49 protein-coding genes and 3 pseudogenes (2 of these 52 running past the window's edge) are annotated in these 57,671 nt (G+C 61.8%); 29 read left to right on the top strand and 23 right to left on the bottom strand.

From position 1 onward, the window contains the following. The 5 genes and pseudogenes from AB7933_RS13400 to AB7933_RS13420 form a co-directional block, all read left to right on the top strand. Positions 1–5: the 3' portion of a hypothetical protein gene (locus AB7933_RS13400; protein ID WP_024074729.1), read on the top strand. Its footprint begins 301 nt before the window's first position; 5 of the gene's 306 nt are visible here — the last part of the coding sequence; its start codon lies beyond the left edge, outside the window; it ends in the stop codon at positions 3–5. Positions 6–256: 251 nt separating this feature from the next. After that, positions 257–1,507 (top strand): glycoside hydrolase family 68 protein, encoded by a 1,251-nt coding sequence (locus tag AB7933_RS13405; RefSeq protein ID WP_024074730.1) that lies wholly within the window; start codon positions 257–259, stop codon positions 1,505–1,507. 981 nt (positions 1,508–2,488) lie between these two features. Next, positions 2,489–2,908: pseudogene (locus AB7933_RS13410) on the top strand (HAMP domain-containing protein); the annotation flags it as partial. Positions 2,909–3,010: 102 nt separating this feature from the next. Continuing rightward, complete coding sequence (locus tag AB7933_RS13415) at positions 3,011–3,766, top strand: methyl-accepting chemotaxis protein (protein WP_370531119.1); 756 nt, start codon at positions 3,011–3,013, stop codon at positions 3,764–3,766. Between the two features lie 17 nt (positions 3,767–3,783). Beyond that, positions 3,784–4,704 carry a substrate-binding domain-containing protein gene (locus tag AB7933_RS13420; RefSeq protein WP_024074732.1) on the top strand — a complete coding sequence of 307 codons (921 nt, stop codon included), beginning with the start codon at positions 3,784–3,786 and terminating at the stop codon, positions 4,702–4,704. Positions 4,705–5,123: 419 nt separating this feature from the next. Here AB7933_RS13420 and AB7933_RS13425 read toward each other — a convergent pair whose 3' ends face one another. The 7 genes from AB7933_RS13425 to xylA all read right to left on the bottom strand — a co-directional run bounded on the left by AB7933_RS13425 (position 5,124) and on the right by xylA (position 14,414). Continuing rightward, positions 5,124–6,191: an ABC transporter ATP-binding protein gene (locus AB7933_RS13425; RefSeq protein WP_024074733.1), complete on the bottom strand. Its 1,068-nt coding sequence runs from the start codon at positions 6,189–6,191 to the stop codon at positions 5,124–5,126. After that, positions 6,188–7,762, bottom strand: a complete 1,575-nt coding sequence (locus tag AB7933_RS13430) for an ABC transporter permease (protein ID WP_093235722.1) — start codon at positions 7,760–7,762, stop codon at positions 6,188–6,190. The genes AB7933_RS13425 and AB7933_RS13430 overlap by 4 nt, the downstream gene beginning before the upstream one ends. A gap of 18 nt (positions 7,763–7,780) precedes the next feature. Further along, the gene (locus AB7933_RS13435) at positions 7,781–8,797 is read right to left on the bottom strand and encodes an iron ABC transporter substrate-binding protein (protein WP_024074735.1); all 1,017 of its coding nucleotides are present in this window, start codon (positions 8,795–8,797) and stop codon (positions 7,781–7,783) included. 380 nt (positions 8,798–9,177) lie between these two features. Continuing rightward, the gene (locus AB7933_RS13440) at positions 9,178–10,314 is read right to left on the bottom strand and encodes a sugar ABC transporter permease (RefSeq protein WP_024074736.1); all 1,137 of its coding nucleotides are present in this window, start codon (positions 10,312–10,314) and stop codon (positions 9,178–9,180) included. Further along, entirely contained in the window at positions 10,315–11,862 is a 1,548-nt protein-coding gene (gene xylG / locus AB7933_RS13445) for a D-xylose ABC transporter ATP-binding protein (protein WP_041161155.1), read from the bottom strand. A 135-nt stretch (positions 11,863–11,997) separates the two neighbouring features. Then, positions 11,998–12,996: a D-xylose ABC transporter substrate-binding protein gene (gene xylF / locus AB7933_RS13450; protein ID WP_024074738.1), complete on the bottom strand. Its 999-nt coding sequence runs from the start codon at positions 12,994–12,996 to the stop codon at positions 11,998–12,000. A 101-nt stretch (positions 12,997–13,097) separates the two neighbouring features. Continuing rightward, positions 13,098–14,414 (bottom strand): xylose isomerase, encoded by a 1,317-nt coding sequence (gene xylA / locus AB7933_RS13455; RefSeq protein WP_024074739.1) that lies wholly within the window; start codon positions 14,412–14,414, stop codon positions 13,098–13,100. Positions 14,415–14,554: 140 nt separating this feature from the next. Here xylA and AB7933_RS13460 point away from each other — a divergent pair, with 140 nt between their 5' ends. Further along, positions 14,555–15,724, top strand: coding sequence for a XylR family transcriptional regulator (locus tag AB7933_RS13460; RefSeq protein ID WP_024074740.1), 1,170 nt, complete (start codon positions 14,555–14,557; stop codon positions 15,722–15,724). On the opposite strand, the gene AB7933_RS13465 is transcribed toward AB7933_RS13460, so the two are convergent. Then, positions 15,721–16,434 carry an autoinducer binding domain-containing protein gene (locus tag AB7933_RS13465; RefSeq protein ID WP_024074741.1) on the bottom strand — a complete coding sequence of 238 codons (714 nt, stop codon included), beginning with the start codon at positions 16,432–16,434 and terminating at the stop codon, positions 15,721–15,723. The genes AB7933_RS13460 and AB7933_RS13465 overlap by 4 nt on opposite strands. Before the next feature lie 339 nt (positions 16,435–16,773). Here AB7933_RS13465 and AB7933_RS13470 point away from each other — a divergent pair, with 339 nt between their 5' ends. The 12 genes from AB7933_RS13470 (at position 16,774) to fabI (ending at position 26,539) form a co-directional block, all read left to right on the top strand. Then, positions 16,774–17,358 carry an acyl-homoserine-lactone synthase gene (locus AB7933_RS13470; protein WP_024074742.1) on the top strand — a complete coding sequence of 195 codons (585 nt, stop codon included), beginning with the start codon at positions 16,774–16,776 and terminating at the stop codon, positions 17,356–17,358. Between the two features lie 52 nt (positions 17,359–17,410). Continuing rightward, complete coding sequence (locus AB7933_RS13475; protein ID WP_041160901.1) at positions 17,411–18,439, top strand: GNAT family N-acetyltransferase; 1,029 nt, start codon at positions 17,411–17,413, stop codon at positions 18,437–18,439. A 7-nt stretch (positions 18,440–18,446) separates the two neighbouring features. Then, positions 18,447–19,601 (top strand): aminotransferase class I/II-fold pyridoxal phosphate-dependent enzyme, encoded by a 1,155-nt coding sequence (locus tag AB7933_RS13480; protein WP_024074744.1) that lies wholly within the window; start codon positions 18,447–18,449, stop codon positions 19,599–19,601. 169 nt (positions 19,602–19,770) lie between these two features. Then, positions 19,771–20,412, top strand: a complete 642-nt coding sequence (locus AB7933_RS13485; RefSeq protein WP_143036955.1) for a hypothetical protein — start codon at positions 19,771–19,773, stop codon at positions 20,410–20,412. Next, positions 20,409–20,981, top strand: coding sequence for a histidine phosphatase family protein (locus tag AB7933_RS13490; protein ID WP_024074746.1), 573 nt, complete (start codon positions 20,409–20,411; stop codon positions 20,979–20,981). Before AB7933_RS13485 ends, AB7933_RS13490 begins: the two co-directional genes overlap by 4 nt. 16 nt (positions 20,982–20,997) lie before the next feature. After that, positions 20,998–21,903, top strand: coding sequence for an NAD-dependent epimerase/dehydratase family protein (locus tag AB7933_RS13495; protein WP_143036954.1), 906 nt, complete (start codon positions 20,998–21,000; stop codon positions 21,901–21,903). Next, entirely contained in the window at positions 21,884–22,498 is a 615-nt protein-coding gene (locus AB7933_RS13500; RefSeq protein WP_143036953.1) for a methyltransferase family protein, read from the top strand. The genes AB7933_RS13495 and AB7933_RS13500 overlap by 20 nt, the downstream gene beginning before the upstream one ends. 24 nt (positions 22,499–22,522) lie before the next feature. Continuing rightward, complete coding sequence (locus AB7933_RS13505; protein ID WP_024074749.1) at positions 22,523–22,777, top strand: acyl carrier protein; 255 nt, start codon at positions 22,523–22,525, stop codon at positions 22,775–22,777. Further along, positions 22,774–23,985 (top strand): beta-ketoacyl-[acyl-carrier-protein] synthase family protein, encoded by a 1,212-nt coding sequence (locus AB7933_RS13510; RefSeq protein ID WP_081730323.1) that lies wholly within the window; start codon positions 22,774–22,776, stop codon positions 23,983–23,985. The genes AB7933_RS13505 and AB7933_RS13510 overlap by 4 nt, the downstream gene beginning before the upstream one ends. Beyond that, positions 23,982–25,016: a hypothetical protein gene (locus tag AB7933_RS13515; protein ID WP_024074751.1), complete on the top strand. Its 1,035-nt coding sequence runs from the start codon at positions 23,982–23,984 to the stop codon at positions 25,014–25,016. Before AB7933_RS13510 ends, AB7933_RS13515 begins: the two co-directional genes overlap by 4 nt. Beyond that, positions 25,013–25,717 (top strand): lysophospholipid acyltransferase family protein, encoded by a 705-nt coding sequence (locus AB7933_RS13520; RefSeq protein ID WP_024074752.1) that lies wholly within the window; start codon positions 25,013–25,015, stop codon positions 25,715–25,717. The genes AB7933_RS13515 and AB7933_RS13520 overlap by 4 nt, the downstream gene beginning before the upstream one ends. Before the next feature lie 36 nt (positions 25,718–25,753). Continuing rightward, positions 25,754–26,539 (top strand): enoyl-ACP reductase FabI, encoded by a 786-nt coding sequence (gene fabI / locus AB7933_RS13525; RefSeq protein WP_024074753.1) that lies wholly within the window; start codon positions 25,754–25,756, stop codon positions 26,537–26,539. Between the two features lie 140 nt (positions 26,540–26,679). Here the strand turns inward: fabI and AB7933_RS13530 are convergent, their stop codons facing one another. The 6 genes and pseudogenes from AB7933_RS13530 to AB7933_RS13555 form a co-directional block, all read right to left on the bottom strand. Next, positions 26,680–29,088, bottom strand: coding sequence for a glucose/quinate/shikimate family membrane-bound PQQ-dependent dehydrogenase (locus AB7933_RS13530; RefSeq protein ID WP_024074754.1), 2,409 nt, complete (start codon positions 29,086–29,088; stop codon positions 26,680–26,682). Between the two features lie 209 nt (positions 29,089–29,297). After that, positions 29,298–30,185 carry a proline iminopeptidase-family hydrolase gene (locus tag AB7933_RS13535; RefSeq protein WP_024074755.1) on the bottom strand — a complete coding sequence of 296 codons (888 nt, stop codon included), beginning with the start codon at positions 30,183–30,185 and terminating at the stop codon, positions 29,298–29,300. Positions 30,186–30,266: 81 nt separating this feature from the next. Next, positions 30,267–31,025: a helix-turn-helix transcriptional regulator gene (locus AB7933_RS13540; RefSeq protein ID WP_024074756.1), complete on the bottom strand. Its 759-nt coding sequence runs from the start codon at positions 31,023–31,025 to the stop codon at positions 30,267–30,269. Between the two features lie 239 nt (positions 31,026–31,264). Next, positions 31,265–31,780 (bottom strand): annotated as a pseudogene (locus AB7933_RS13545) (methyl-accepting chemotaxis protein); the annotation flags it as partial. 348 nt (positions 31,781–32,128) lie between these two features. After that, positions 32,129–33,208: pseudogene (locus AB7933_RS13550) on the bottom strand (HAMP domain-containing protein); the annotation flags it as partial. Positions 33,209–33,350: 142 nt separating this feature from the next. After that, a complete protein-coding gene (locus tag AB7933_RS13555; RefSeq protein ID WP_024074758.1) occupies positions 33,351–34,241 on the bottom strand; it encodes a bestrophin family protein in 891 nt (296 codons plus the stop codon). A gap of 308 nt (positions 34,242–34,549) precedes the next feature. Between AB7933_RS13555 and AB7933_RS13560 the strand changes: the two genes are divergently transcribed. Both AB7933_RS13560 and AB7933_RS13565 read left to right on the top strand, forming a co-directional pair. Next, positions 34,550–36,676, top strand: coding sequence for a TonB-dependent siderophore receptor (locus AB7933_RS13560; RefSeq protein WP_024074759.1), 2,127 nt, complete (start codon positions 34,550–34,552; stop codon positions 36,674–36,676). 477 nt (positions 36,677–37,153) lie between these two features. After that, complete coding sequence (locus tag AB7933_RS13565) at positions 37,154–38,602, top strand: hypothetical protein (RefSeq protein WP_024074760.1); 1,449 nt, start codon at positions 37,154–37,156, stop codon at positions 38,600–38,602. A gap of 28 nt (positions 38,603–38,630) precedes the next feature. On the opposite strand, the gene AB7933_RS13570 is transcribed toward AB7933_RS13565, so the two are convergent. Together AB7933_RS13570 and AB7933_RS13575 are read right to left on the bottom strand one after the other, a co-directional pair. Further along, the gene (locus AB7933_RS13570) at positions 38,631–39,353 is read right to left on the bottom strand and encodes a FadR/GntR family transcriptional regulator (RefSeq protein WP_024074761.1); all 723 of its coding nucleotides are present in this window, start codon (positions 39,351–39,353) and stop codon (positions 38,631–38,633) included. Between the two features lie 48 nt (positions 39,354–39,401). Continuing rightward, on the bottom strand, positions 39,402–41,138 hold the full coding sequence (locus AB7933_RS13575; protein ID WP_024074762.1) for an IlvD/Edd family dehydratase: 1,737 nt from the start codon (positions 41,136–41,138) through the stop codon (positions 39,402–39,404). 193 nt (positions 41,139–41,331) lie between these two features. Here AB7933_RS13575 and AB7933_RS13580 point away from each other — a divergent pair, with 193 nt between their 5' ends. From AB7933_RS13580 to AB7933_RS13600, 5 genes are all read left to right on the top strand, one after another. After that, a complete protein-coding gene (locus tag AB7933_RS13580) occupies positions 41,332–42,654 on the top strand; it encodes an MFS transporter (protein ID WP_024074763.1) in 1,323 nt (440 codons plus the stop codon). 15 nt (positions 42,655–42,669) lie between these two features. After that, complete coding sequence (araD1, locus tag AB7933_RS13585; protein ID WP_024074764.1) at positions 42,670–43,659, top strand: AraD1 family protein; 990 nt, start codon at positions 42,670–42,672, stop codon at positions 43,657–43,659. Between the two features lie 10 nt (positions 43,660–43,669). After that, positions 43,670–45,250, top strand: coding sequence for an aldehyde dehydrogenase (NADP(+)) (locus AB7933_RS13590; protein ID WP_024074765.1), 1,581 nt, complete (start codon positions 43,670–43,672; stop codon positions 45,248–45,250). A 19-nt stretch (positions 45,251–45,269) separates the two neighbouring features. Beyond that, positions 45,270–46,133, top strand: coding sequence for an SMP-30/gluconolactonase/LRE family protein (locus AB7933_RS13595; protein ID WP_024074766.1), 864 nt, complete (start codon positions 45,270–45,272; stop codon positions 46,131–46,133). Between the two features lie 141 nt (positions 46,134–46,274). Continuing rightward, positions 46,275–47,279, top strand: a complete 1,005-nt coding sequence (locus tag AB7933_RS13600; RefSeq protein ID WP_024074767.1) for a substrate-binding domain-containing protein — start codon at positions 46,275–46,277, stop codon at positions 47,277–47,279. 115 nt (positions 47,280–47,394) lie between these two features. Here AB7933_RS13600 and AB7933_RS13605 read toward each other — a convergent pair whose 3' ends face one another. Further along, positions 47,395–48,543: an aldose epimerase family protein gene (locus AB7933_RS13605; protein ID WP_024074768.1), complete on the bottom strand. Its 1,149-nt coding sequence runs from the start codon at positions 48,541–48,543 to the stop codon at positions 47,395–47,397. 137 nt (positions 48,544–48,680) lie between these two features. Between AB7933_RS13605 and AB7933_RS13610 the strand changes: the two genes are divergently transcribed. Then, positions 48,681–49,448 (top strand): SDR family NAD(P)-dependent oxidoreductase, encoded by a 768-nt coding sequence (locus tag AB7933_RS13610; RefSeq protein ID WP_024074769.1) that lies wholly within the window; start codon positions 48,681–48,683, stop codon positions 49,446–49,448. 280 nt (positions 49,449–49,728) lie between these two features. On the opposite strand, the gene AB7933_RS13615 is transcribed toward AB7933_RS13610, so the two are convergent. From AB7933_RS13615 to AB7933_RS13625, 3 genes are read right to left on the bottom strand one after another with little or no spacing between them, the layout of a single operon-like run. Beyond that, positions 49,729–50,325, bottom strand: coding sequence for a glutathione S-transferase family protein (locus tag AB7933_RS13615; protein ID WP_024074770.1), 597 nt, complete (start codon positions 50,323–50,325; stop codon positions 49,729–49,731). A 38-nt stretch (positions 50,326–50,363) separates the two neighbouring features. Then, positions 50,364–50,876 carry a G/U mismatch-specific DNA glycosylase gene (gene mug, locus AB7933_RS13620; protein ID WP_024074771.1) on the bottom strand — a complete coding sequence of 171 codons (513 nt, stop codon included), beginning with the start codon at positions 50,874–50,876 and terminating at the stop codon, positions 50,364–50,366. Continuing rightward, positions 50,873–51,835 (bottom strand): AraC family transcriptional regulator, encoded by a 963-nt coding sequence (locus tag AB7933_RS13625; RefSeq protein WP_041161158.1) that lies wholly within the window; start codon positions 51,833–51,835, stop codon positions 50,873–50,875. The genes mug and AB7933_RS13625 overlap by 4 nt, the downstream gene beginning before the upstream one ends. A 100-nt stretch (positions 51,836–51,935) precedes the next feature. On the opposite strand from AB7933_RS13625, the gene AB7933_RS13630 reads away from it, so the two are divergent. Further along, entirely contained in the window at positions 51,936–53,171 is a 1,236-nt protein-coding gene (locus tag AB7933_RS13630) for an MFS transporter (RefSeq protein WP_024074773.1), read from the top strand. 44 nt (positions 53,172–53,215) lie between these two features. Continuing rightward, entirely contained in the window at positions 53,216–54,049 is an 834-nt protein-coding gene (gene yghU / locus AB7933_RS13635) for a glutathione-dependent disulfide-bond oxidoreductase (RefSeq protein ID WP_024074774.1), read from the top strand. A gap of 76 nt (positions 54,050–54,125) precedes the next feature. Here yghU and AB7933_RS13640 read toward each other — a convergent pair whose 3' ends face one another. The 3 genes from AB7933_RS13640 to AB7933_RS13650 are packed head-to-tail and all read right to left on the bottom strand — an operon-like array spanning position 54,126 to position 56,867. Beyond that, positions 54,126–55,052: a sugar ABC transporter substrate-binding protein gene (locus AB7933_RS13640; RefSeq protein ID WP_024074775.1), complete on the bottom strand. Its 927-nt coding sequence runs from the start codon at positions 55,050–55,052 to the stop codon at positions 54,126–54,128. 19 nt (positions 55,053–55,071) lie between these two features. After that, entirely contained in the window at positions 55,072–55,851 is a 780-nt protein-coding gene (locus AB7933_RS13645; RefSeq protein ID WP_024074776.1) for a TIM barrel protein, read from the bottom strand. Continuing rightward, positions 55,851–56,867 (bottom strand): Gfo/Idh/MocA family oxidoreductase, encoded by a 1,017-nt coding sequence (locus AB7933_RS13650; protein WP_024074777.1) that lies wholly within the window; start codon positions 56,865–56,867, stop codon positions 55,851–55,853. Before AB7933_RS13650 ends, AB7933_RS13645 begins: the two co-directional genes overlap by 1 nt. A 185-nt stretch (positions 56,868–57,052) precedes the next feature. On the opposite strand from AB7933_RS13650, the gene AB7933_RS13655 reads away from it, so the two are divergent. Further along, positions 57,053–57,671: the 5' portion of a sigma-54 interaction domain-containing protein gene (locus AB7933_RS13655; protein ID WP_024074778.1), read on the top strand. Its footprint extends 1,355 nt past the window's final position; the window shows 619 of its 1,974 coding nt (coding positions 1–619); its start codon is at positions 57,053–57,055; its stop codon lies beyond the right edge, outside the window.

Raw genomic sequence — 57,671 nt, forward strand, 5'->3', positions numbered from 1 at the left:
ATTGATTGGCTCGCTTTCTACTGAGCTGTCATTTATTGCAAGTGCCACTGTATTTATATCAAGGATATAAACACAGTGATGGCCTTTGTAATCTAAATAATCCCTCATGTTGTGATATTCAGGCTTCCATGTTAAACCTGTTTTCGCACTTGCAGATGCAACTATCATATGCTCTTTCAGTCGCCATTAAGTTGTGGGCTGTCAGGTGCTATTTAATCTTCGCTTGTCACTTAAGCGTCAGCAAAAGGACATCATCATGAAACATGCGAATCACACACCCACTCGCTGGACACGGGCCGATGCGCTGAAAGTTAATGAAAATGACCCGACGACGACACAGCCGTTAGTGAGTCCTGACTTTCCTGTCATGAGTGACACGGTCTTTATCTGGGACACCATGCCATTGCGTGAACTCGATGGCACGGTGGTATCGGTGGATGGCTGGTCAGTGATCTTCACCCTGACCGCCGATCGTCGCCCCCATGATCCACAATTCATCAACGCCGATGGCCGCTACGACATCAAGCGCGATTGGGAAGACCGCCATGGTCATGCGCGTATCTGCTACTGGTATTCGCGTACCGGCAAGGACTGGATCTTCGGCGGCCGTGTCATGGCCGAAGGGGTTTCGCCGACCACCCGTGAATGGGCGGGCACGCCGATCCTGTTGAATAACAACGGTGATATCGACCTGTACTACACCTGCGTCACGCCGGGTGCCACGATTGCCAAAGTCAGGGGCCAGGTTGTCACCTCGGACACCGGTGTCACCCTCCAGGGCTTTGATCAGGTCAAGTCGTTGTTCGAGGCCGATGGCACCTACTACCAAACCGAAGCACAGAACGCGACCTGGAACTTTCGCGATCCCAGCCCCTTTATCGACCCCGTCGATGGCAAGTTGTACATGGTGTTCGAAGGCAATGTGGCCGGCGAGCGCGGGACTCACGAAGTGGGCCCGAACGAGCTGGGACTGGTGCCACCGGGGCATGAGGACGTGGGCGGCGCCCGCTACCAGGTGGGTTGCATCGGCATCGCCGTGGCCAAGGACCTCAACGGTGACGAGTGGGAAATCCTGCCGCCGCTGGTGACTGCCGTCGGGGTGAATGACCAGACCGAGCGCCCGCACTATGTGTTCCAGGACAACAAGTACTACCTGTTCACCATCAGCCACAAGTTCACCTACGCGGATGGCGTGACGGGTCCGGATGGCGTCTATGGCTTTGTCAGCGATCATCTGTTCGGCCCCTATGCACCGATGAATGCGTCGGGGCTGGTACTCGGCAACCCGCCTTCGCAGCCGTTCCAGACGTACTCTCACTGCGTGATGCCCAACGGCCTGGTGACGTCGTTCATCGACAGCGTACCCACCACCGGCGATGACTACCGCATCGGCGGGACCGAAGCGCCGACGGTCAGGATCGTGTTGAAGGGCGCTCGCTCGTTTGTGCAGGAGTCTTATGACTACGGCTACATTCCGGCGATGCGGGATGTGGTGTTGAGCCAGTAACCCCAGTGCAAAAGCCAGCCTGATTTCATCAGGTAGGTGGGAGGGGGCTTGCCCCCGATGGCGGTGTATCAGGCACATATACAGTGACTGTCACTCCGCTATCGGGGGCAAGCCCCCTCCCACATTTTTTTGAGCGCGTTACAGCCTGTCTTCACCGCTCAAGTCCCAGCCCACCCGGCCGATACAGGCACTAGCACCACGAGTGATCCCGAACTCGTAGGGGCACGCCTGGTCGTCGCTCAGGTCAACGAATAAAAATCAAAAGGGGTGGCCATGACCATATTGCAGCGTGTGATCGGCGGGTTTGCGGTGTTGGTGCTGTTACTGCTGATCATGGCGGGGATCAGCTATCAGAACACGCAGTCCATCAGCAGTCGCTTGACCATTATTACCGGCCAGTCGGCGCCCTTGAGCCGGGCCGCCAGTGAGCTGTATGTGCATATCCTACGCGCCAACCAGGCATTGCTGGCCATTCAGATCAGCACCGACCCCAAGCAGATCGAGGACGGCAAGCGACCGTTTACCGAGAGCATCGCTCAGTTCAATCAGTTACTCGACAGCACCGTTGCCTACACAGGCGAGCATGAAGCGCTGCGGGCGAACCTGGCGCAGCAGCGCCAAGAGGTAGCGGCCTACGCCGAACAGGCGCAGGCGTTGATGACGTCCCACTTGCAACATGTGCAGCAGTTGGCGCTGACGCGCAAATTGCAAGGCTACAGCAGCGCGCAGGCCATGCAGTTGACCAGCTATTTGCGTGATTACATCGCGCATGCGCGCAGTGTCGGCGAGCCGCAACAGGTTGCCGCAGCGGAAAAGCTGCTGCTGGAAGTCAACAAATCCTACGATGGCTTCGCGGCCCATGCTGTCACGCCCGCCATTGATAAATTACAGCGTGTGCTCAATCTGCAAGACGAAGTGATCAGCACCCGGGCCCAGGCCCTGACGGCGATTGACCCGCGGGTCGGGCGGATTGCCGGGGTCATGGTCAACCGACTGCTGACGGATCTGACCGCCCCTGACGGCTTGTTCCAGGCTTATCAGGTGGAGGCGAAACTGGCCGCGCAGGTGCAGCAGCAACGCAATGCGGTGGAGGCGGCGCTGAAAGCCACCCTGGACAGGATTGGCGAGTTTGGCAGCCAGTCCCTGGAGGTGGCCAACCAGGCCAGTCAGTCTGCCAATGCCACCATCGGCACCAGCCGCAGCTTGCTGTTGATCGCGTGTGTGCTTGCGGTGCTGGCGGCGGTGTTGATTGGCACCTGGGTCGCCTTCAGCTTGCGGCGTCCGCTGGCGGCGTTTCGCGAAGTCCTCAAGACGCTCACTGCGGGCGACATGCGGGTCAGTTTCGATGTCAGCCGTAAAGATGAGTTCGGTGAGTTGGGGGGGTACCTGAACGAACTGACCAAGGCCCTGCAGAAAACCTTCCGTGAATTGATCAGCTCTGCCGATGCACTGGCCGTGACCGCCGGCAGCAACGCCTTGAACAGCGAACAGACCACCCGTGTGGTGGATGAGCAGAAGGACCGGTTGCAATCGGCAGCCTCGGCCATGACGCAGATGGAAAGCACGGTCGAAGAGGTGGCCCGGCGCGCGCAGGACACCCGCCAGGCCGTGGACGACACGAGTGAGCTCACCCACAAGGTGCAGGCGCGCGTGGCCGAGACCATCGTCAATATCCGCCAGCAGGCTGACCAGGTGAACAAAGCCACGCAGGTGACCGATGAGTTGCAGAAGTACGGGCAGAACATCGAGGGCATTGTGGTCGCCATTCGCACCATTGCCGAACAGACCAACCTGCTCGCCCTGAATGCGGCGATCGAAGCGGCCCGTGCCGGCGAGCAGGGACGTGGTTTTGCGGTAGTGGCCGATGAAGTGCGTTCCCTGGCCAGCCGTACCCAGACCTCGACCAGCGAAATCCAGGACATGATCGGGCTCATGCAGGAAAAAATTCACTCGGTGGTGCACGTGATGAACGAAAGCCAGGCGCAGTCCAGCCAGTGCGTGTCCCTGGCCTCGGGTGCCGGTGACTTGCTGCTGTCGATGAGCGATTCGGTCGACAGTATCCGCGACATGAATATTCAGATTGCCGCCGCCACCGAGCAGCAGAGCGCCACGGTGCAGGAAACCAGTCGGATGGTCATCCAGATCAACGATTCGGCCCAGCAGACGGCAGACGGTGCCGAGCAGTCCGCCATCAGCAGCCACGAGCTGTCGGACATGGCCAAGGTGCAGCGCGAGCTGCTCCATCATTTCAGCGTTTGAGCCGCGGGAGTCAGAACATGAAAGCATGGTTAATGCTCGCCTTGGGGGCGACGCTGTTCATTCCGGGCCCCACCCAGGCCGCCACGCCCTTGCTGGGTGTGGGCATGGCAAAATACGACGACAACTTCCAGACCCTGCTGCGCAATGGGGTGCAGCAACAGGCCAGCGTCATGAACGTCGACATCTTTATGGAGAACGGGCAGGACAGCATCGATTTGCAGATGCGCCAATTCCGCAACCTGGTCAACGCCAAGGTGGACGCGATTATCGTCGCGATGGTTGACGGCAAAAGTGCGGCGCAAATGATGCAGTTGGCCACGGACGCAAAGATCCCGTTGGTATTCGTCAACCGCAATCCGAACCCGGAAAAATGGCCGGCGCAGACCGCGTTTGTCGGCTCCAACGAGTTGGAGTCAGGGACGTTGCAGATGGAAGAGCTGGCGCGCCGCGCCGGTTACAAAGGCAATGTGGTGATTCTGGTGGGCGACCCGGCCAACGCATCCTCCTTGATGCGCACCGAAGACGTGGAAAAAGTCGTCGCCAAATACCCGGATATGAAAGTTGTCCAGAAAAAAGTCGGTAACTGGGAGCGTAGCCAGGCTGCCACGATCGTCATTGACTGGATCAAGCAAGGCGTCGATTTTTCGATCATCGCGGCCAATAACGATGAAATGGCGATCGGCGCGATCATGGGATTGGAAAAGGCCGGCAAGCAGGCCAAGGACTACTGGGTCGGCGGCATCGACGGCACCCCGGACGGTTTGAAATTGATGGCTGAGGGCAAGATGGCGGTCAGCGTGTTTCAGGACGCCGCAGGCCAGGCCGGCGGCGCAGTGGACACCGCGCTGCGCCTGGTACGCGGCGAGGTGCTGGAGTCGACGGTGGTCTGGGTGCCGTTCAAGTTGATCACACCGGAGAATCGCCAGGCGTTTGAATAGGGGCTCGGACTGAGCACCTCGATCCAGCCTTGGAACGCGGTCAAATGCATCGCCTTCTGTAGGAGCGAGCTTGCTCGCGAAAAACGTCAACGATAACGCGTGCTTCCTGAATGAACGCGGTGCCTGTGAGTTCTTCGCGAGCAAGCTCGCTCCTACAAAAAAGCCTTAGCTGAACGGCATGCGGGCTTGCCCTAATGCCGTTTCAGTTAAGCGTACATCGCCTTCTGTAGGAGCGAGGGGGACGCCTAGTTCTTGCTCGCGAAAAACGTCAACGATAACGCGTGCTTCCTGAATGAACGCGGTGCCTGTGAGTTCTTCGCGAGCAAGCTCGCTCCTACAAAAAAGCCTTAGCTGAACGGTGTTAGGGCAAGCCCGCTTGTTCAGGGGCGCGCCAACGTTGTGTAGATACCTCGCAAAACTCAGCGGGGGCTGAGGGCCGCTGGTTTTTTCAGCACATGGGCCATGCCCACCGTGCTGAGATACACCACGCTGCCCATGTTTGGCGCTTGCAGGCCCGAGCTGCGCACCAGGATGGCCTGGCCAGGCGCGTCCTCGCCCGGTTGCAACGCCACGGTCAGGGTGCAGGTATTGCCGCCGAATTCGCGCTCGGTGACCACGCCACGGCAGCCGGATTCGTCGGTGGTACTCAGGTGCAGTTGCTCCGGGCGCAGCATGATCTGTGCCGCACCATGATTGGCCTGGCTGTCGACCGACACGCGACCCAACGCACAGTGAGCCCAGCCCGCCTCAATCCGCGCGGGCATGACCACGGCTTCGCCGAGAAATAACGCGGTTTGTTCGTCCACGGGGTACTGATAAAGGTTCATCGGATGCCCCGATTGCACCAGGCGCCCCTGGCGCATCACCGCCAACTGGTCGGCGAACGACAGCGCCTCACTCTGATCATGGGTGACCAGGATCGTGGTGATGTTCGCATCACTCAGCAACCGCGCCACCATCTTGCGCATGGCCGAGCGCAGGCCGGTGTCCAGCGCGGAAAACGGTTCATCCAGCAGCATCAGCCGGGGCTGTTGCGCCAAGGCCCGCGCCAGCGCCACGCGCTGCTGTTGGCCGCCGGACAGCTCGTGGGGCCAGCGCCGGGCCATGTTGGCGTCGAGGGCCACGCTGTCCATCAGTTCGGCGATGCGTTCGTGCCGTGCAGCGTGCTTGGCCGCGAGGCCGAAGCCAATGTTGTCGGCGACAGTCATGTGCGGGAACAACGCACCATCCTGCGGCACATAACCGATCTGGCGCTGGTGGGCCGGCACGGCGTGGATGTCGTCGACCAGCACCTGGCCGTTCAGGGTCAGGCTGCCGCTGTCGGGGAATTCAAAGCCGGCAATCATCCGCAGCAAGGTGGTCTTGCCGGAGCCGGAAGGCCCGACGATCACCGTGCGGCTGCCGTTGGGCACCGCCAGGCTGACGTCGGCCAAGGCTGCTTGGGTGCCGAAGGTTTTGCAAAGAGCAGTGAGTTCGAGGGCGTTCATCGGCCGGCCGTGCGTTTGGATTGGTGGTAGAGGAGGCCGGTCAACGGCAGTGAGAGCAGGATCATGATCAACGCGTAAGGCGCGGCGGCGGCGTAGTCGATCTCGCTGGTCATCGCCCAGAAACCGGTGGCCAGGGTGCGCGTGCCGTTGGGCGCGAGCAACAGGGTGGCGGTCAGCTCGTTGGTGATCGCCAGGAACACCAGCGCCGCTCCTGCAGCGGCGGCCGGGGCCGCCAGGCGCATCGTGATCAGCCACAGGGCGCGGCCCGGCGAGCGGCCAAGGCTGCGCGCCATGTTTTCCAGTTCCACCGGCGCCTGGGCGATACCCGCACGCAGGCTCACCAGCGCCCGTGGCAGGAACATCAGCAGGTAGGCGAGCAGCACGGTGATCGTCGTCTGGTAGATTGGCCGGGCGAAGTGGATGGTCACCGTGACCAGCGCCAGCGCCACGACAATGCCCGGCAACGAGCTGGTGATGTAGTTGCAGCTTTCCAGGATGCGTTGCAGGCGCCCCGGCGCACGAATCGACAGCCAGGCAATCGGTACCGCCGCGCAGGTGGTCAACACCGCACCGGCAATGCCCAGCAGCACGGTTTGCTCCAGCGCCGGCAGCAGCTCGCTGAACTGCCAGACCTCACGCCCACCGGCGACCAGCCATTTGCCCAGGGTGACCAGCGGCACGCCGAGGGCCAATGCACAGGTTGCGGCTTGCAAGCCGAGGGAGAGCATGCGGGTGACGGCGCTCAGCCGCACGATGCGTTGCTCACGGGCACTGCCGGAACCGACCCGGGCATAACGTGCATGGCCGCGCGAGGCGGATTCGGCGGTGAGCATCGCCAGGCAACACAGGGCCAGCACCGCCGCGAGCATATTGGCCGCCGGGCCGTTGAAGGTGGACTTGAACTGATCGAAAATCGCCGTGGTGAAGGTGTCGAAGCGGATCATCGCGTACAGGCCATATTCGGCCAACAGATGCAGGCCGACCAACAGCGCACCGCCGCAGATCGCCAGGCGCAACTGCGGCAACACCACCCGCCGGAACACCGCCCAGGGCTTGAGGCCCAGGGATTCGGCCACGTCTTCAATCGCAGGGTCCAGCCGGCGCAGGGTCGCCGCCACCGGCAGGTACAGAAACGGGAAATAGGCAATCACCGACACCAGCACACCGGCCGGCAGTCCATGGATCGACGGCACCAGGCTGACCCACGCGTAACTGTGCACAAACGCCGGCACTGCCAGCGGCGCGACCGCCAGCAACGACCAGGCACGGCGGCCGGGCAGGTCGGTGCGCTCGGTCAACCACGCGAGCGCGACGCCCAATACGATGCACAACGGCAAGGTGAACAGCACCAGTAGCACGGTGTTCGTCAGCAACTCGCCGACGCGAGGGCGCCATACCAGCGCTTCGATTTGCGCCCAGCCGATTTGCCACGACACGCCGATCACAAACGCAATCGGCAGCAGCGCCAACAACGAAACCAGTACCGACAAACTGGTGACCCACGTGCCCCCACGGCTTTTGAACAGTCCGTGGGGGCGTTTGCGTAGCTGCGCGTGGGCGATGCCGGGTATCGACGATTCAGGCAACAATCAGAGCAGTCCGGCCTGGGTCATCAGCTCGACAGCCTTTTTGCTGTTGAGTTTCGACGCGTCGACCTTAGGTGCATCCAGTTGCGCCAGTGGCATCAGTTTGGGGTTGGACTGGGCGTTCTGGCCGACCGCGTATTCGAACGAAGTGCCGTCCTTGAGAACCGCTTGGCCGTCTTTGCCGGTGATCCACTTCAAGAAGGCCTGGGCCTGTTCCTGATGCTTGCTGGAGGCCAGGACACCGGCACCGGAGATGCTCACAAAAGCGCCCGGGTCCTGGTGCTTGAAGTAGTGCAGCTGGGTGTTCTTGCTGTTTTCACCGGTCTTGGATTGGTCGACGAAGCTGTAATAGTGATAGATCACACCGCTGTCGACCTGGCCGGCGTTGACGGCCTTGAGCACGGCGCTGTTGCCTCGGTAGATGCTCGCGTTGGCCTTCATTGCCTTGAGCCAGTCGAGGGTCGCGGCTTCGCCCTTGAGTTCAAGCACGGCGGCGACGATGGCCTGGAAGTCGGCACCGGCCGGTGAAGCGGCCCAGCGGCCTTTCCAGCTTGGCGAAGCCAGGTCCAGCAGGGATTTAGGCAGGTCGCCCTCTTTCAGTTTGCTCGGGTTGTACACGAACACGGTGGAGCGCGCAGCGATGCCCACCCATTTGCCATGAGCCGGGCGGTAGGCGGCGTCCACCTGTTGCAGGGTGGTCGGCGCGACCGGCGCGAACAGGCCTGCGTTGTCCACCAGCACCATGGCCGGGGAGTTTTCGGTGAGGAACACATCCGCCGGAGAGGCCGCGCCTTCCTGCACGAGCTGGTTACCCATCTCGGTGTCGTCGCCATTGCGGATCGTCACCGGAATCCCGGTTTCCTGGGTGAACCCTTCGACCCAGGCCTTGGTGAGGCTTTCATGCTGGGCGTTGTAGACCACGATGCCGACCGGCTCGCTGGCGGCATACACATGCCCGGCGCTGACCAGGGCGGTGGCCAGCAGGGCTTTTTTGACGAACGAAGGAAGGCGGGTGGTCATGCGGTGAGCGCTCCGGGTTTGTATGGCGACACGGGAAATCCGCTAGAGGTCGATTGAGACGAAACCAATAGGAATCATTTGCATGTTTAGGCGCGGCGAATGTAGAGCCGGGAATGAGAAAAAAACGTCAAAAAAATGTGATAAACGGGTCGCGAGCGCACGGGGTTGAAGGTGGTCGAAGCATTTTGGGTGGCCAATCATCAGCTATTGACGTGGGGAGCGATTGCCTACCTCTTTTATCTTGGTGTTACCCCATTCAAGAAAGCTGCTGGCACTGTAGACGTCGACTGACCGACCGCCATCGGGGGCAAGCCCCTCCCACAGTTTGAGGCGGTCAATGTGGGAGGGGGCAAGCCTCCTCCCACATTTATCCTGCATTCCTACCGCCGACCTGTGCGGGTACTCACATCCACCCACACCGCCAGCACCAGGATGCTGCCCTTCACAATCATCTGCCAATAACTGTCCACATCCAGCATCGACATGCCGTTATCCAGGCTGGTGATCACCAGCGCCCCGAGCAGGGCGCCATACACCGTGCCCGAGCCGCCGCGCATGGATGTACCGCCGATGAAGCACGCAGCGATGGCGTCGAGTTCGCCCATATTGCCCGCCGACGGTGAGCCCGCCGCGAGGCGCGCGGTGTTGACCAGGCCGGCGAGGGCGCACATCACGCCCATGATCCCGAAGATCCACAGTTTCACCGCCTGCACATTGATACCTGACAGGCGCGTGGCTTCCATGTTGCTGCCCACCGCATACACGCGGCGGCCGAACACGGTCTGGCTGGTGACGTAGCTGAACACGCCAAGCAGCACCAGCAACAGCAGCACCGGCACGGGAATGCCGTCGTAGCTGTTGAGGGTGGTGACGAACCCAGCCAGCACCGCGCCGATCACCACCACGCGCAGTACGTCCCGCACCAGCGAGTGCGCGGCCAACCCGTGCAGTGCGCGGTTGCGCCGTTGTTTCCAGGTCAAGAACAGGGTCAGGGCAAACAGCAGGACCCCAAGGCCAAGCCCCACCGAATGCGGCAAATACCCCTGGCCCACATACACCAGCGATGGCGACACCGGCGCAATGGTGGTGCCGCCGGTAATCCCCAGCAGAATCCCGCGAAACGCCAACATGCCACCCAGGCCAACGATAAACGACGGGATGCGCAGGTAGGCGGTCATGTAGCCGTTGGCCAAACCGATCATCAAGCCACACAGCGCCACCAGGCTGAGGTTGGCCAGCAACGGCATGTGATAGACCACATCCAGGATCGCCGCGAGCCCGCCGAGCAAGCCGAGCAATGAGCCCACCGACAAATCGATCTCCCCGCTGATGATCACCAGCACCATGCCGCAGGCCAGGATCCCGGTGATCGACATCTGACGCAGCAGGTTGGACAGGTTGCGCGGAGTGAGGAAACCGCCCTCGGTCTGCCAGCTGAAAAACAGCCAGATAAACGCCACGGCGATCACCAGGGCGAGCATTTTGTAGCGGGTAAACAGCTGTTTGACCTGATTCATCTACGCGGTTTTCCGATCGTTATTATTGTTTTGGCTGAGCGCGGCGGCGAGCACCTGTTCCTGGGTGAGCCCCTCGTTGATGAAGTCGCCCCGCAACTGGCCGTCGCCGATCACCAGCACGCGGTTGGACACGCCGAGTACTTCGGCCAGCTCCGACGAGACCATGATGATCGATACACCTTCGGCCGCCAGCGCGCCCATCAGTTTGTAGATCTCATACTTGGCCCCTACATCCACCCCGCGTGTGGGCTCGTCGAGGATCAGCACCTTGGGCTTGGCCATCAGCATTTTCGCCAGCACGGCTTTTTGCTGGTTGCCGCCGGACAGGCTGGTGATCGGCAAGAACGGGCTGGCCGTCTTGAGGTGCATGCGCGCGATCTGTTGGTCGATGCTGCCCAGTTCGGCCTCGGCGTCGATACGGGTCAGGTGCGCATAGGTGTCGAGCACCGCCAGGGTGATGTTCTGGCCCACGCCCAGGTCGGGAATGATGCCTTGGCGCTTGCGGTCCTCGGGCACCATGCACAGCCCGGCGCGGATCGATTTAAGCGGCGTGCGCGTGTCGATCAGTTGGCCGTCCAGCCACACCTCGGCGCTGTAGCGGCCGGGGTAGGCGCCGAACAGCGCCGACACCAGCTCCGTGCGCCCGGCGCCCACCAAGCCGGCGATGCCGAGGATTTCGCCGCGCTTGAGCACGAAGGAAATATCGTCGACGCGTTTGCGCTTGGGGTTGTCGACGTCATAGCAAGTCACGTGGCGCGCCTCGAAGATCACCTCGCCCACGGCATGGGGCTCGGTGGGGTAGAGGTTGCTCATCTCGCGTCCGACCATCTGCGTGATGATGCGCGGGATATCCATATCGGCCATGGCGGTGGTCGCGATGTGTTTGCCGTCGCGAATCACTGAGATGGTGTCGCACACCGCCGCCACTTCATCGAGTTTGTGGGAGATGTACACGCAGGCCACGCCCTTGGCCTTGAGGTCGCGGATAATGTCGAGCAGCACCTCGATCTCAGAGCGGGTCAGGGCCGAAGAGGGCTCGTCGAGGATCAACAAGCGCGCCTTTTTGTTCAGGGCCTTGGCGATTTCCACCAGTTGCTGGTAGCCGCCGCCGTACTGCGACACCGGCAGCGCGACGTTCATGTCCGGCACCTTGAGTTCGCGCATCAACGCTTCGGCGCGGTGCAGCATCGCCGGGTAGTTCATGCGCCCGCCGGGCAAGGTCAGCTCGTGGCCCATGAAGATGTTCTCGGCCACCGACAGGTCGGGTACCAGGGTCAGTTCCTGGTGGATGATGACGATACCGGCGGCCTCGGTTTCGCTGATGGACTGGGCCTTGAGCGGTTGCCCGTCCCAGAGGATTTCACCCTCCCAGGTGCCGTGCGGATAGACGGCCGACAGCACCTTCATCAAGGTCGACTTGCCGGCACCGTTCTCACCGCACAGGCCGACACATTCCCCCGGCCGCACCTTGATATCGATGCCGTTCAGCGCGTGGACACCGCCAAAGGTTTTGACGATGCCGTTCATTTGCAGCAGGTAGTCGGACATGACCATGGCTCACACAAAAGGCCGAAGAAACGCGGGTTCCCGTAGGAGCGAGCTTGCTCGCGAAGAACCCGAGGACACCGCGTTCATCCTCAATGCCCGCGTTATCGTTGACGTTTTTCGCGGGCAAGCCCGCTCCTACTGGCCAATCTGCTCTTTGGTATAGAACCCGTCCTTTTCCAACAGGTCGATATTCGCCTTGGTCAGCGGGGTCGGGGTGAGCAGGATGGTGTCGACTTTCTTGCTGCCATTGTCGTACTGCGAGCTGTACGTCGGTTTCTCGTTACGCGCCAACTGCACCGAGAGCTTGGCGGCTTCGGTGGCGATCAGCTTGAGCGGCTTGTACACGGTCATGGTCTGGGTGCCGTCGATCACGCGCTTGACCGCCGCGAGGTCGGCGTCCTGGCCCGAGATCGGCACCTTGCCCGCCAGCTTCTGCGCGGCCAGGGCCTGGATCGCACCGCCGGCGGTAGCGTCGTTGGAGGCGACGATGGCGTCGATCTTGTTGTTGTTCCGGGTCAGGGCGTTTTCGACGATGCTCAGGGCTTCGGTAGGGTTCCATTCCTTGACCCACTGCTGGCCGACAATCTTGATGTCGCCCTTGTCGATGGCCGGTTGCAGCACTTTCATCTGGCCTTCGCGCAGCACCTTGGCGTTGTTGTCGGTGGGCGCGCCGCCGAGCAGGAAGTAATTGCCCTTGGGCGCCGCTTGCAGCACGCCGCTGGCCTGCATCTCGCCGACTTTTTCGTTATCGAAGGAGATATACGCGTCGATGTCGGCGTTGAGGATCAGGCGGTCATAGGACACCACCTTGATCCCGGCTTTCTTGGCCTCGGCCACGGCGTTGGTCAACACGGTGGCGTTGAACGGCACGATCACGATCACGTCGACGCCACGGGAGATCAGGTTTTCGATCTGGGAAATCTGCTTCTGCTCATTGGCATCGGCAGACTGCACGAAGACCTTGGCATCGAGTTTTTCCGCCGCGGCAACGAAGTAGTCACGGTCACGGGACCAGCGCTCCAGGCGCAGGTCGTCGATGGAAAAACCGATTTTCGGGTGGGCAGAGTCAGCCATCACCGGCAGGGCGAGCAGGGCCAGGGCGGTGGCGAGCAGGGTACGTTTGAATGACTTCATGGTGGTGCGTCCTTTTATTGTTGTTGGAAAGACACAGCGTGATGCGGGTAGAACTGTAGAGCGTCCTTCGACGCTCCGTGCACAGATTTGTCGCGCAAATGTCACCGATAAATAAACCGGTTGACCACTCCCTCCAGCATCTCTTGCCGACCACTCACGGCCTGTGGGTTCAGTTCATGGGCAAACGCATGTTCGGCCAGCGACTCCAGGCTGAACTCACCGGCCAGCACGGCTTGGCCCAGTGGCTGCTGCCAGCCCGCATAACGCTGGTCCTTGAACTGCTGCAACTGGTCGTTCTGCACCATGGCCGCCGCACGTTCCAGCGCCAGGGCGAGTACATCCATGGCGGCGACATGCCCGTGGAACAAGTCCACCTCGTCCAGGCTCTGGCGGCGCACCTTGGAGTCAAAGTTATAGCCGCCATTCTTGAACCCGCCAGCCTTGAGGATTTCATACGTGGCCAGGGTCATTTCCTCGACGCTATTGGGGAACTGGTCAGTGTCCCAACCGTTCTGCGGGTCGCCGCGGTTGGCGTCGATGCTGCCGAAGATCCCCAGGGACACGGCGGTGGCGATCTCATGATGAAAACTGTGCCCGGCCAGGGTCGCGTGGTTGGCCTCGATATTCACCTTGATCTCATGTTCCAGCCCGTACTCATGCAAAAAGCCGAACACCGTGGCGCTGTCGTAATCGTATTGGTGCTTGGTCGGCTCCTGGGGCTTGGGCTCGATCAGCAGGTCGCCCTTGAAGCCGATCTTGTGCTTGTGCTCCACCACCATGCGCATAAAGCGCCCGAGCTGTTCGCGCTCGCGCTTGAGGTCGGTGTTGAGCAGGGTTTCATACCCTTCACGGCCGCCCCAGAGTACGTAGTTGGCACCCTTGAGCCGCAGGGTAGCGTTCATCGCGCTGAACACCTGGGCGGCAGCGTAGGCAAACACTTCAGGGTCGGGGTTGCTCGCTGCGCCAGCGGCAAAGCGCGGGTTGCTGAAGCAATTGGCGGTGCCCCACAGCAGCTTGATACCGGTTTGTTCCTGATGGCGCTCCAGGTGGTCGACCATCTGCGCGAAGTGGTTGCGGTACTCCTTGAGCGAGCTGCCTTCCGGCGCCACATCGGTGTCGTGGAAGCTGTAGTAGTCGATGCCCAGCTTGGAGAAAAACTCAAAGGCCGCGTCAGCCTTGCCGATGGCCACTTCCATCGGCTCACCGCTGCGTTGCCACGGGCGCTTGAAGGTGCCCATGCCAAACATATCCGCCCCCGGCCACACAAAGGTGTGCCAGTAACAGGCGGCCATGCGCAGGTGCTCGCGCATCGGTTTGCCGAGGATCAGCTTGTTTGCGTCGTAATGGCGGAAGGCGAGGGGAGAGTCGCTGGCAGGGCCTTCGAAGCGCACCTGATCGACACCGGGGAAGTACGGCATGGGCGTGTTCCTTATTGTTCTTGGCGATGTCTGGATACTAGCAACGGCACCTGGGCTGCTGATTATGAAAATCACCAAGGTGTAGTGCGATTTTGAGTGGCGAGGGCTAGTCTGTTACCACTGGCCCCCGGATAAAAACAATGAAAACCCTACCGCCCGTCCACCGCATCGCCCTGTTGTTCAACGGCAGCAAAATCTACGACCGTGGCATCATCGCCGGCATCGGCAACTACCTGAGCAGCACGCGCGCGTCCTGGGATTTGTTCCTGGAAGAGGATTTCCTCTGTCGCCTGCGCGGCATCGAGCGCTGGCAGGGTGACGGCATCATTGCCGATTTCGATGACCCGCTGATCGGCGAGGCATTGGCCGATTGCAAACTGCCGGTGGTGGCCGTGGGCGGCTCTTATGAAGATGCGCGCGCCTACCCCAAGGGCATTCCCTACGTCGCCACCGATAACCATGCCTTGATGAAGCTGGCCTATGAGCATTTGATCGAGGCCGGGTTGACCCGCTTTGCCTGTTTCAGCCTGCCCGAAGCCCAGGCCAATCGCTGGGCCCAGGAGCGCGAAAAAGCCTTTCGCCGCCTGCTGCAACGCGATGGCCTGCACGTCGAGGTCTATCGTGGCCTGGGGACCAGTGCGCCGTTGTGGGACAGCGCGGTGGAACAGCAGATCGCCTGGCTGCACAGCCTGCCCAAACCGATTGGCATCATCGCCGTCACCGACGCCCGCGCGCGGCAGTTGCTGCAGGCCTGCCTCACGGCCGGGATCGCGGTGCCGGAGGAGGTGGCGTTGATCGGCATCGACAACGATCCGCTGACCCGCACCCTGACGCGGGTGCCGCTCAGTTCGGTGATCCAGGGCACCGAGACCATGGGGCGTACGGCCGCCGCGCTGTTGCATCAGATGCTGCACGGCAAACCCTGCGCGGGCACGCAGATTCTGGTACCGCCGGAGGCGATCAATGTGCAGGCTTCCAGCGTGCATCAACCCTTGGGTAATCCGTATGTGATGCAGGCGCTGCTGTTTATCCGGCAGTACGCCTGCCAAGGCATCAAGACCGCGCAGGTGGCGGCCTATGTCGGTGTGTCGCGCTCATCCCTGGAAGCGCATTTTCGCAAGGCGCGTGGTTGCAGCGTGCATGACGAGATCCTGCGCTTCAAACTCGCGGCCGCCGCCAAGGGCCTGGAAAGCCACGAACTGGCGATTGCCGATATTGCCGCCAAGTGTGGCTTCAAGTCGGCGCAGTACCTGCACACGGTGTTTCGCCGCGAGTTCGGCTGTACGCCGCGCGAGTACCAGCAGGGCTAAAAAAGTAACCCCAGCAAGGAGGCTTTGACGGCCGCTTCTGCTTTGTTGCTGGCCTGGAGTTTGCGCATGGCGTTGACCAGATGAAACTTCACGGTCCGTGTGTCGATGTTGAGGATCATGCTGATCTCGACATAGGTTTTGCCCAGGGCCGTCCACCTCAAGGTCTCTTTTTCCCGTGCGGTCAGGGCGCGGTGGATGTCTGGCAAGCACTTTTCGGAAAAGAAGCGCGTCATCGATTCGTGTGCCAACTGCGTCAGCCAGATCAACTTGTTCTCGATGTGCTCGAGTTCCGTGGTCGAGATGTATTCACTGGAGCGCGACACCGAGAGCAATCCAATCGCGTTAGGGCCGCGTTGCGACGACAAGCACCAACCATGATTAAGCTGGTAATGGCGCGCTTCCTCCCAGAAGGCCAGGTGTTGCTGCTGTTGGGCGGCGGACCAGTGCAGCGGGATGGAGCGGGTCAGGCCATGGGCGACAGTGGGGTCTTGGGAGAAGTAGTTTTCGCTGACGTACTTCTGTTCCCACGAGCGGGGGTAGTTGGAAATCAGTACATATTGCGAAGCGCTCGACGGCAATGGAACTTTTAATCCATAAGAGCAGAATTCGAAGCCTAAGTTGGACGTTATCGTGTGCAGTTTATTGAAGAGTTCATGTTCGGTCGCGCAGTCGGACACGGCCTCTATTAATGTTTCGCGCCATTCTTTCACCAATAATACCTTCCGTGGTCAACGCCCCTGATGCTGGGAGGCGGGAGCGGATTATACAGGCTCTGCGGGCGATGAAGGGCGTGCGGTTGCGGGGTATCGAGTTGCCTGAAAAAGTCGGCAACACCGCATTCGACGTGGGACGCAGGTGAAATGAAGTCAGTAGTCGGCGCATTAAGCTTGATTATTTATTAGTACGGCAGTACTAGAAAGTCGGTTTTTGACCCATAAGTTCTGCCTAGGCGGCGAGGGCTTCGATCGACCTGCCCATTTGGGCAGCTACTCACACAGTGATGGGTTTGTTGTACTTGCTTAATCATATTGGCTGGCTGGGTAGTTGGCATGCTTACGGCAATAACAGGGACGGTTGGCGAACTTTTGCCAGGGATGGCACGCGCGTTGGCTAACTATCGGTACGAAGTATTCGTTAAAACATTGGGTTGGCCGTTACATTGCGAGGAGGGTATTGAACTGGATGCGTTTGATCGTCCAGATACTGTCTATGTAGTGGCCTGTGATCGTGATCGCGAAATATTTGGTTGTGCCCGACTGCTTCCCACTAATGGGCCGTATTTGTTGGGGGAAGTTTTTCCGCATCTGATGGGTGCAAGTTCCCCGCCTTTTTCGCCGGGTATCTGGGAGCTTTCCCGGTTTGCCATCAGCCAGCCCAAGGGCCAGGTATTAACCGCCGCGCAAGCTTGGAAAAATACAGTAACGCTGGTTCGGGAAGTCATTGATGTTGCGCGCTCCAAGGGCGCTTTTCGATTGATCGCGTTCAGTGCGGTAGGCAATGAACGTTTGCTCAAGCGGATGGGCGTCAATACCCGCCGGATTTCACCGCCACACCTGATCGATAACCAGAGCGTTGTGCCTTTCTGGATTGAGATCGACGACCAAACCACCCGTGCCTTATGCCTGGCCGCCTGAACACCCATGCCACGCAGGTGGGACGAGAATATCGATGAGCAGAGTCATAGGTTTGGCCGCGTGCGACTGGTATGCCTTGCAGCATCTGGACCAGCAGGTGTCGGTGGTGGGGCGCACGCAGCAACAGATTGAACAGCGCGTGATAGCAGCCTGCGAGCATTCGGCCACCGAACATAACATCCCGGTGGCGTGGCAAGACGAACACGGTAACCTCGTTGCCTTTTGCATTGTGCATTTCGATCGGCGCGCCACGATCAATGGGGTGGGCACTGCCTATTTTTCAACCCTGATCGCGTTACCCCAGGCAAGCGCCTTGCAGGCGCTGATGCACAGTTCAATCGACTATATAAACAGCTCGCGGTTGTTGCCCCGGCAGGTGACTGAGTTGGTCGGCCCCCTCCACAATTCATTCCTGATTGAGCGCGGGCTGCGTACGTTCGAGTCCGACTTTAATGTGTTTTCATTGCCCGCCAATACGCTGGCACTCGCGGATGCAATGACCGAGGCGGGTTTCCACAAAGAAAAAGACCTGATCGAGATTGTCTTTGAACCGCCTGCCCAGGGTTATCAATACCAGGCCTTGGAAGACAAACTCACGCAACGATTGGCCGATATCCAGTTTGTTCATTGTGGCCAGGATGAGCTGGTCGCCAAGAGTCAGCAATTGGCCGACTGTTATAACCGCGCCTGGGAACGCAACTGGGGTTATAGCCCGGCGTCGAAAGGGCAGTTTGAAGTGGCGGCGCGCAATATCAATAATATTTCTGCGTTGATCGCCGAGCGGCACGGTGAAGTGGTCGGTTTCACTATGTTTGCACCCGCCTTGAATCAACAGGGGTTATATGGCCGGGCGTTTTTCACCGGTGTCGCGCCGGCTTATCAACGCAAGGGATTGTCGGTTGCGCTCACGCTGAAGTTATCCGCGATTGCATTAAGTGTGGTCGGACGCGGACGCATCAGTGTGTCCTGGATGCTCGAAGATAACATCATGGTACTGCGCACCATGCGCCACCTGACTCAAGAGGGTGTTTGCCATGAACGCGCTTATCGAATTTATAGATATGCCACGCCGGCTGAATGAGAGTGTTATGCGCATAGATGACGTCGCCTTCAAATCGAAAGAGTTGGGTTATTACACCTACTTCCCTAAAGTGCGTTCGGCCTGTGGTCGCGACATGACCCTCGCCGACGGGCGCACGCTGTTGAACTTTGCGTCGTGTGATTACTTGGGTTTGTCCAATAACGAACGTATGAAAGAGTCGGCCATCGCGGCCATTCGCGAGTACGGTTCGAACATCGGCGGGCCGATGATTTTCAGTGGTTTTACTGAGTACCACGAGCGCTTGCAAAACCGTTACCGTGATTTGTTCGGTGGTCGCACCACGCTGATGTTTACCACGTCGTACCAAGCGAACTTCGGGGTGATCCCCTTGGCCGCTGAGCGTGCCGATCTGATTTTGCTGGACAAGCTGTCCCATGTCTCGATCTGGGACGGCGTGAAGCTATCGGGTTGCCCGTTCAGGGCCTACAGCCACGGCGACGTGGAGATGCTCGGGCAGTTGGTGCAGCTCAACCAGGACAAGAAAATCCTGATCATCAGCGACGGCGTGTTCTCCGCCGACGGGGATGTGGCCGATCTTGCCGCCATCGTGGCGTTGAAGCAGGTGCATCCGCAACTCGAAATCTACATCGACGATGCACACGGCGTGGGGATGTTGGGCGACTCCGGTCAGGGCGCCTGTGAGTCGGCGGGGGTCGCCGCGCAGGTTGACTACATTGTCGGCACCATGAGCAAGGCGTTCGGCTCTTCCGGTGGGTTCGTGGTGTTCAAGGACGAGGCGTTCGCCGAACGGGTGCGGTTCCGTTGCCCGACCTATAACGCTTCGCGCTCGGTGTCGCCGGGTGTCGCTTCGGCATCGTGCACCGCGCTTGAGATCAATGCCACGCAGGGCGCCGAACGCCGCCAGGCACTGGCTGAACTGACACGCTACACCCACGAACAACTGAGCGCCCTGGGCGTGGACAAACTCAGCTCGCGGACGGCGGTGATTCCCGTGGTGTTCAAGGACCCGATGGAGGCCGCACGGGTCAATGCCGAGCTGGTTGACCAAGGCATCATGGGGTCGCTGTTTGTGCCGCCCTTCGTACCCAACCATCAGTCCCGGATCAGGCTGTGCCTGACGTACAACCACACGGTGGCCGATGTGGATTACTGCATTACAGCCCTGCGCAGCGTGATCTGAGACCGCCGTCGGTTCTCCAATGCCAGCGGGCGCCTGCGTCCGCTGTTTAATCCGTCAACGAAGTGGTAATGAAATGGTTCAGGTGGCTTCGGCTCTGTTGGGCATCGTGCTTTTCTATTTTGTGTTGTGTAAAGGCCTGGGACTGTTGGTGCTCAACCGAGGCGTGCGGGTGAACTACACACGAAAAGTCGGGCACTTTGCGATGTTCCTGCTGCCCAGCCTGTTTTTCGCCTTGTTCAATATTCAAAGCACCCATGAGCGCTTGCTCCTGTCGATGGTGTCGACCGCCATCCTGTTCCTGGCGATGTGTGGGTGGTCTCGCCGTCGGTCCCTCACCGCCCAACATATGTTTGCCAGTATTGATCGCCCGGAAGACTCGCCGCACACCCTTTCCTGGTTGGTGAGCCAGACCGTGGCGGGGTTGTTCGTGCTGTGGGTGACCCAGTATTGCTGGTTGGCGCTCGGGGTACCGGTGGAGTTGATATACATCACGATCCTGGCCACCACCTTCGGTGACGGGCTGGCAGAGCCGGTGGGTGTCCGTTTTGGTAAGCACGAGTACGTTGCGAAAGGCTTTTTTGTCGATAAGAAATTCAAGCGAACCCTTGAAGGCTCGGCCACTGTGTTTGTGATGTCGATGGTGTTTTGCGTGGCATTCGAGCAGTACTTTTCAGCGGGACAGTTTTTCCTGCTCTGCGCCGTGTTCCCACTTGCACTGACGCTGACGGAAGCCAAATCCCCGCACACCTGGGATACGCCGTTTCTGTTCCTGGTCGGTAACGCCATCGTGACGGGGGTGTACCTGCTGTGATTTATCTGATTCGCCATGCCTCACCCAAGGTCGACTATTCGCGCTGCGGTGCCGCACTGGCCAAAGTCCGCCTGGATGAATACAACCACACCGCCCTGATCGAAGAAGACGAAATCAGCGGCTTCTTGAACCGTACGCCGTTGTCGCAGCCGCTATTGAGCGCCGAGGCCACCATCTTGTCTTCACCCGTCAACCGGGCCTATGCCACGGCGTGCCGGTTGTTCGATGCGCAGCGTGTCCAGCGGGACAGCCGCTTGCACGAGTACGACCTGCGCTTGAGCGCCATTCCCTGGGTGACGATGGGCTTGCGGCAATGGTTCGCCCTGCATCGGGTGGCCTGGCTGCTGGGCATTTCATTGGGCGCGGCCTCCCGCAAGGACGAGTACCGTCGAGCGGCCGCGGTCGCCGACGAGCTCTATGCCGCCAGCACCGAGGCGGGCAAGACCGTGGTCGTCGTGTCCCACGGCATGTTCCTGCGATCGGTGCGCCAGCGCCTGCAAAAGCAGGGTATGCAGGCGCATACGGTTTATCGCTCAGGGTGTTTCACGGTCGAAACCTTAACCCCATGAAAGGGATTGCGTGCACGTGAAGAAGATACTGCTGTTAGGCGCCAGTGGGTTTATCGGACGAGGGGTCTACGAACGCCTTGACCCATTGCCGGGGATTGACGTTATCCGCCATTCGCGTTCGCCCAGGGCGGGGTACACGGCGTGCGAAATCGGCTCGCCGGCATTCGATAAGCTGGTCGACGAGAGTGATTGCATTGTCAATTGCACCGGCATCGGGCTTAGCCGCCTGGGCACGGCGGGCGCCAGTAACAAAGCCCTTACCGAGCAGATACTGGCCGCGATCAAACCCGGTGCCACGGGCAAGAAACCATTCTTTCATTTGAGCAGCGTCAAAGCCCACAACCCAGAGCAACGAGTGGATGCCTACGCCGATGACAAGTACGCGGCCGAGCAGGTGATTCACCTCAATAGCGACAAAGTGCAGGGCGTGATATTGCGCGTGCCGACGGTACTGGGGCGGCATGACAAGAACCTGCTGCCGATGATTTCGATGTGCCGGTTGAAGCTGCTGCCGAAGGTCACCGGCCAACTTCCGGCCCTGCATGTGATTGGGGTGGAGAGTATTGCCACCTGCATTATCCAATGGTTGGTGCGCGTGCCTGACCCGGCACTGCACACGTATTACCTGCTCAGTGACCGCACGGTGACGTACAACGATCTGGTGGGCGAAGTGTATGCCCGCTTGCAACCACTGGCGCGCAGTGCCCGGTTACGTTCGGTCAGTGTGCGCGGGTTGGCCAAGGTCTACAAAGTGCTGACGTTCATGGACCGGTTCAGGCGCGGGCGCAAGCTGTTTCCATGGGCGCGCTTCAATGATCTGTTTGTCTGCCCTTGGCACATCGAAAGCGGTGTAGACGTGATCCAGACCCCGCTCAGGGTGTCGGCGTTGATAGGAGACTACTTTGAAAACGCTCAGGGTTGATGTGGCGTTAAGCCTGCTGACGCCGTTGGCATGTGCATCGGCGGTCCTCGTGTATTACGCCGGCCTGACATTCGTGGTGCCAATCATCATGGCCAGTGTCCTGCTGCTGGCAGAGCTGTATTTTCTCCAGGAAACCGACAGCGACAGCACCTTCGATAAAGGCATCAAGAGCGGCTTCATGGTGTCCTGTGCCATATCGATCGTCATGTTGTTGCAGTTGCTGATGCGCAGCGATGTGCTGTTGCACCTTGTCGGCTCGTTGCTGATTGCCGGTGGGATCGGTTTGCGTGCCCATGGAAAGATCGTCCTGGGGCGGCACTTTTCCCACTCGCTGCGGGTCCTTGCCGATCATCAGTTGGTCAAGGTCGGCGCCTTCAAATATATCCGGCATCCGGCGTATCTGGGCACGTTGCTGATCGTGACCGGCTTTGCCTTGTACACGAGTATCTACGCGGCACTGGTCATCTTTTTTTTGGCACTTGCGTTGATTCTCAAGCGCGTGAGTCAAGAGGAGAAAATGCTGCTGGGGTATTTCGGTGCCGCCTACAGGCAGTACCAGTTCGATAGTTTCAAAGTTATCCCGTTTGTTATCTGACTCGGTTATTTAAAAGGAGCGTTTATGAACACTGTGCATGAAGCAAAAATCAAGCAGATCGTCGCCAAGGTATTGGGGGTCAATGCCGAGGAGATTCGCAACCACGAAAACTTTGTCGAGGCGTATGGTGCCGATTCAATGTCAGGCATAGAAATCCTGGCGGGGATCGAGGGGGCTTTCCAGGTGCGCGTCGATGAAGCCTATCTGCCGCAGATCATCAGTGTGGATTCCATTCTCGGGTTTATCCACGAGACCTTGCCTGCGGCCGAGTGTGCATGATGAACGCCGACAAGGGCAGGAGGGTGGTGGTCACGGGGCTGGGGCCGGTCAGTCCGATCGGCATCGGCAAAGCCGCGTTTTTCCAGGCGTTGAAAGCCGGGGTCAATGGCTCGGCGCCGCTTTGCAAAATCGACACCGACCGGTTCGAGCGCAAATACGGCTGTGAAGTGAAAGCGCCGGTCGGCCCCTTGATCCCGAATTTTGCCGCCTTCGCGCACGCCGGGGCTGCCAGCCATTTTGCCCTTGCCGCCACTGAACTGGCGCTGGCCGACGCGGGTATCGAGCGCGCCGCAATTCGCGGCCAGCGCGTCAATTGTTATTTCGGCACCACCTATGGCGAGTCTGATCGGATCGACAGCATGGTGACGGCCATGGCCGACCCCCAGTCGGACCCACAGCCGTCAGTCGACCCGGTGTTTGCCTCTGAAATCAGCCGTGATGTGCTCAGGTCAATCGGTTCGACCGGTGAGTCACTCACCATCGGCAACGCCTGCTCGGCCAGCAACACCGCGCTGATCTTTGGCTACGAGGCTATCCAGGCCGGGGACTGCGATATTGCCGTGTGCGGTGGCAGTGACGCGGTCTACAAGGCCACCTTCGCCACCTTCCATCGCTTGGGCAGCATGACCGACAAAGACTGCACGCCGTTCAATACCGGGCGTAAAGGCGTGCTGACCGCCGAAGGTGGCAGTGCCCTGGTGCTTGAGGATTACGAGCGGGCGCTGCGTCGGGGCGCGCCGATCTATGGGGAAGTGCTGGGGTTTTCGATGAACTGCGATGCCGACCATATGGTCAGGCTCAATCACCAGCGTGTCGGCGAGTGTCTGCAGGCCGCGTTGGCCAAGGCGGCAGTGGCGCCGGCTGAGGTGGGGTATATCTGTGCCCACGGTACTGGCACCGTGGCCAATGACAGCAACGAATACCAGGCCATCGAAGCGGTCTTCGGCGCGTCGCCGCCGCCGGTGAGTTCGATCAAGTCCATGATGGGCCACAGCATGGGCGCCGCGGCCGGCTTTGGCGCGATTGCCTGCATGCTGGCGTTGAGCGAGGGGCTGCCGCCGACGATCAATGTCACCGAGCAGGACCCGCACATCCCTCTTGATGTGGTTGCCCAGGGGTTCCGGGCGGGCAAGGTCGATGTGGTGGTCAACAACGCTTTCGCTTTTGGCGGGAATAATTCAATTCTGGTATTCGGTAATTTGAAATGACGGGCGACGCTATCGTTGGATTGATCCTGCGTGATTGGGTCATGTTGCAAATGCCCGGTGAGTTCGAGCACGGCGGCGTCGAATTGAACCGGGGCACCCGGCCTGCGTGGGACTTGGCCGCTGGCGAGCTGGTAGGCGGGCGTGAGCTGAAGAACTTCGACCGCCAAGCCTTGTTGCTGCTGGCGGCGATGGCGCTGGTCAACGATGACAACCACGGTGACACCCTGGTGCGCTCGGCCCTTATCGGTGCGACGGCCAATGGCTCCATCGACAGCGTCATTCAGTTGATCAAGGAATCCAACGACAACCGCTTTGCCTTTCAGGTCAACCCGGCGCAGATCCCCAATACCGTGATCAATTCGTCGTTGGGTCAATTGGCGATCAAATACGGCATCAAGGGCGCGAACGTCTCGTTGTGCGCAAAGGAGCTGAGTTTCTACAACGCCTTGGTTCAAGCCTTGAGGATTGCCCGGCGCGGCGACTCGGAGCGTCTCTACGCCACCGCGCTGGAAACCTTCAGCGGTGAGTTTGGCAAGCGCTACCTGCGCGCGATTGAACGGCCCGCCGAAGAACGGCCGGACACCGCGGCGGTGTTCAGCTTCGAGGCCAGTACCGACACGCAGGCGCCCGGGCTCGTCGTGCGCGCTTGTGTCACCGGGCGACTGCTCGCCGCCGACCCGGCCAGCCTGGGCGCGCTGATACGCGGGTGTCTGGCAGGGCAGGGCGTTGAACCGGCGGAGTGGCGCGTGAACCTGGCCGCACCGGATGCCTGGCCGGCGACCTGCGTGGTGTTGAGCAATGCCCTGGGTATGCCGGTCGACAGGCTGGACCGGGCCAAGGCACTGAGTTTGTCCCTGGTCGGCGCCTATCAATTGGCGCACCTGGCCAAAAGCATTCCGGCGCAAGGCGGTGGGGTGATGGCCTGTGTGGATGAAGAAGGTTTTTATGGCGTTGCACTGATTCAGCGTAACGCTTTTCAAGCGGCTGCGTTAACCGCGCCCAATCATTCGAGTCAAGCGGGTAGCTTATGATTGCGTTAGCCAGGGGGCTGTTGGTGTTGGTGTTGATCGTGTTGAGCTTTCCGTTCCTGTGCCTCTACATGTTGATCAACCCCTCGAAGAATAGAAACCTCTACGTGGCCTGTCGGGCCTACGCGGTGATCAATAAGATCTTCTCGGTGCGCGTGGATGTACGTGGTTTTGACAGCATCCCCACGACGCGTCCGTATATCTACGTGGCCAACCACCAATGCAACTATGACGTGTTGATCGTGGCGCAGGCGCTCAACCCCGGCACCGTGATCGTGGGTAAGAAATCCCTCAAGTGGTTGCCGCTGGTAGGGCAGTTGTATTGGCTGACCGGCAGCCTGTTCATTGATCGCAACAGCCCACGGGCGTCCATCCAGAGTTTGCGCAAGATCGCCAAGCGGGTTGTGGCCGACAATACATCGCTGTGGATCTTCCCCGAAGGCACGCGAAACCATGGCGGCCAGATGCTGCCGTTCAAGACCGGGGCCTTTCGGATTGCCAAGGATATGGGGGTGGGGATCATTCCCGTCACGATCAGCCCGGCGGTCAATCATATTGCCTACAACGCCTTGCGCAGTACCCACGTCAGCATCGTCGCCCACCCGCCCATCGAAGCCGATGAGGTGGCAGCGATGAGCGCCAAGCAGCTGGCCAATCACGCCCGCGAGATTATCAACAACGCGCTGCCTGTGGTTCAGCCATAGCGAGCCGCGGTCGTATCGCACAGCAAGGAGCACACAATGGGGTTTCTCACGGGTAAGCGCGTGCTGATTGTTGGCGTGGCCAGCCGCTTGTCGATTGCGTCAGGCATTGCCCAAGCGATGCATCGCGAGGGCGCCGAGCTGGCGTTCACGTATCAGAATGAAAAGTTCAAGGGGCGCGTGCAGGCGCTCGCCGCGGAATGGGGCACCGACGCGGCCCTGTGCGTGCCCTGCGATGTGGCGAGCGATGATGAAATTGCGCAGGTGTTCGAGCATTTGCGCCAACACTGGGACGCGCTCGATTGCATCGTGCATTGCGTGGGCTTCGCGCCGCTTGAGCAACTTGACGGTGACTTCACCGAGGTCACTACCCGCGAAGGGTTTCGCAGTGCCCACGATATCAGTGCGTACAGCCTGGTGGCATTGGCTAAAGCCGGGCGGGCAATGATGCGCGGCCGCCAGGGTAATGTGCTGACGCTGTCTTATCTGGGGGCTGAGCGCACGATGCCAAACTACAACGTCATGGGCATGGCCAAGGCCAGCCTGGAGGCTGGCGTGCGCTACCTGGCCAGCAGCCTGGGGGCCGAAGGTACCCGCGTGAATGCCATCTCGGCGGGACCGATCCGCACCCTGGCCGCGTCGGGCATCAAGAACTTCCGTGCCATGCTGAGCACCAGCGAAGCCCAGGCGCCGTTGCGGCGCAATGTCACCATCGACGAGGTCGGCAACGCTGGCGCCTTCCTGTGCTCCGACCTGGCGTCCGGCATCAGCGGTGAAATCCTGTATGTGGATGCTGGCTTCAACACCACCGCCATGGGCGGGTGAAGCGAGTCAGGACGTCGCCTTGACCTGCGGCCCGAGTCTCAGGCCCGGCAGCAGGCGCCCAAGCCGGGCTCGGGTCAGCCTGCGGTCATGGAGGCTTGCCGGCGGACAGCGCGGTGCCTGGGCACCGCGCCAGGGGCGGGTTAGGGCAGGGCGTAGGCGATCACATAGTCGCCACGGTCGGTGGACTGGCGTGCGCCGCCGGCGGTGATCACGATGTATTGCTTGCCGGTTTTTGGCGAGACATAGGTCATCGGGCCGCCCTGGCTGCCGACCGGGAGGCGGGCTTTCCAGATTTCATCACCGTTGCCGCTGTTGAATGCGCGCAGGTAGAAGTCCTGGGTACCGGCGATAAAGATCAGGCCTCCCTGGGTCGACAAGGTGCCGCCGAGGGTCGGCAGGCCGATCTTGATCGGCATGTGCATGCGAATGCCCAGGGGGCCGGTGTCTTCAACGGTGCCGACCGGCACTTGCCAGGCGATCTTCTGGGTCTTCATGTCGATGGCGGTCAGGGTGCCGAACGGCGGCGCCTGGCATGGGATGCCGGCCACCGACAGGAAGCGGTTTTTGTTCACCGCATACGGCGTGCCCTTGAGCGGCACGGCGCCCATGCCGGTGTTCAGCGCTTCGCCACCGGAGGTGGCCTGGGCCTTGTTCTGTGACGGCACCATCTGGATCCACAGGCCCAGGCGCATGTCGTTGACGAAGATAAAGCCATGGACCGGGTCGGTGGAAAGGCTGCCCCAGTTCATGCCGCCCAGGGAGCCCGGAAAACTCAGGGATTTATCCGTGCCTGGCGCGGTGTACAGGCCGTCGTAGCGCATGCCCTTGAAGTCGATGCGGCACAGCAGTTGGTCAAACGGGGTGGCCCCCCACATGTCCGACTCGGTCAGGGTTTGCGCGCCGATCTGCGGCATGCCCAGCGACTTTGGCTGGGTCAGCGCGTACGGTTCGTTGGGGATATTGGCGGCCTTGACCGGTACTTCTTTCACCTCGGTCAGCGGTTGGCCGGTGGCGCGGTCGAGGACATAGATCTGCCCGGCCTTGGTGCCGATCACCACCGCCGGTACCGCCTTGTCGCTGCCGGGCGGGGTGAAGTCGATCAGGCTCGGTTGCATCGGCAGGTCGAAGTCCCACAGGTCGTTGTGGACGGTCTGGTAGACCCACTTTTCCTCGCCGGTGGAGGCGTCCAGCGCCAGCACGGAGGCACCGTATCTGTGGTTGAGTGGGGTGCGTTCCACGCCGTAGAGGTCGGTGGACGAACTGCCCATCGGCAAGAACACGGTATTCATCAATGGGTCGTAGGACATGGGTGCCCAGCTGTTCGGCGTGCTGCGCACATAGGTGCTGCCCGCTGCCGGGGCGTTTTTGTCCTGCGGGTTGCCGGGGTCGAAGGCCCAGCGCATGTGCCCGCTGATCACATCGAAACCACGGATCACACCGCCGGGCATGTCGGTCTGCACGTTATCGGCGACGCGGCCGCCCACCACCACGGTGGTGCCGGCGATCAACGGCGCCGAGGACAGTTGGTAGTAGCTGTCCGGCACATTGCCCAGGCCGGCTTTCAAGTCCACCTGGCCGTGGTTGCCGAAGTCTTCGCAGAACTTGCCGGTGTCGGCATCGACCGCAATCAGGCGCGCATCAATGGTGTTGGTCAGCAAGCGTCGCTGGCATTGCGCACCCACCGCCACGCTGGCGGCCAGGATCGGCGAGCTGTGCGGCTGGGTCGGTTGGGCGATGGGCGCAGTGGCGTCAAAGTACGCCATGCCACGGCAACGCTGCCACACCGCCGATTTGGCGTTGATCTGGTTTTTCCACAGTTCTTTGCCGGTGTCGGCATCCAGGGCGATCAGGTTGTTGTGCGGGGTGCAGATAAACACCTTGTTGCCGATCTGCAGGGGCGTCAGTTGGTCTTCGGCGCCGTTGCCGTCACTGATGGCGATGTCGCCGGTGTGGTAGGTCCACGCCACTTTGAGTTTGTCGATGTTGTCGCGATTGATCTGGTCCAGCGCGGCGAAGCGGCTGCCACCCTCGGTGTTGCCGTAGTGCGCCCAGTCTTTCTGTGCATCGGCCGGGTTGACCGGGGTGACGCCAGGGCCTGCACCGGTCGGCGCGACGCTGGGGTGCGCGACAAACATATTGCCTGCCGCCACTGCCACACCCACGGCCAACAGCGCAGCGACGCCATACGCGCCGCGTGCCGGTTTGCCGGCCAGCAGCGGGTAGACCAGCGCCACCACCACACCGATCACCGCAAACATGAACAGCCGCGAGAACAGTGGCCAGTACACCAGCCCCACATCCGCCACCGCCCATATGGCGGTGCCGACCAGGAAGGCGGCAAACAGCCAGGCACCCGCCGGTTTACGTGCGGCAATCAACAGGCCGGCAATCGCCATGGCCACGCCGCCGCTGAGGAAATACCAGGAACCGCCCAGGCTGACCAGTTTGACGCCACCGACAGCCAGGGCCGCGCCGAGCAAGGCGATGATCACGCCCAGGCCCAGCAGGAAGATTCTAGAGACGCCAGCGGCGCGCGATGCTCGTTTCATATCGACAAGACTCGAAGGTGAGAGGGCAAAGGCGTGATTTTAGCAACATAAGTAACCGGTTAGTACATTGTGCGCTGCAATATACTTTTACATGTATGCGGACCCTGTGGGACAGGTGCCGGGTTTTCCACGCGACCGCGATAGGTGGCGCACGCAATAACGCGGTCGCCGCCTTCGCGGGTTATCAGCACTGTGCTCGCCTGGCCGCGCTACCGCTGCTGCTCAAGAAACCCAGCCACACAGGCCATGCATGCCTCACGCTCTTCGACATGGGGCATGTGGCTGGACTGCTCGAATATCTGCCACTGCACATTGGCGATCCCGTCGGCAAATGGCTGCACCGTCGCGGGTGTCGCTTCATCGAAGCGTCCGGATATCAGCAGCGTGGGCACCTGGATGGACGCCAGGCGTTCGATGATGCTCCAGGTGCGCAGGCTGCCGATCACGTGAAATTCGGTGGGGCCGTTCATGGCGTGATAGACGGTGGGGTCTGCATCGATGGCCGCGAAGGTGCGTGCCACCTCGGCGGGCATCGGTTGGATGCGGCACACATGGCGCGCGTAGAACACATCGGAGGCGGCGCGGTACTCGGCGCTGTCGGTGGTGCCCGCGTCTTCATGCCGTTGCAGGGTGGCTTGCACCTCGGCGGGCAGGGCCTGGCGCAGTTCCTTTGCGGCTTGGCACCACAGCGCCATGGACGCCGGGGAGTTGGCAATGATCAGCGCCTTGAGGCCAACCGGTTGGCGCACCGCGTGCTCGGCACCGAGCATGCCGCCCCAGGATTGGCCCAGCAGGGCGTAGTCACGAATGCCCAGGTGGGCGATCAGGTTGTTCAGTTCAGCCAGGAACAGTTCCACCGTCCAGAAATCGCTGGGCGCTTCGGGCAAGTGGGTCGAGCGGCCGTTGCCCAATTGGTCGTAGTGCACCACGGCGCGGCGGGTGGCGGCCAGGTCCTTGAAACTGTCGACATAGTCATGGGTACAGCCGGGGCCGCCGTGGGCAATGATCAAGGGCAGTCGCCCTGAGTTCAAATCCCCCGTGACCCGGAACCACGTCCGATGCTCACGGAAATCGGCATAACCTTCGCGTACTTGCATGCTGTGTACCTCCTTGGGGTTCAGTGAGGTACAGGCTAGTCAAAACGGTGGGTCAGGTGCACTGGCAAAAATGATAGGTTCTCAGACTTCGACCAGGCGGTAATGCAGCCCGCGCGCCACGGCTTCGACGCGATTACGCGCGCCCAGCTTGCGCGCGGCGGCAACCAGGTGCAGGTTGACCGTGGCTTCGGAGCGGTGGAGGGTGGCGGCTATGCCTTTGGCCGACAGCCCCTTGGCCGAGTGTTGCAGGCACTCGCGTTCGCGGCGCGTGAGATGAATGTGGGTGCAGCAGCGTTCCGCCGGCGCCAGCAACTCACTGGCGCGGGCCTGGAACGTATGGGCCAGTACCAGCATCTCGCCGAGGTTGCGCTGGGCGTGTTGCTCGGCCTCCGCCGGGGCGCCGTCGACAAAGGCGGTCAGCGTGGCAAAGCCGCCATCGGGCAAGTGCAGCGGCACGGTCAGGCCGGTGCTCAGGCCATAGTCACAAATGTAGTGGGCCACCGGACGGTGGGCTTCGGTGAGGGCACCGTTCCAGTGAGTGTCGGTGCTGAACGACCAGGCGAACGGCGTAGTCCGTCGCGCTGCGCATTGCTGCACCGGGTCGATCTGGTAATAGCCGCGTTCGCACCACTGCGCATGCATATCGCCCGGGGCATTCAACGCCTTGAATACCGACGGCGTGATCAGTGCGCCTTCATGGCTGACGGGGACTGGCGCGTAATCATAGATCAGCGTCTTGAACCCCAGCGGGTTGATGACTTGCAGGACATGGGCCAGGCACGCGTCAAGGCTGCTCAAGGGGGCGAGTTGCTCGCTGAATGTCATCAGGTCGGTATGCATGGCGCCTCCGGGCGGTGGGATGCTTGTTGTTGCAAGCAAACACTCTGCCAACGGCGAGGCGGGGCGCTTTTCACGTTGTGGGTGGCTGGCTTGCGCCATAGGCGTGGGTATTGTCGGAGGGGGGGATCAATGGCTGGCGTGCATGCGCGATGATGGTGCGCGGGGCGTCTTGCTGCTGCTTCATATGACTGCGGCCGGCTGGCGCGCCCGGCAAGGGGCGCGCCTGTTGTTGCGGCAGGCTAGAACTTGAACCGCCCCACCAACCCCTTGAGCTGACCCGAAATATCCGTCAGCCGGCCGGACCCGGTCTGCGCCGAGTGAGCAAAGCCTTCCACCAGTTGCGCATCGGCATGGATCTGCGCGATGTGGCGGTTGATCTCCTCGGCCACCTGGTGCTGTTCCTCGGCCGCTGTAGCGATCTGGGTGTTCTGGTCGCGAATCGAGTCCACCGAGCCGAGGATCTTGTCGAAACTGTCGCGGGCCTGCTGGATACGTTCCACGCTGGTGTGCGACACCTGCAAGCTGCCTTGCATCTGCGCCGTCACTTCCTGGGTGCGACGGGCGAGGTTGCCCAGCAGGCTGTCGATCTCGCCGGTGGAGTCGGCGGTGCGTCGCGCCAGGGCGCGTACTTCGTCGGCCACCACGGCGAAACCACGGCCCTGGTCGCCCGCGCGCGCGGCTTCGATGGCGGCGTTGAGGGCCAGCAGGTTGGTTTGTTCCGCAATCGAACGGATGGTGTCGAGGATGGTGTTGATGTTCTGGCTGTCCTGCTCCAGCAACTGCATGGTCTGGGTCGACTTTTGCAGGTCTTCGCTGAGCTTGAGCACGCTGCCGGTGGCCTCGCCGATGTGTTGCTGGCCGTCGTGCACGTCACGGTAGCCTTCGTCGGCACTGGCGGCGGCGGCGCTGCAAGAGCGCGCGACTTCGTTGGACGTGGCCACCATTTCGTTGAACGCGGTGCTCACCAGCTCTACGGCTTCACGTTGGCGGCCGGCGGCCTGGTTCATGTTGTTGGCGACTTCGCTGGTATCGGCGGCGGCGGTTTGCAGGTCGGAAGAGGCGTTGCCGATGCGCTGCACCAGTTGCGCGATCATGCTCAGGAACTGGTTGAACCAGCCGGCCAGGCTGGCGGTTTCATCCTTGCCTTGTACCTTGAGTTGGCGCGTCAGGTCGCCTTCACCTTCGGCGATTTCTTGCAGGCCGTCGGCGACCCCGCGAATCGGGCGCACGATCACACTGGCGAAGCTGGCGCCGACAATCGCGAAGATCACGGCCAAGGCCGCGGCAATGGCGACGATCAGCCAGGTCAGGCGCGTGGCGCCGGCCATCACTTCATCACGCTTGATCAAGCCGATAAAGCGCCAGCCCAGGTCTTTGGAGCTGACCACGTTGGCCATGTAGGGCACGCCGTCGATCTCGACTTGGGTCACGCCGTCGCCGCGCTTGGCCAGTTCGGCGTAGCTGGGGCCGAGGTCGGCCAGGGGCTTGAAGTTGTGCTTGGCGTCGCTGGGGTCTACCAGCACGTTACCGTTGGCTTCCACCAGCATCAGGTAGCCGCTGTCGCCCAGCTTGATGTTGCGCACCAGCTCGGTCAGTTGCTTGAGCGACACGTCCAACCCGACCACACCGAGGATGTTACCGGTGGCGTCGGCGACGGTATGTACGGTGCCGATCAGCACCACGTCGTCCGGGGCCCAGTAATAGGCGCCCGTGCGCACGGTGGTGCCTGGCGCGGCGATGGCGGCCTTGTACCAGGGGCGAACGCGCGGGTCGTAGTTGTTCAGCTTGGTGTCGTCAGGCCAACTGGCGTAGCCGCCGTCGCTCAGGCCCAGGGACAGGTAGGCGGTGCTGGGATGGCTCTTGGCGAACTGGTCGAAAATCGCCAGCAGTTCTTTATTGGTCGGTGTCAGCGGGATTTGCGCGGCGTCGGCGCCCGCGTAGCTCTTGAGGTCCTTGGCCGCGACAACGCGCGGGTCCTTGGCCACGAAGTCGACGTTCTGGCTGATGCCGTCGAAAAACTGCTTCATGCCATTGTCGATCTGGCGGATTTCTCGGCCACTGCTGTCGAGGAAATTGGCCTGGGCCCCCTCGCGCACATTCAGTACAACCAGCACGGCCACCAGGACAACCGGCAGGCACGCGATGGCCGCAAACGCCCAGGTCAGCTTCTGCTTGATATTCATGACTTCTCCCGCGGGTATTTATAGTTTTGGCAAGGAAAAACGGTAGCGGTGAACGTCGCATGTGTTGTTATGAGGGGTGCGGCCCATGCGTACTCCCTCTCTATCGGCCGTGGGAGCACGCACTTTAGGGCGCAGGGGAGGCTTAGCCGATGCGATCGCCACCGAGGGCATCGCGCTGCATCGATTGCAGGTTTCTCTCGATGGTTTCGCAGATGGTTTCCATCTGGATCTGATGCTCACTGGAATGAAACGGGCTTTGCAGGTCGGTGCCGATGCGTTCGATGGCCAGCAGCATAAAACCCACCACGGTGGACGCCAGCGGCGTGAACCAACCCAGGGATTCCACCAGGCCCACCGGCACGATCAGGCAGAACAGCGAGATGAACAGGCGTGGGAAATACACGTAAGGGTAGGGCAGCGGCGTGTTGGCGATACGCTCCATGCCGCCCTGGGCGTTGGACAAGTCCACCAGGGTCGACTCCAACCGCGCCAAGCGAATGCTGTCCAGGTGCCCGGCCTTGTATTCCTTGGCCAGCAGGGCGGCCGAGCCGGTGAGGATGTCGTTGGCGAAGTTGTTGGTGGCGCCATTGCGGGCGAACTCCTCTGACGGGATAAACGCACGCACCTCGTCCGGGCACGGCAGGCCCTTGAGATGGGCTGCCAGGCAATTCACATAGGCCACATGGCGGCGCAGCAGGGTGGCTTTGACCGGGTTCACCTTGCCCTCCGGGTCATCCAGCAGGGTCAACACCTGCCGTGCAAAGCTGCGCGAATTGTTGACCATCGCCCCCCACAGCTTGCGGGCTTCCCACCAGCGGTTGTAGGCGCTGCTGTTGCGAAAACTGATCAGCACCACCAGGGCTGAGCCGAGCAGCGTCAGGGGCATCAGCGGCAGGTTGATCTTGGCGGTCAGGAACAGCATGAAATCCACGGTGACGGCGACGTCCCAGAGCAACAGCCAAAACAATGACCAGCCCACGTAGCCCATGGTCTTGATGACCAGGCGGTATTTCTTGGCGATAGCGGCTTTCAAACGAGGACCTCGCGGCGGCGGTAGGCAACAGTGCCTTAGCTCCGACGTCGCTGGGTGGGGAAGGTTCGCCTGTGGAAGTGAAACGTTTAAGTCGTGGCGGCGGGGGCCGGCCTCTCGGCCTGGAGCTTTGGCACACCGTCCCTCCCACATTTGCCTCGCGTCAAACTTCCTGCATAACGATACAAAGCGGTTACCTGAAAAATAGTGAATGAGAACAGATATCAAACGCGAATGACTTGGTATACCATTCGTGCGAATTTTTGGCAGGTTTGCCGCCCCTTCTGGCTCATTCACTAGGTTCAACATCCATGCGTCGTACCCTGATTTCCCTCTGTGTGCTTCAGGCGTTTTCCCCTTTTACCTGGGCAGAGGTGGCCTCTGCCGACAAGGCCAGTCTTGAGCTGCAAGCCATCGATGTCACGGGGGAGGCGGATTACGAGACGGCTCAAGGGCCGGTCAAGGGGTACCACGCCACACGTTCGGCGAGTGCGACGCGCACCGACACCTCGATTCATGAAACGCCGCAGTCCATCAGCGTGGTGTCCAAGGATGTGGTCGAAGACATCGGTGCCACCCGGTTGCAGGACGCACTGGACTACGCCGGCGGCGTAGGCCGCGCCAACAACTTCGGCGGGCAGGGGCTCACGACGTTCACCGTGCGCGGCTTTACCACCGGCGAGTTCTACCGCAACGGCTTCCCGATCAACCGCGGCTACCCGAACATGCCGGACGCCAACACCATCGAGCGCCTCGAAGTGCTGCGCGGCCCGGCAACCATGCTGTATGGCCGTGGCGATCCCGGCGGCACCTTCAACGTGGTCTCCAAGCAACCGCTGGCCGAGCGCACCGTTACCCTGGGCAGCCAGCTGGATGACCAGGGCATGCGTCGTGGCACCCTGGATGCTTCGGGCCCGCTGGATGAGGCGGGGCGCCTGGCCTATCGCCTGAACGTGGTGGGCGAGGGCGGGGATACCTTCCGTGATCATGTCGAAACCGAACGCTATGGCGTGACGCCGGTGATCACCTGGCAGGCCAGCGATGACACCAAGGTGATTTTCGAAGGCGACTTCATGCGTAACAATCACCCGCTGGACCGTGGCCTGACGCGCTACCCCAATCAAAAAGGCACGGCCTCGCGCGACACCTTCTGGGGTGAAAAAGACGCCGGCAAGCTGCACAACGACAACAGCATGGCCCAACTGCGTTTCGAGCACCGGCTCAACGACAGCTGGACCCTGGGCGGTGGTTTCCAGTGGCTCGACGGCACCTTGCAAGGCAATGCTGTTGAAGCCAACAGCCTCGCCGCTGACGGCCGCACCCTGAGCCGCAACTTCAACTACCGCAAACTGGAGTGGACCGATAAAGACACCCAGCTCAACCTCACGGGGCATTTCTCCGCGGGCGGTTTTGATCACACCTTGCTCACCGGCGTCGAGTTCGAAGACTACGACTACAAGTCGATTATCCAGCGTTCCAGCGGCGCGGCGGGTAGCTACCCCATCGACATCTTCAACCCGGTCTATGGCCAGGCGCGCCCGGCCCTCACGCGCACGCCGACCCACGACAAGGAAAACCTCAAGACCTACGCGACGTTTGTGCAGGATCAAGTGGCGCTGACCGAACGTTTGAAGGTGCTGGCCGGTGCACGTTTCGAGCGTTTTGAGCATGACTACACCACCTATGTGCCGGGCGGTAAAAGTTGGCAGGCCGCCGACAATGCCGTCACCCCACGCATGGGCGTGATCTATGACCTCACCGACACCGTCGCGGTCTACGCCGACGCCGCTCGCTCGTTCAAGCCCAACACGGGGGCCAGCCGCGAGGGCGGTGGGTTTGCGCCGGAGAAGGGCAAGTCGTACGAGATGGGCATCAAGTGGGAAGCCCTGGACCGTCAACTCAGCGTCGACGCAGCGATCTACCAGATCGAGAAGAAAAACGTGCTCACCACCGACCCTTTCGACTCAACCTTCAGCGTGGCCGCCGGTCAGGTGCGCAGCCGTGGTTTCGATCTGAACGTGGCCGGCAATATCACCCCCGCGTGGCGTGTGATCGGTGGCTATGCCTACGTGGACGCCGAAGTGACCAAGGACAACACCCTGCGCACCGGTACGCGTTTGCTGAACATCCCGCGCAACAGCTTCAGCCTGCTCAACGTCTACGAATTCCAGGACGGCGCCCTCAAGGGCCTGGGCCTGGGCGCGGGTGGCAAGTATGTGGATGAGCGGGCCGGGCAAACCTCCAACAGCGCCTTCTCGATGGACGCCTACACCGTGGTCGACCTGCTCGGCTACTACAAGGTCAATGACAAGGTGCGGCTGAACCTGGACGTGAAGAACCTGTTCAACCGCGACTATGAAGAGGGGGCGTTTGGCAACGTCTACGCCTACCCAGGCGAACCGCGCACGGTGCAGGTGGGCATCGCCTACACGCTCTAACGGCGTGCACCGTTTCAATGTGGGAGGGGGCAAGCCCTAATGCCTGTCAGTTAAGGCTTTTTTGTAGGAGCGAGCTTGCTCGCGAAAAACGTCAACGATAACGCGTGTCTCCTGAATGAACGCGGCGCCTGTGAGTTTTTCGCGAGCAAGCTCGCTCCTACAAAAGGCGATGTACGCTTAACTGAACGGCATTAGGGCAAGCCCGCTCGCCACAACAAGCCCGCTCGCCACAGCTACAGTGTTCCCCCCCTGAACCGACTGGCATTAGGGCTTGCCCCCTCCCATATTGAAGTCAGAGCGGCGTCAGCACATTCATCAACATGTTGCACATGTAGGCCAGCAGGTCGTTGCAGGCCTCACGCGATTGCAATCGGTGTCACACCTTGCTGAAAAACTCCACGTTGGCTGGCGATAACTATTTACTCGCGCCCAAGGAGATGAGAAAAGCTCTGCCAACTTCCTGGATATGGACGTCACATGCCTCGCTCAAGCCTTATCACCCGGCTATTGGTCGCACTGTTGGTCGGCGTGGCGCTTTGGTACGTGTGGATGATCGCCAGTGCCAAGCTCGAGTGGGGCGGCAGCAGCCCCGAGCAACACTGGCTGGGCACGGTGCCTGGCGTGCAAACGCGGGCGGTCAGCCAATATTGCACCGGTGTGCTGGTAACGCCCCAGGGCACCTGGCTGGTGGGGCGGCTGGAGGATGCCTACGAACCGTTCCAGCCGTCTGCCGCCATGGTCGACCTGAATGCCGTACTGCACGGCAAGGCGCCCGCACCGCCAAAGGAGCCGGGTGCCTTTGGCAGCCTGATCCCGAGCCGCGAGCGTGAAACCACGTTTATTTCGCGCCTGGATGCCAACGGCCAATTCACCCCTGTGGCCCATCTCAGCGGCGCAGCGTGTTTGGTGGCCAGCCCGGATGGCGCCCACCTGTACCTGTTGAGCGACGCGAACCGTCCCGATGACGCCGCCGCCCAGACCGTGGTATTTCGCAGCGATGACCAGGGCCAGCACTGGACATGGATGGCCGCAGGCTTTTTCCCGGAGGCGGACCGGGTGGCCGACAACCTGACCCCGTATTTCTACAACAAGGACGAGGTGTGGGCCTGGGGTTCACCCGGCACCGCGGACGACGAGGCCAGCGCCGACCCTTCCGGTGCAATTCCCACGGGCGTGTATTACTCCAGGGACGGCGGTGCCCACAGTGCGCCGGTCGTTGCACCTCAATCCTTGCTGGTACCGCGTGAGTACGCCCAAGGCAAGCGCCCGGACATCGTCGAATGGCGCACGGCCGAAGGGGAGTCCGGCGACGTGCGCAGCCATGTCCTGCAACAGGATGCCCAGCACGCAATGATCTGGGTGTCCCAGCGCTTTTGGGGCAGCCACCCCGACGGCCAGAGCAACAACCTGGCGATCGATATCACCACCCGTGCGTCGTTAACCCGCACGACCGGGGGCTGGCAGGTGGGGCGCCTTGAGCGTGAAGATGGCCTGTTTGTCACGGCGCTGGCGGACAACGGGGATGGCCGCGTGATCGGCTTGATCGACCGGGGCGGATATGGGCATACCGTGGTGGCCGAACTGAACACCACCACCCTGGCCTGGCAGCCCTTGAGCGACTTGCCCAGTGTGTTCTCGCCGTTGGCTGCCGACACCCAGGCCCGCGGGCTTTGGGTGGGGCGCAACAGCCTGTTGCTCAACACGTCCAGCGAACACCATCCGCCACGCTGGCTCTACTGGTGGGGGGACGCAAATATTTCCGCCGAGGCGGTGTTTTACTCCAAAGACTGGGGTCAGTCATGGCAGCGCCTGGCGGTGGATGGCTACATGGGGGTACGCGGCTTCGACGGTGGCAGCGACCGGGTGTTCTGGAGCCAACAAAAGAGCGCCGATGACACCGGCATAGGTTCCTACAGCTTGCACTAACCCAGCGGTTCAAGCTCCCCACCGCAGGTTACAGCGGGGTCAGCACATTCATCACCGTATCCAACGCCACCCGCGTGTCATCCAGTTGCACCAGCGACGCATGCCGCGCGCCGAGGGCGTCGCGGTTCTGGATCGCGGTGAGGATTGCCTTGTGCCGGGGCAGGCTCAGGCCCTGGATATCCGGGCGGCGGTTGGTGATGCTGATCGACTCGCGCAGCGGCAGCGACAACATGTTGCACATATAGGCCAGCAGGTCGTTGCGGGTGGCATCGGCAATCGCGCGGTGGAAGTCCAGGTCGGCCTGCAACAGCTGCTCGTGGGTCTGCGCGGTTTCCATGCCCAGGTAGGCTTTTTCGATGATGGCGATGTCTTCATCAGTGGCCGTGGTCGCGGCCATGGCGGCGATTTCAGGTTCGAGGATGCGCCGCACGCCCGCCAGCGTATTGAAGAACTCGCTATGGGGCGTGGACTGCATCAACCAGGACAGCACGTCCGGGTCGAGCAGGTGCCATTTCACCCGAGGCCGCACCACGGCGCCCACGCGGGGCTTGGAGTACACCAGGCCCTTGGCGCTGAGTACCCGTGTCGCTTCGCGTAATACCGAGCGGCTGACCTTGTACTCCTCGCAGAGCGTGGCCTCCATGGGCAGTCTTTCTTCGGGCTTGAAGCGACCGGAAACGATGTGCATGCCCAAGTCCTGAACGATCTGGGCATGCATGCTCTTGCGCGGCTTGGACGGCGGCTGATCCATAACGACAGGGATGCTCTGGCTTAAATTCGCGGCATCATAGCATCCCAATTAGTGGGAATGCCGAGGGACTTCCGCCCCTCGGCAACCGACCAGGAAGTCAAAGTCGCAACCCTGGTCGGCCTGCAGCACATGGTCGATGTACAGCTGGCGATAGCCGCCGACGATCAGGTTCTGCGGCGGTTTCAGGTCGGCCATGCGCGCCGCCAGCTCGGCGTCGGGGATGTCCAGGTGCAGGCGGCCGTTGGCGCAGTCAAGTTCGATCCAGTCGCCTTCCTGCACGGCAGCCAACGGTCCGCCGGCCGCGGCTTCCGGCGCCACATGCAAGACCACCGTGCCATACGCCGTGCCGCTCATGCGGGCATCGGAAATCCGCACCATGTCGGTCACGCCCTGGGCCAGCAGCTTGGCCGGCAAGCCCATGTTGCCGACTTCGGCCATGCCTGGGTAACCCTTGGGCCCGCAGTTCTTCATGACCAGGATCGAGTTGGCGTCCACGTCCAGCTCCGGGTCGTTGATGCGGGCCTTGTACATGTCGAAATTCTCGAACACCACCGCACGGCCGCGATGCTGCATCAGCTCGGCGCTGGCCGCCGAAGGCTTGAGCACTGCGCCCAATGGCGCCAGGTTGCCGCGCAGCACGCAGATGCCGCCGTCGGCGCGGATCGGGTTGTCGAGGGTGCGGATCACTTCGTCCTGGCCGTAGATCGGCGAGTCCTGGGTGTTTTCGCCCAGGGTCTTGCCGTTGACGGTCAAGGCGTTCGGGTGCGGGATCAGGTTGGCTTCACCGAGGCGACGCAGCACGGCGGGCAGGCCACCGGCGTAGTAGAACTCTTCCATCAGGAAACGCCCCGACGGTTGCAGGTCGACGATGGTCGGCATGCCACGGCCGATGCGGGTCCAGTCGTCCAGGTCGAGTTCGACGCCGATGCGCCCGGCGATGGCTTTCAAATGGATCACGGCGTTGGTGGAACCCCCGATGGCCGCGTTCACGCGGATCGCGTTTTCGAACGCCTCCTTGGTGAGGATCTTCGACAGCTTCAAGTCTTCGCGCACCATCTCGACGGCACGCATGCCCGACATATGGGCCAATACATAACGCCGCGCATCCACGGCGGGGATCGCCGCATTGTGGGGCAGGGACGTGCCCAGCGCCTCGGCCATGCAGGCCATGGTCGACGCGGTGCCCATGGTGTTGCAGGTGCCCGCCGAGCGCGACATGCCGCCTTCGGCCGCGAGGAAGTCATCCAGGGTAATGGTGCCGGCCTTGACCTGTTCACTGAGCTGCCACACCACGGTGCCCGAGCCGATGTCCTGGCCCTTGTGCTTACCGTTGAGCATCGGCCCACCCGTGACCACGATGGCCGGCACGTCGCAACTGGCGGCGCCCATCAGCAGGGCCGGGGTGGTTTTGTCACAGCCGGTCAGCAGCACCACACCGTCAATGGGGTTGCCGCGAATGGCTTCCTCCACGTCCATGCTCGCCAGGTTGCGGGTGAGCATGGCGGTGGGGCGCAGGTTGGATTCGCCGTTGGAGAACACCGGGAATTCCACCGGGAAGCCGCCGGCCTCGATCACGCCACGTTTGACGTGCTCGGCGATCTGGCGGAAATGCGCGTTGCACGGGGTCAGCTCCGACCAGGTGTTGCAGATACCGATGATCGGCTTGCCATGGAACTGATGGTCGGCAATGCCCTGGTTCTTCATCCAGCTGCGGTACATGAAGCCGTTTTTGTCGGCGGTACCAAACCACTGGGCGGAGCGTAGGCCGGGCTTTTTATCAGACATGATCGATTCTCTTATTGTATGACTATATGTTCTATCTGAAGCTAAACATAAGCGCAAAATCGACGCTTTGGAAGTGTTGTTTAGTAAATAGTACTACTATATAGTCTATCTCAACTGAGGGTTGGCCCTGGCGGATTTTCGCGAGAGGCGTCCCCCGAGCTTCTATAAGAACAACAATCGGAGATCGACCCCCATGAGCCAGGAACTGCGGCTTATCCGGCGCATTACGCTGAAACTGATTCCCTTCCTGATCCTGCTGTACCTGATCGCCTATGTGGACCGATCGGCGGTCGGGTTCGCCAAGTTGCACATGGGCGCCGACGTCGGCATCGGTGACGCAGCCTACGGCTTGGGCGCGGGGCTGTTCTTCATTGGCTACTTCCTGTTCGAGATCCCCAGCAACCTGATGCTCGACCGCTTCGGCGCGCGGCGTTGGTTCGCACGCATCATGCTGACCTGGGGCGCGATCACCATTGGCATGGCGTTTGTGCAGGGGCCGCACAGCTTCTATGTGATGCGCTTCCTGCTGGGCGCGGCCGAAGCGGGGTTCTTCCCCGGCGTGCTGTACTACATCACCCAATGGTTTCCGATTCGCCATCGCGGCAAGATCCTCGGGCTGTTCATCCTGTCCCAACCCATCGCGATGATGATCACCGGCCCGGTCTCCGGTGGCTTGCTGGGCATGGACGGCATCCTCGGGCTGCACGGCTGGCAGTGGCTGTTTATCGTGATCGGCACCCCGGCGATCCTGCTGACCTGGCCGGTGCTGCGCTACCTGCCGGATGGCCCCAAGCAAGTCAACTGGATGAGCGACGATGAAAAAGCCTGGCTCACCGGCGAGCTGAATAAAGACCTGCAAACCTATGGGCAGACACGTCACGGCAACCCGTTGCACGCCCTGAAGGACCAGCGTGTGTTGCTGCTGGCGCTGTTCTACCTGCCAGTGACTTTGAGCATCTATGGCCTGGGCCTGTGGCTGCCGACCCTGATCAAGCAGTTCGGCGGCACCGACCTGGTCACCGGTTTTATCTCCGCCGTGCCGTACATTTTCGGGATCATCGGCCTGCTGATCATCCCGCGCAGTTCCGACCGCCTGAATGATCGCTACGGCCACCTGGCCGTGCTTTATGTACTGGGCGCCATCGGCCTGTTCTTCAGCGCCTGGCTGAGTGTGCCGGTGCTGCAAATGGCCGCGCTGTGCCTGGCGGCCTTCGCGCTGTTTTCCTGCACGGCGGTGTTCTGGACCTTGCCGGGGCGCTTCTTTGCCGGCGCCAGTGCGGCGGCGGGCATTGCCTTGATCAACTCGGTGGGCAACCTTGGCGGCTATATCGGTCCGTTCGTGATCGGTGCACTCAAGGAATACACCGGCAACCTCGCCTCGGGCTTGTACTTCCTGTCCGGGGTCATGGTGTTCGGGCTGGTCTTGACCGGCGTGGTCTACCGCCTGCTGGAGCGCAAGCACGTCCTGCCGGTCGATCAATTCGCCGCCAGTGCCCGTGGCGCCACACGTACTTAATCAGGGAGAAGCTTCATGCGTTTAGTGCAGTTCGAATCAAACAACGGTGAGCGTCGGGTCGGCGTGGTGGATGGCAACCAACTGCGTGAAGTGCAAACCGCGCGCAGCGTGCGCGAACTGGCACTGGCCGCTATCGAGGCGGGCATCAACTTGCAGCAGCAGGTAGAGCGTCTCGGCCTGGGCGCCAGCCATGACTACGCGGCGTTGCTGGCCGACCTGAAAGTCCTGCCGCCGCTGGACCACCCGGACCCGGCCCATATGCTGATCAGCGGTACCGGCCTGACCCACCTGGGCAGCGCCTCGGCCCGCGACAAGATGCACCAGGGCGCTGACGAAACCGCACTGACCGACACCATGCGCATCTTCAAGTGGGGCCTGGAGGGCGGCAAGCCAGCAGCCGGCCAGGCGGGCGTGCAGCCCGAGTGGTTCTACAAGGGCGATGGCCGCATCGTCGTGCGCCCGGGTGCGGCTTTTCCGGTGCCGCCGTTCGCCGAAGACGCGGGCGAAGAGCCCGAGATCGGTGGCCTGTACGTCATCGGCCCTGACAGCAAGCCTTATCGCCTGGGGTTTGCGGTGGGCAACGAGTTCTCCGACCACGTCATGGAGCGCAAGAACTACCTGTACCTGGCCCATTCCAAACTGCGCAGTTGCAGCTTTGGCCCGGAGCTGCGCATGGGCGAGTTACCGCAGCACCTGGCGGGCACCAGCCGCATCTTGCGTCACGGCGAGGAAATCTGGCGGAACGAATTCCTCAGTGGCGAGGCCAATATGTGCCACAGCCTGGAAAACCTCGAATACCACCATTTCAAGTACAGCCAGTTCCTGACCCCCGGCGATGTGCATGTTCACTTCTTCGGCACCGCCACCCTGTCATTCGCCGACGGTATACGTACCCTGCCGGGCGATGTGTTCGAGATCAGCCAGGCCGAGTTCGGCGCGCCGTTGATCAACGGTGTCGGCAGCAGCGATGCGGCATTCGAACCCGGCCAAGTCACCCCCCTTTAAGGAGATCAACATGCCCCAGTTCCTCGGCCACAACTATATCGGCGGCCAGCGCAGCGCCAACGGCAGCGTCAAGCTGTACAGCGTCGATGCCAGCACGGGCGAAGCCTTGCCGCAGGCTTTCTACCAGGCCACGCCGGAAGAGGTCGACGCCGCCGCCCAGGCCGCCGCTGCGGCTTACCCGGCCTACCGCGCCTTGAGTGCCGCGCGCCGCGCGCAGTTCCTGGACGCGATCGCCGACGAGCTGGATGCCCTGAGCGATAATTTCATCGAGTTGGTCTGCCGCGAAACCGCGCTGCCCGCCGCACGTATCAAAGGCGAGCGTGGGCGCACCAGCGGCCAGATGCGCCTGTTCGCTACGGTGCTGCGCCGGGGTGATTTCTATGGTGCCCGTATCGACAAGGCGTTACCCGATCGCCAGCCGCTGCCACGCCCGGACCTGCGCCAATACCGCATCGGCCTGGGCCCGGTCGCCGTGTTTGGCGCGAGCAACTTTCCCCTGGCCTTTTCCACGGCGGGCGGCGACACCGCTGCCGCACTGGCGGCCGGCTGCCCGGTGGTGTTCAAGGCCCACAGCGGGCACATGGCCACGGCGGAACAGGTGGCCGATGCGATCATGCGCGCGGCTGCGGCCAGCGAAATGCCGGTGGGTGTGTTCAATATGATTTTCGGCGGCGGCGTTGGTGAAGCGCTGGTCAAGCACCCGGCGATCCAGGCAGTGGGCTTTACCGGCTCGCTCAAGGGTGGCCGCGCCTTGTGCGACATGGCGGCGGCGCGCCCGCAGCCGATCCCGGTGTTTGCCGAGATGTCGAGCATCAACCCGGTGATTGTGTTGCCCCAGGCGTTGCAGGCCAGGGCCGAAACCGTCGCCCGCGACCTGACCGCCTCGGTGGTGCAAGGCTGCGGCCAGTTCTGCACCAACCCCGGCCTGGTGATCGGTATCGCGTCGCCGGCGTTCACTGCGTTCACCCAGCAGGTGGCGCAATTGATCGGCGATCAACCCGCCCAAACCATGCTCAATGCCGGCACCCTGGGCAGCTATGCCAAGGGCCTGGAAAAACTCCTGGCGCACCCTGGCATCCAGCACCTGGCGGGCAGCGTCCAGGCCGGCAACCAGGCGCAGCCGCAAGTGTTCAAGGCCGATGTACGCCTGTTGATCGACGGCGACGAAGTGTTGCAGGAGGAAGTCTTCGGCCCGACCACGGTGTTCGTCGAAGTCGCCGACCAGGCCCAACTCACTGCCGCCTTGCACGGCCTGCACGGCCAGCTCACGGCGACGATCATTGGCGAACCGGCGGACTTTCAACAGTTCGCCGAGCTCACGCCGCTGCTGGAACAGAAAGTCGGGCGCATCCTGCTCAACGGCTACCCGACCGGCGTGGAAGTCTGCGATGCGATGGTCCACGGCGGGCCGTACCCGGCGACCTCCGACGCCCGTGGCACCTCGGTCGGCACCTTGGCCATCGACCGTTTCCTGCGCCCGGTGTGCTTCCAGAACTACCCTGATAGCCTGCTGCCCGACGCGTTGAAAAACGCCAACCCATTGCGTATCCAGCGTCTGGTGGATGGCACGCCATCGCGCGACCCGCTGTAAACCACAATCAGGAGGCGACATGTCGTGTACCGCTGTCACTGAACACCGTGCGCAACTGGGGGAAGGTCCGTTCTGGGACGTGCCGACCCAGGCACTGTACTGGGTCAATATCGCCGGCAAACAGGCACTGCGCCTGATGGGCGGGCACTTGCAGATCTGGCAGTTGCCCGAGCACGTTTCGGCGTTTATCCCGTGTGAAAGCGGTGATGCGCTGGTGACCTTGAGCAGTGGCGTCTATCGGCTGGACCTGGCGACCCAGGCCCTGACCTTGCTCTGCGTGGCCGACCCGCAACCGGGCAACCGTGGCAATGAAGCCCGCTGCGATGCCCAGGGCCGCCTGTGGCTGGGCACCATGCAGAACAACATCGGCGAACACGGCGAAGACCTGCCGATCACGCGGCGCTCCGGTGGCCTGTTTCGCATCGATGCAGACGGGCAGGTCACGCCGTTGCTGCACGGCCTGGGTATTCCCAACACCTTGCTGTGGAGCGAGGACGGCAGCCAGGTGCATTTCGGCGACAGCCTGGATGCCACGCTCTACCAGCATGCGATCCAGGCCGACGGTCAACTCGAGCCCGCAACGCTGTGGTTCGGCCCGCACGTACGCGGCGGGCCGGATGGCTCGGCCATGGACTCTGAAGGCTACATCTGGAACGCCCGTTGGGACGGCAGTTGCCTGCTGCGCCTGACGCCCGATGGTGAGGTGGACCGTATTATCGAGTTGCCCGTGAGCCGCCCCACCAGTTGCGTATTCGGTGGCCCCAACCTCACGACCTTGTATATCACCAGCGCCGCCAGCCCATTGGATCACCCTCTGGACGGTGCGGTGCTGGCCATCGAAGTCGATGTACCCGGCAAGCCTTGCCATCGTTTTGCCGGTTAGCTGTAGGCGCGAGCGTGCTCGCGAAAAGCTTGAGCGCGCCGTGTGCATTCAGGATGTACGCGTCATCGTTAACGTTTTTCGCGAGCAAGCTCGCTCCTACAAAAAACAGCAAACAAAAAACAACAACAAGGAGTCACCCGTATGAAACGTCGTCGTGGTTTGCGTTCCCTGTGCTGCGCCGCTGTGGCGGTCTCGGCCATGAGCTTGAGCGGGCTGTTGCTGGCCGCTGAAGAAGTGAAGATCGGTTTTCTGGTCAAGCAGGCCGAGGAGCCGTGGTTCCAGACCGAATGGGCCTTTGCCGAAAAAGCCGGCAAGGAACATGGCTTCAAGGTGATCAAGATCGCCGTGCCCGATGGCGAGAAAACCCTCTCGGCCATCGACAGCCTGGCCGCCAACGGCGCCAAGGGCTTTGTGATCTGCCCGCCGGACGTGTCCCTGGGCCCGGCCATCGTCGCCAAGGCCAAGGCCAACGGTTTGAAAGTGATCGCCGTGGATGACCGCTTTGTCGATGCCAAGGGCAACTTCATGGAAGACGTGCCGTACCTGGGCATGGCTGCGTTTGAAGTGGGCCAGAAACAAGGCGCGGCCATGGCGGCCGAAGCGAAAAAACGCGGTTGGGACTGGAAGGACACCTACGCGGTGATCAACACCTTCAATGAACTCGACACCGGCAAGAAACGCACCGACGGCTCGATCAAATCCCTGGAAGAGGCCGGTATTCCCAAGGACCACATTCTGACGGCTGCGCTGAAAACCCTCGACGTCCCCGGCAGCATGGACGCCACCAACTCGGCCCTGGTCAAGCTGCCCGCCGGCGCGAAAAACCTGATCATCGGCGGCATGAACGACAACACCGTGCTCGGCGGCGTGCGTGCCACTGAGAGCGCCGGCTTCGCCGCCGCCAATGTCATCGGCATCGGCATCAATGGCACCGACGCCATCGGCGAACTGAAGAAACCCAACAGTGGCTTCTTCGGCTCGATGCTGCCCAGCCCGCATATCGAGGGCTACAACACCGCGAAGATGATGTTCGACTGGGTGACCACCGGCAAGGAACCACCGAAATACACCGCCATGGACGAAGTGACCCTGATCACCCGCGACAACTTCAAGCAGGAGCTGGAAAAAATCGGCTTGTGGAACTGACGGGTTTTCTCTCGCCGTTGCACTGCGTCCACACTTAACACTGATCCAATGTGGGCGCTGTCGAGCTTTAGCGAGGCAGCCTCGCTAAAGCTCGACAGCGCTTATATAAACCGCGTCAGTCAGCGGAGAACTTGAAGACGGTGTTCTGCCGATAAGTCTGCCCGGGGTCCAGGCGGGTTGACGCAAACTTGGGCTGGTTCGGCGCATCCGGGAAGTGCTGGGTTTCCAGGGTGAAGCCACTCCAGTGCAGGTAGGTCTTGCCGCCCTTGCCCTTTACCGAACCGTCGAGGAAGTTGCTGGTATAGAACTGCACCCCAGGCTCGGTGGTGTACAACTGCAAGCGCCGTCCGGAGGCGGGGTCGTGTACCTCGGCGGCGAGTTGTTTGATATTGCCTTGGGTGTCCAGCGCCCAGTTGAAATCAAACCCGCCCTGTTTGGGCTCGGCAAATTTGAGCTGCGGATGGTCATCCTTGATGTGCTGGCCGATAGGCGTAGGTTTCAGGAAATCCATTGGCGTGCCTTTGACCGGCGCCAGTTCGCCCGTGGGAATCAAGGTGGCGTTGACTGGCGTGTAGTGGCTGGCATGCAAGGTCGCGACCTGCTTGAGGATGTCGCCATTCCCCGCGCCGGCCAGGTTGAAATAGCTGTGGTTAGTGAGGTTAAGCACCGTGGGTTTGTCGGTGGTGGCGGTGTAGTCGATATGCAGTTCATTCTGGTCATTGAGACGATAGGTGACCTCGGTTTTCAGGTTGCCAGGGAATCCCATTTCACCGTCCTTGGACAGGTAGCTCAGCTTCACACCGACGGAATCCTTATCCTTGACCGGCTCGGCTTTCCACACCTGCTTGTCGAAACCCTGGGCGCCGCCATGCAGCGAATTGGGACCGTCGTTGAGTGGCACCTGGTAGCGCTTGCCGTCGAGCTCAAAGGCGCCGCCCGCCAGGCGATTGCCAAAGCGCCCGATGGTCGCGCCGAAAAACGCCGTGCCGGCCTGGTAGCCCTGTACGTCGTCAAAGCCCAGGACCACGTCGTCGAGCTTGCCGTGTTTGTCCGGCACCTTCAGCGACTGCAGCACACCGCCGTAAGTGATCACCGTGGCTTGCATGCCATGGCTGTTGCGCAAGATGTACTGCTCGACGGCGGTGCCGTCGTTGGTTTTACCGAAAGGTTTTTGCTCGCTGGACAAACCGGCTGCCTGGGCGCCACCGCTGGCGATCATCATGGACAGCGCCAGGCCGGACAGCAGGTATCGAGGGTGCTTCATGGTCGAACTTCCTTTTGTTGTTTTGGATGGAATAGTTCTACTAATGTGCGATATTTTGTCGATATGACAGCGAATTTATAGCCTTAAACGCCAATTTCGTAAAATAAAATAAGACTAATTGATCGAGGCATCCTTTTATGAGTACTGAACACGCCGTTTATCCCGACCTCAACGGCAAGACCGTATTGATTTCCGGGGGCGCCTCGGGGATCGGCGAATTCATGGTGCGGGCCTTCGCCGCGCAGGGTGCCAGGGTCGGGTTTGTGGACCGCGCGCAAAGCCAGGGCGAACGCCTGGCGGCCCTGTTGAGTTCGCGGGGGCATGCTGTGGAATTCGTGTGCTGCGACATCACCGATGAAATCGCCTACAAGGCGGCGATAGGGCGCTTCGAGCATTCCCTGGGGCCGATCACCGTGCTGGTGAACAACGCCGCCAATGACGTGCGCCACACCCTGGAAGAAGTCGATTCGGAAACCTTCGACAAGCTGATCTCCGTCAACCTGAAACATGCCTTCTTTGCCGCCAAGGCCGTGGTGCCGATGATGAAGCGCGCCGGCAGCGGCTCGATCATCAACCTCGGCTCCGTCGGCTGGATGATGGCCTCGGCCGGCTACCCGGTGTACGCCGCCAGCAAGGCCGCCGCCCACGGCATGACCCGCGCGCTGGCACGGGAGTTGGGGCCGAACCGTATCCGTGTGAACACGCTGGTGCCGGGTTGGGTGATGACTGAAAAACAGCTGGCCATGTGGGTGGATGACGCTGCCAAGGAGCTGATCAGCCGCAGTCAGTGCCTGCCGGGCAGTGTGCTGCCGGAGCATATCGCCAATATGGCGTTGTTTCTTGCTTCCGATGCGTCGGCGATGTGTTCGGCGCAGAATTTTATTGTGGATGGTGGTTGGGTCTGAGCCTGGCTCTATCCTTCCTGCAACCCAGGCCAATGTGGGAGGGGCGGTGCGACGATTCGACTTGCCCCCTCCCACATTTGGACTGTGCAAGCCTTCAATATCGGCAGGTCTGCAGATCCTTGGCATCCACCGCCTTGGGCAACAGCGCCGGTTTGACGGGGTGTATGGAGATCAAAATGTGGGAGGGGGCTTGCCCCCGATTGCGGTGTATCAGTCAGTTCGTCCGTCACTGACCACCGCCATCGGGGGCAGGCCTCCTCTCTCATTTGAACTGCATCGCTTATTCAATCGGGTAACGCTTGAACGCCGGATGCTGCTCCAGCCGCTCGGCATGCCGTTGCAGATTAGGAAACGCATCCGCCTTGACCACCGATGCCACGGTGAACTGGCTGAACGACCAAGCAACCGCCGCGGTAATCGAGGCCTGGGTCAGTGCTTCGCTGTTGCCCACTTGCTTGTCCAGCAACGCATAGGCGGCGAGCAGTTGGCCGGTCACGCGCTCAAGCCAGGGTGCATGCAGTTTCTCGGCCGGGCGCAGGTTGTGTTCGTAGACGATCTGCACGCTCTTCTCACAGGCTGCCAGCGCCAGTCCCAGAACCTGCAAGTCCTTGGCAAGTGCCGCCGGTTGTTGGGGCAGCAGCTTCCTGTCAGTCGGGGCCAAGGCTTCGAGGTAGTCCAGGATCAGGCTGGAGTCCATCAACACCGTGCCATCGTCCAGCACCAGGGTAGGCGCCTTGACCACCGGGTTGATCTGCGCAAATTCGTTGAAGGTGCGGAACACGGACAAGGGTTCATGCTCAAAATCCACCCCGTACAAGTCCAGGGAAATTGCCACGCGGCGTACGTAAGGCGAGTCCAGCATGCCGATCAGTTTCATGAAGCCTCCATTGCTACCAGGGTGACGAGCTCAAGAGATTAAGGGCACTCGGTCGCCCGGCGCAATTGTTGATACGCCTGCACCAACTGCTCCAGGCTGAACGCCAGGTTGCGCCCGCTGGGGTTGGGCAGTACCCACACTGACGCACCGCCCAACACCTTTGGCTGCAAGCCCCAGCCGATCTCGCGCTGGCCGCTTATCGCGCTGTAGCCAGGTTTGCCGAGAAACGCCACGAAGCGCGGTGCATAGTGGCGGATCTTCTGTTCGAAGCCCGCCGCCGCCTGCGTGAACTCATGTCGCGCCAGTTCACCCGCGCTGGCCGTGGGGCGTTCCACCAACGTGGTCAGGCCGCAGTGGTAGTGCAACAGCGTGCGGCCGTGCTCGGGGCGGATTTCATGGGGGGTGAAACCGGCCAGGTGCAGGGTGCGCCAGAAGCGGTTGCTGCGGTTGGCGAAGTGCAGGCCGAGGGCGGCGGAACCCTTGCCGGGGTTGATGCCGCAGAACACCACGTTCAGGTGGTCGGCGAGGATGTCTTCCAGCCCGGCGTTCATGCCGGGCTCCTGAAGCCTTGGCGGCTGGCGCCCGGCGGTTGCCCGGTGATGCGTTTGTAGGCGCGACTGAAGGCCGCCTGGGAGGTATAGCCGAGTCGGTACGCCACTTCTTCGATGGGCACGCGCTCCAGGGTCAGCCACTGGCTGGCGAGGCGCATGCGCAGTTCGGTCACGTAACGCAGCGGTGGTACCCCCAGGGTGGCCTGGAAACGATCCGCGAACACCGAACGTGAGGTATGACAGTGCGCCGCCAGTTCGGCCACGCTCCAGTCGCGCCCCGGTTGCTGGTGCAGGGCGAGCAGTGCGCCCGCCAACCGGGTGTCGCGCAAGGCGGCCGCGAGGCCTGATGCATTGGCGCAGGCGCATTCGACCCAGCCCCGCACGATCATCGCCGCCACCACATCGGCCAGGCGCGCGAGGATGCCGGCATAACCGACGCGGGCGCTGGAGACTTCGCGTTCCATCACCGCCAGGATCGGCATCAAGCCGGGGTAACGCTGGCCCCCGGCGTCGATCAGCATCAAGGCCGGCATCAGGTTGCCAAGGCCCTGGATGCTGTCGAGCTCGAACTCCATGCAGGCGCTGAACAGCAGGGTGCTGGGCGGCTCATCGGGCGAGGCATTCACGGCACACACGGTATCGCCCAGCGGTGCGGCGTCGAAGCTGGCGATGTCCTGCACGGGGTCATCCGCTTTGGACAACAACGCGTGGGCGCCACCATGGGCGATGAACACCGCATTACCGGCCGACAACTCAAAGAGGCTGCCGTCCTGCAGGCGCAGGGTCGCGCAGCCGGCGGCCAGAAAATGGAAATACGCGTGCCCCGGCTTGGCCGCAAAGCCGATACCGAACACCGGCCCGGCCTGGATGCGCCGGTACTGCACGCCGCGCAGGCGCATGCTGCGCAGCAGCTCATTGATCAGTTCGGAGGACAGGGCGAACGCGTTGTCGGTTGGCATATTCGGGGTTTCGGTCAAAAACTCAAGGGTTTGAATCATAGATCATCCAGGGAGCGGAACCTAGACTGGCCGTCACGCTAATGCCTGAGGATGTCTTGTGATGAATGATTGTGTGTCCCATGCCCCTGTCGATTGCAGGGTAGAACCGACCACGCCGGCGTGGATGGCGGTGTTTTCCCTGGCGATGGGCGTGTTCGGCCTGCTCACGGCGGAGTACCTGCCGGCCAGCCTGCTGACGCCGATGGCCCTGGACCTGGGCGTGTCCCAAGCGTTGGCCGGGCAAGCGGTCACGGTCACGGCGGTGGTGGCCTTGTTCGCCGGGTTGCTGGTGCCTGGCCTGACGCGCGGTATCGACCGGCGCCTGGTGCTGTTGGGGTTCTCCACGCTGATGATTGCGTCCAACCTGCTGGTGGCGTTCTCGTCCAGCCTGTTGGTGCTGTTGTTGATGCGCATCTTGCTGGGCATTGCCCTTGGTGGTTTCTGGAGCATGGCGGCCGCGGTTGCGATGCGCCTGGTACCGGCGGCGTTGCTGCCCCGTGCCCTGTCGATCATCTTCAGCGGCATTGCGCTGGGTACTGTCGTCGCAGTGCCGTTGGGCAGCTACCTCGGCGGCCTGTACGGCTGGCGCAGCGCGTTTGTCGCTGCCGCCGCCGTTGGCGTGGTGACCCTGGCGTTCCAGCTGTTCACACTGCCACGCCTGGCACCCCGTGGCACCGCACGCCTGCGCACCGTACTTGATGTACTGCTGCGCCCCGGCATTGCCGTGGGCATGTTCGGCTGCGTGCTGGTGCACACCGGGCACTTCGCGCTGTTTACCTACATTCGCCCGTTCCTGGAAAGCACCACCGGGGTCGGCCCCCAAGGGCTGGCACTGATGCTGCTGGGGTTTGGCGCGGCGAATTTTGTCGGCACGCTGCTGGCCGGGTGGTTGCTGGTGCGCAATCCCCGTGGAACCCTGGTGTTGATGCCGGTCCTGGTGGGCGTCGCTGCGTTGGCCCTGGTGCTGCTGCCGGCATCGCTGCCGGGCCAGGCGTTGCTCCTGGCGCTGTGGGGCATGGCCTTCGGCGGCGTGCCGGTAGCGTGGTCGAACTGGGTGGCGCGTGCGGTGCCGGATCAGGCGGAAAGTGCCGGTGGCATGGTGGTCGCTTCGGTGCAATCGGCAATCGCGGCGGGTGCCGCTGGCGGGGGCGCGATGTTCAGTGCCACCGGTATCGACGGGGTGTTTCTGGGCGCGGGTTGCTTGATGCTGCTGGCAGCGTTGTTGATCGCCCTGCGTGTGCAGGTGCCCCGGCACGCTGAGGCGGGGAGTGTGACGCACCACCCGTCTTTGGTTTAGTCTCAAGCGCTTCGCTGATCGCAAACGCTGCTGGAGTCGTAAGCATGACCGAGTATGTACCCCCGAAAGTCTGGACCTGGGACACCGAAAGCGGCGGCACCTTCGCCAGCATCAACCGCCCGATTGCCGGCGCCACCCATGAAAAGACACTGCCAATCGGCAAGCACCCGTTGCAGTTGTATTCCCTGGCCACGCCCAACGGGCAGAAGGTCACCATCCTGCTCGAAGAATTGCTGGCCCTGGGGCACCGCGGCGCGGAGTACGACGCCTGGCTGATCAAGATCGGCGATGGCGACCAGTTCGGCAGCGGCTTTGTCGCGGTCAACCCGAACTCCAAGATCCCGGCCTTGATGGACCACAGCGGCGCCCAGCCGATTCGCGTGTTCGAGTCCGGCGCGATCCTGCAGTACCTGGCCGAGAAGTTCGGCGCGTTCTTCCCCTCCGAGCCAGCGGCCCGCGCGGAGTGCTTGTCGTGGCTGTTCTGGCAGATGGGCAGCGCGCCTTACCTGGGCGGTGGCTTCGGGCATTTCTATGCCTATGCACCGAGCAAGATGGAATACCCGATCAACCGTTTTGCCATGGAGACCAAGCGCCAACTGGACGTGCTTGACCAACGCCTGGCGGTGAGCGAATACATCGCCGGGGATGAATACACCATCGCCGACATTGCCATCTGGCCGTGGTACGGCGGGCTGGTCAAAGGCCGCTTGTATGGGGCCGCGGAGTTTCTGTCGGTGCATGAGTACAAACATGTACAGCGCTGGGCGGAGGCGATTGAAGCGCGGCCGGCGGTGCAGCGTGGGCGGCGGGTGAATCGGGTGTCGGGTGAGCCCCATGAGCAGTTGGCCGAGCGGCATGACGCAAGTGACCTGGACTGATTGAGATCCACGTGTGGGAGGGGCGGGGCGAGGGTTCGACTTGCCCCTCCCACAGTTGGATGTCCTTATCTTCGATTTATTTGTAGCGCTGTTCGAACACCGCCACCTGTTCAGGCTTGATGAGCTCGAACGGCACCCACACCTCCGACTCGATCGGCTCGCCCTTGATCATCTTGATCGCCGACTGCACTGCCTGAGTGGCCTGGGCCTTGGGGTCCTGGAACACCGAGGCGGTGAGCATGCCTCGCTTGATCGCCGCCAAGCCGTCGGGCAAGCCGTCGATGCCGATAATTGCGATCTCACCCTTGGCCTTGCCCGCCTGTTGCAAGGCCATGGCCGCGCCAATCGCCATTTCATCGTTGTTGGCCACGATGGCATCGAACTGCGTGCCCGCCAGCAACCAGTTGCTGGTCAGGTCCATGCCCTTGCTGCGTTGCCACTCGGCGCTTTGCTGCTCCACCACCTTGATGCCGGGAAAGTCCTTGAGCACCTGCTTGGCGCCTTCGGTGCGGTCATGGGTGGCGTTCTGCGCGAGGTCGCCCATGATGATCGCCACATGGCCTTTGCCGCCGAGTTTGTCCGCGAGGTAGCGCATCTGCAATCGCCCGGCTTCGATATCGTTGGACGCCACGGTGACGACGCCCTTGGGCAAAGTGCGCTCATCCGGATGGCGGTTGACGTACACCAGCGGCGTCTTGGCCGCTACGGCGGCGCGGGTCATGTTGGCGGTGGCGGCGGTGTCCACCGGCAGCACGATCACGGCGTCGACTTTCTGGTTGAGAAAGCCTTCGACCTGGTTGAGCTGGCGCACCACGTCGCCCTGGGCGTCTTCGAACTGGATCTGCACGTCCTGTTGTTTAGCGGCATTTTCCAGGCCGGTGCGCACGTAGGTCATGAAATTATCGTCGACCCGCGCGATGCTCACGCCGATGCGATACGCGGCGAAGGTCCATTGGCTGAACAGCAGTAAAAACGCAGCAACAAGCAATGAATAGCGATGCATGAGGGTGTTCCTTTTATTGTTATAGGGTGAACGCTTGACGGAAACGCTCCAGGGCCAACTCACTGTCGCCGCTGGCCCAGCCTTCGAGGCCGACCACGCCGTTGTAGCCCATGGCGTGCAGGGCCCTGGCAATGGCCGGGTAGTGGATTTCGCCGGTGCCAGGCTCCTTGCGCCCGGGCACGTCGGCCACCTGGATTTCACCGATGGCGCTGCCTGCGCGCTGGATCAGTTCGATCAGGTTTCCTTCGCCGATCTGCGCGTGGTACAGGTCCAGGTTCATCTTCAGGTGCGGGCTGCCCACCGCTTCGATCAGCGCCAGGGTGTCGTCGGCGCGGGCGAACGGAACGCCGGGGTGGTCGACCTCAGTGTTGAGGTTTTCCAGCAGGAACACGCGGCCGGCGTCTTCGCCCAGGCGCGCGATTTTTTCCAGTGTCTTGCACGCGCTCAGCCACATGCGCCCGGTGGTCTGGCCCACGGGCTGCACCGGCAGGCCGCCGTCACCCAGGCCGGTGCCGTGCAGGTTGAGGCTGGGGCAGTTCAGGCGCTCGGCGACGCCGATGGATTCGCGCGCGCTGTCGAGCAGTTGGCGGATGCCGTCGGGGTCGGTAAGGCTGCCGCTGATATAGCCGGTCATCGAGGTGAAATCGGCGCCGGTGGCGGCGAGGGCGCTGATGTCCTTGTGGGTCCAATTCCAGATCTCGGCGCTGAAACCCAGTGCGTGGATGCGCTTCACGCGCTCGATGAAGGGCAAGTCGAGAAACACCATCTCGGCACTGATCGCCAGTTTGAACGGGCTCATCAGCGGGCCCCCTGCACGGCAACGGCCTTGCCGGTTTCGAACGACTCGATGCAGGCGCGGGCGATCGCCAGGGCGGCGCGCGCGTCTTCACCACTGGCCATGGGCTTGGCGCCGCTGCGCAAGCAGTCGACAAAGTGGTTGAGTTCGGCGATGTAGGCGTCGCGCAGCAGGTCGGTGTCCATACGCTGGGTGTCGGCCTGGATGCCCTGGGCCAGGTAGCGCACCAGGTCGGAGTCGTTGAGGCTGCCCATGCTCAGCATGCCGGCGCTGCCGAACACTTCGCCGCGCACGTCGTAGCCGTACACTGCCTGGAAGTTGGCCTCGGCGGTGGCGATGGCGCCGTTGTCGAAGCGGATCGCGACCACGGCGGTGTCGAGGAAGCCTTTGCTTTTGTACTCCGGCGCGATCAGTGCGTCGGCCATCACATACACCTGCACCGCTTCGGCACCGGGGTTGAGGTAGCGCAGGGTGTCGAAGTCGTGGATCAGGGTTTCCAGGAAGATCACCCATTGCGGCGAATTGGCCGGGTTATTGAGTGCCGGGTCGCGGGTCAGCGAGCGCAACAGCTGCGGCGTGCCGATGCGGCCGGCTGCCACGTCGAGGTGGGCGGTGCGGAAGCTCTTGGCGAAGCGCCGATTGAAACCGACCTGCAGCGGCACGCGCGCATCGGCCGCGGCGGCAATGGCGCGGTCGGCTTCGTCGAGGGTGATGGCCATGGGTTTTTCGCAGAAGATCCCCTTGCCGGCGCGAGCGGCGCTGATCACCAGTTCGGCGTGGCTGCGGGCGGGGGCGGCGATGAGGACGCCGTCGATGTCCGGGTCGTCGAGCAACTGCTGCGGGTCGGTGTAGACCTTGTCCACCCCCAGTTCGGCCGCCAGGCGTGCGGCTTGGCCGGGAGTGGGGTCGGCGATGGCGGCGAGGGTCGCGCCGGGGATGTGTCGCGCAGCGGTCAAGCCGTGGAAGCTGCCCATGCGACCAGCACCGATCAAGCCCAGGCGGATATTCTGTGTACTCATGAAATGACCCCTTTTTATTGTTGGCCGCAGGACAGCCCTGACTGGCAAAGGGGCAGGAGCAAAGGTTATGCCAATTTATAAGTGACTGATAATTAACAGTTTATAAAATACAATAAACAAAATGTGTTCATTCTGATGACATGCCTATACTGACATGTCAAAAACATGAACATGGGTACCTCACGATGAGCATGGCGTTCAGCATGCAAGACCTCGACTACCTGACGGCCCTGGGGCCGGCGGCGCTGAACGACGGCCCTATTGCCGCGCTGGAACACGCGTGGCGCGCCTGCCTGGCCGGGCAGGTGCAGCGCCCGGCCGAGGTGCGCCAGGTAATCTGGGACTCGTGGCGGCGCAGTGTCGATGCCGATATCGACCCGCAGGACAGTCAATACCGCTTCGCCGCCGCCGACACGCTGGCGACCACCCTGGCCAGCCACCGCGTGCTGATCGCCGCCGCCGCGCAAGTCATGCACGGCTTGTTGGCCTACAACCCTCGCGGCCATATCAACCTCACCGACGCCGACGGCATCACCCTGTATTTCTGCGGGCTGGACATCACCCCCGTCGGCAGTCGCCTGCTCGAATCAGTCCAGGGCACCAATTGCACCGGCCTGGCCCTGGCCGAAGACCGCCTGGTGTACGTGCTGGCCGAGGAGAACTTCGGCAGTGGCCTGCGCCAACGCCGCATGCACTGCGCCGCCGCGCCGATCAGGAATGCCCAGGGCCAGACCCTGGCGATGCTGACCCTCACCGCCGAGCCCGGCTGGTTTCACTTTCATACCCTCGGCACCGTGCAAGCCG

The organism is Pseudomonas gorinensis (genome assembly GCF_042015035.1).
Lineage (GTDB): Bacteria > Pseudomonadota > Gammaproteobacteria > Pseudomonadales > Pseudomonadaceae > Aquipseudomonas > Aquipseudomonas gorinensis.

Coding starts and splice junctions, on each gene's coding strand:
- AB7933_RS13405 (WP_024074730.1), top strand. CDS start 257: ATGAAACATGCGAATCACACACCCACTCGCTGGACACGGGCCGATGCG.
- AB7933_RS13420 (WP_024074732.1), top strand. CDS start 3,784: ATGAAAGCATGGTTAATGCTCGCCTTGGGGGCGACGCTGTTCATTCCG.
- AB7933_RS13425 (WP_024074733.1), bottom strand. CDS start 6,191: ATGAACGCCCTCGAACTCACTGCTCTTTGCAAAACCTTCGGCACCCAA.
- AB7933_RS13435 (WP_024074735.1), bottom strand. CDS start 8,797: ATGACCACCCGCCTTCCTTCGTTCGTCAAAAAAGCCCTGCTGGCCACC.
- AB7933_RS13440 (WP_024074736.1), bottom strand. CDS start 10,314: ATGAATCAGGTCAAACAGCTGTTTACCCGCTACAAAATGCTCGCCCTG.
- xylG (WP_041161155.1), bottom strand. CDS start 11,862: ATGTCCGACTACCTGCTGCAAATGAACGGCATCGTCAAAACCTTTGGC.
- xylF (WP_024074738.1), bottom strand. CDS start 12,996: ATGAAGTCATTCAAACGTACCCTGCTCGCCACCGCCCTGGCCCTGCTC.
- xylA (WP_024074739.1), bottom strand. CDS start 14,414: ATGCCGTACTTCCCCGGTGTCGATCAGGTGCGCTTCGAAGGCCCTGCC.
- AB7933_RS13460 (WP_024074740.1), top strand. CDS start 14,555: ATGAAAACCCTACCGCCCGTCCACCGCATCGCCCTGTTGTTCAACGGC.
- AB7933_RS13470 (WP_024074742.1), top strand. CDS start 16,774: ATGCTTACGGCAATAACAGGGACGGTTGGCGAACTTTTGCCAGGGATG.
- AB7933_RS13480 (WP_024074744.1), top strand. CDS start 18,447: ATGCGCATAGATGACGTCGCCTTCAAATCGAAAGAGTTGGGTTATTAC.
- AB7933_RS13505 (WP_024074749.1), top strand. CDS start 22,523: ATGAACACTGTGCATGAAGCAAAAATCAAGCAGATCGTCGCCAAGGTA.
- AB7933_RS13510 (WP_081730323.1), top strand. CDS start 22,774: ATGATGAACGCCGACAAGGGCAGGAGGGTGGTGGTCACGGGGCTGGGG.
- AB7933_RS13515 (WP_024074751.1), top strand. CDS start 23,982: ATGACGGGCGACGCTATCGTTGGATTGATCCTGCGTGATTGGGTCATG.
- AB7933_RS13520 (WP_024074752.1), top strand. CDS start 25,013: ATGATTGCGTTAGCCAGGGGGCTGTTGGTGTTGGTGTTGATCGTGTTG.
- fabI (WP_024074753.1), top strand. CDS start 25,754: ATGGGGTTTCTCACGGGTAAGCGCGTGCTGATTGTTGGCGTGGCCAGC.
- AB7933_RS13530 (WP_024074754.1), bottom strand. CDS start 29,088: ATGAAACGAGCATCGCGCGCCGCTGGCGTCTCTAGAATCTTCCTGCTG.
- AB7933_RS13535 (WP_024074755.1), bottom strand. CDS start 30,185: ATGCAAGTACGCGAAGGTTATGCCGATTTCCGTGAGCATCGGACGTGG.
- AB7933_RS13540 (WP_024074756.1), bottom strand. CDS start 31,025: ATGCATACCGACCTGATGACATTCAGCGAGCAACTCGCCCCCTTGAGC.
- AB7933_RS13560 (WP_024074759.1), top strand. CDS start 34,550: ATGCGTCGTACCCTGATTTCCCTCTGTGTGCTTCAGGCGTTTTCCCCT.
- AB7933_RS13565 (WP_024074760.1), top strand. CDS start 37,154: ATGCCTCGCTCAAGCCTTATCACCCGGCTATTGGTCGCACTGTTGGTC.
- AB7933_RS13570 (WP_024074761.1), bottom strand. CDS start 39,353: ATGGATCAGCCGCCGTCCAAGCCGCGCAAGAGCATGCATGCCCAGATC.
- AB7933_RS13575 (WP_024074762.1), bottom strand. CDS start 41,138: ATGTCTGATAAAAAGCCCGGCCTACGCTCCGCCCAGTGGTTTGGTACC.
- AB7933_RS13580 (WP_024074763.1), top strand. CDS start 41,332: ATGAGCCAGGAACTGCGGCTTATCCGGCGCATTACGCTGAAACTGATT.
- araD1 (WP_024074764.1), top strand. CDS start 42,670: ATGCGTTTAGTGCAGTTCGAATCAAACAACGGTGAGCGTCGGGTCGGC.
- AB7933_RS13590 (WP_024074765.1), top strand. CDS start 43,670: ATGCCCCAGTTCCTCGGCCACAACTATATCGGCGGCCAGCGCAGCGCC.
- AB7933_RS13595 (WP_024074766.1), top strand. CDS start 45,270: ATGTCGTGTACCGCTGTCACTGAACACCGTGCGCAACTGGGGGAAGGT.
- AB7933_RS13600 (WP_024074767.1), top strand. CDS start 46,275: ATGAAACGTCGTCGTGGTTTGCGTTCCCTGTGCTGCGCCGCTGTGGCG.
- AB7933_RS13605 (WP_024074768.1), bottom strand. CDS start 48,543: ATGAAGCACCCTCGATACCTGCTGTCCGGCCTGGCGCTGTCCATGATG.
- AB7933_RS13610 (WP_024074769.1), top strand. CDS start 48,681: ATGAGTACTGAACACGCCGTTTATCCCGACCTCAACGGCAAGACCGTA.
- AB7933_RS13615 (WP_024074770.1), bottom strand. CDS start 50,325: ATGAAACTGATCGGCATGCTGGACTCGCCTTACGTACGCCGCGTGGCA.
- mug (WP_024074771.1), bottom strand. CDS start 50,876: ATGAACGCCGGGCTGGAAGACATCCTCGCCGACCACCTGAACGTGGTG.
- AB7933_RS13625 (WP_041161158.1), bottom strand. CDS start 51,835: ATGCCAACCGACAACGCGTTCGCCCTGTCCTCCGAACTGATCAATGAG.
- AB7933_RS13630 (WP_024074773.1), top strand. CDS start 51,936: ATGAATGATTGTGTGTCCCATGCCCCTGTCGATTGCAGGGTAGAACCG.
- yghU (WP_024074774.1), top strand. CDS start 53,216: ATGACCGAGTATGTACCCCCGAAAGTCTGGACCTGGGACACCGAAAGC.
- AB7933_RS13640 (WP_024074775.1), bottom strand. CDS start 55,052: ATGCATCGCTATTCATTGCTTGTTGCTGCGTTTTTACTGCTGTTCAGC.
- AB7933_RS13645 (WP_024074776.1), bottom strand. CDS start 55,851: ATGAGCCCGTTCAAACTGGCGATCAGTGCCGAGATGGTGTTTCTCGAC.
- AB7933_RS13650 (WP_024074777.1), bottom strand. CDS start 56,867: ATGAGTACACAGAATATCCGCCTGGGCTTGATCGGTGCTGGTCGCATG.